The sequence below is a fragment of the Streptomyces sp. NPDC057287 genome (assembly GCF_042667905.1).
Taxonomy (GTDB): Bacteria; Actinomycetota; Actinomycetes; order Streptomycetales; family Streptomycetaceae; genus Streptomyces.
On the sequence record NZ_JBHUYV010000006.1, the window covers coordinates 361679 to 415605 of the forward strand.

General features: G+C 70.5%; 66 protein-coding genes (1 of these 66 cut by a window edge). 51 read left to right on the plus strand and 15 right to left on the minus strand.

The window, feature by feature from the left end:
- Positions 1-5 precede the first annotated feature (5 nt).
- The 23 genes from rplP (at position 6) to truA (ending at position 12978) form a co-directional block, all read left to right on the plus strand.
- A complete protein-coding gene (rplP, locus tag ACFUNE_RS14625) occupies positions 6-425 on the plus strand; it encodes a 50S ribosomal protein L16 (RefSeq protein WP_014154587.1) in 420 nt (139 codons plus the stop codon).
- Positions 425-649 carry a 50S ribosomal protein L29 gene (rpmC, locus tag ACFUNE_RS14630; RefSeq protein WP_073718386.1) on the plus strand — a complete coding sequence of 75 codons (225 nt, stop codon included), beginning with the start codon at positions 425-427 and terminating at the stop codon, positions 647-649. Before rplP ends, rpmC begins: the two co-directional genes overlap by 1 nt.
- Positions 649-933, plus strand: coding sequence for a 30S ribosomal protein S17 (rpsQ, locus tag ACFUNE_RS14635; protein WP_031096375.1), 285 nt, complete (start codon positions 649-651; stop codon positions 931-933). The genes rpmC and rpsQ overlap by 1 nt, the downstream gene beginning before the upstream one ends.
- 100 nt (positions 934-1033) lie before the next feature.
- Positions 1034-1402, plus strand: a complete 369-nt coding sequence (rplN, locus tag ACFUNE_RS14640) for a 50S ribosomal protein L14 (protein ID WP_003966950.1) — start codon at positions 1034-1036, stop codon at positions 1400-1402.
- Between the two features lie 2 nt (positions 1403-1404).
- Positions 1405-1728 (plus strand): 50S ribosomal protein L24, encoded by a 324-nt coding sequence (gene rplX, locus ACFUNE_RS14645; RefSeq protein ID WP_383566476.1) that lies wholly within the window; start codon positions 1405-1407, stop codon positions 1726-1728.
- A complete protein-coding gene (rplE, locus tag ACFUNE_RS14650; protein ID WP_014047789.1) occupies positions 1728-2285 on the plus strand; it encodes a 50S ribosomal protein L5 in 558 nt (185 codons plus the stop codon). The genes rplX and rplE overlap by 1 nt, the downstream gene beginning before the upstream one ends.
- Before the next feature lie 2 nt (positions 2286-2287).
- Positions 2288-2473 carry a type Z 30S ribosomal protein S14 gene (locus tag ACFUNE_RS14655; protein ID WP_003948630.1) on the plus strand — a complete coding sequence of 62 codons (186 nt, stop codon included), beginning with the start codon at positions 2288-2290 and terminating at the stop codon, positions 2471-2473.
- Positions 2474-2696: 223 nt separating this feature from the next.
- Complete coding sequence (gene rpsH / locus ACFUNE_RS14660) at positions 2697-3095, plus strand: 30S ribosomal protein S8 (protein ID WP_073792868.1); 399 nt, start codon at positions 2697-2699, stop codon at positions 3093-3095.
- Positions 3096-3116: 21 nt separating this feature from the next.
- On the plus strand, positions 3117-3656 hold the full coding sequence (gene rplF / locus ACFUNE_RS14665) for a 50S ribosomal protein L6 (protein ID WP_147959075.1): 540 nt from the start codon (positions 3117-3119) through the stop codon (positions 3654-3656).
- A gap of 3 nt (positions 3657-3659) precedes the next feature.
- Complete coding sequence (rplR, locus tag ACFUNE_RS14670) at positions 3660-4043, plus strand: 50S ribosomal protein L18 (protein ID WP_033297607.1); 384 nt, start codon at positions 3660-3662, stop codon at positions 4041-4043.
- Between the two features lie 47 nt (positions 4044-4090).
- Positions 4091-4693 (plus strand): 30S ribosomal protein S5, encoded by a 603-nt coding sequence (gene rpsE, locus ACFUNE_RS14675; RefSeq protein ID WP_014047793.1) that lies wholly within the window; start codon positions 4091-4093, stop codon positions 4691-4693.
- Positions 4693-4875: a 50S ribosomal protein L30 gene (gene rpmD / locus ACFUNE_RS14680; RefSeq protein WP_006126892.1), complete on the plus strand. Its 183-nt coding sequence runs from the start codon at positions 4693-4695 to the stop codon at positions 4873-4875. Before rpsE ends, rpmD begins: the two co-directional genes overlap by 1 nt.
- Position 4876: 1 nt before the next feature.
- The gene (gene rplO / locus ACFUNE_RS14685; protein WP_103514103.1) at positions 4877-5332 is read left to right on the plus strand and encodes a 50S ribosomal protein L15; all 456 of its coding nucleotides are present in this window, start codon (positions 4877-4879) and stop codon (positions 5330-5332) included.
- 224 nt (positions 5333-5556) lie between these two features.
- Positions 5557-6876, plus strand: a complete 1320-nt coding sequence (gene secY, locus ACFUNE_RS14690; RefSeq protein ID WP_383566483.1) for a preprotein translocase subunit SecY — start codon at positions 5557-5559, stop codon at positions 6874-6876.
- Positions 6876-7535, plus strand: a complete 660-nt coding sequence (locus ACFUNE_RS14695) for an adenylate kinase (protein WP_383566486.1) — start codon at positions 6876-6878, stop codon at positions 7533-7535. Before secY ends, ACFUNE_RS14695 begins: the two co-directional genes overlap by 1 nt.
- A 119-nt stretch (positions 7536-7654) precedes the next feature.
- Positions 7655-8491, plus strand: a complete 837-nt coding sequence (gene map, locus ACFUNE_RS14700; protein WP_383566489.1) for a type I methionyl aminopeptidase — start codon at positions 7655-7657, stop codon at positions 8489-8491.
- A 201-nt stretch (positions 8492-8692) separates the two neighbouring features.
- Positions 8693-8914 (plus strand): translation initiation factor IF-1, encoded by a 222-nt coding sequence (gene infA / locus ACFUNE_RS14705; protein WP_014047798.1) that lies wholly within the window; start codon positions 8693-8695, stop codon positions 8912-8914.
- Between the two features lie 60 nt (positions 8915-8974).
- Positions 8975-9088, plus strand: coding sequence for a 50S ribosomal protein L36 (gene rpmJ, locus ACFUNE_RS14710; protein ID WP_003956441.1), 114 nt, complete (start codon positions 8975-8977; stop codon positions 9086-9088).
- A gap of 197 nt (positions 9089-9285) precedes the next feature.
- A complete protein-coding gene (gene rpsM / locus ACFUNE_RS14715; RefSeq protein WP_307125430.1) occupies positions 9286-9666 on the plus strand; it encodes a 30S ribosomal protein S13 in 381 nt (126 codons plus the stop codon).
- A 105-nt stretch (positions 9667-9771) separates the two neighbouring features.
- Positions 9772-10176 (plus strand): 30S ribosomal protein S11, encoded by a 405-nt coding sequence (rpsK, locus tag ACFUNE_RS14720; RefSeq protein WP_003956432.1) that lies wholly within the window; start codon positions 9772-9774, stop codon positions 10174-10176.
- A gap of 136 nt (positions 10177-10312) precedes the next feature.
- Complete coding sequence (locus ACFUNE_RS14725) at positions 10313-11335, plus strand: DNA-directed RNA polymerase subunit alpha (RefSeq protein WP_003966937.1); 1023 nt, start codon at positions 10313-10315, stop codon at positions 11333-11335.
- A gap of 204 nt (positions 11336-11539) precedes the next feature.
- Positions 11540-12046, plus strand: a complete 507-nt coding sequence (gene rplQ, locus ACFUNE_RS14730; protein ID WP_383566494.1) for a 50S ribosomal protein L17 — start codon at positions 11540-11542, stop codon at positions 12044-12046.
- A gap of 77 nt (positions 12047-12123) precedes the next feature.
- Complete coding sequence (gene truA, locus ACFUNE_RS14735) at positions 12124-12978, plus strand: tRNA pseudouridine(38-40) synthase TruA (protein WP_383566497.1); 855 nt, start codon at positions 12124-12126, stop codon at positions 12976-12978.
- On the opposite strand, the gene ACFUNE_RS14740 is transcribed toward truA, so the two are convergent.
- On the minus strand, positions 12947-14836 hold the full coding sequence (locus ACFUNE_RS14740; RefSeq protein WP_383566500.1) for a hypothetical protein: 1890 nt from the start codon (positions 14834-14836) through the stop codon (positions 12947-12949). The two genes, truA and ACFUNE_RS14740, sit on opposite strands and share 32 nt — an antisense overlap.
- Before the next feature lie 59 nt (positions 14837-14895).
- Entirely contained in the window at positions 14896-15750 is an 855-nt protein-coding gene (locus ACFUNE_RS14745) for a hypothetical protein (RefSeq protein WP_383566503.1), read from the minus strand.
- Between the two features lie 67 nt (positions 15751-15817).
- Here ACFUNE_RS14745 and ACFUNE_RS14750 point away from each other — a divergent pair, with 67 nt between their 5' ends.
- The 4 genes from ACFUNE_RS14750 (at position 15818) to glmM (ending at position 20260) form a co-directional block, all read left to right on the plus strand.
- Entirely contained in the window at positions 15818-17437 is a 1620-nt protein-coding gene (locus ACFUNE_RS14750) for an ATP-binding cassette domain-containing protein (RefSeq protein WP_383566506.1), read from the plus strand.
- Positions 17438-17663: 226 nt separating this feature from the next.
- Complete coding sequence (rplM, locus tag ACFUNE_RS14755) at positions 17664-18107, plus strand: 50S ribosomal protein L13 (protein ID WP_024490227.1); 444 nt, start codon at positions 17664-17666, stop codon at positions 18105-18107.
- A 46-nt stretch (positions 18108-18153) separates the two neighbouring features.
- A complete protein-coding gene (rpsI, locus tag ACFUNE_RS14760) occupies positions 18154-18681 on the plus strand; it encodes a 30S ribosomal protein S9 (RefSeq protein WP_356714199.1) in 528 nt (175 codons plus the stop codon).
- A 220-nt stretch (positions 18682-18901) separates the two neighbouring features.
- A complete protein-coding gene (gene glmM / locus ACFUNE_RS14765) occupies positions 18902-20260 on the plus strand; it encodes a phosphoglucosamine mutase (RefSeq protein WP_383566510.1) in 1359 nt (452 codons plus the stop codon).
- A gap of 11 nt (positions 20261-20271) precedes the next feature.
- On the opposite strand, the gene ACFUNE_RS14770 is transcribed toward glmM, so the two are convergent.
- The 3 genes from ACFUNE_RS14770 to coaA all read right to left on the minus strand — a co-directional run bounded on the left by ACFUNE_RS14770 (position 20272) and on the right by coaA (position 23900).
- Positions 20272-21822 carry a PH domain-containing protein gene (locus tag ACFUNE_RS14770; RefSeq protein ID WP_383566513.1) on the minus strand — a complete coding sequence of 517 codons (1551 nt, stop codon included), beginning with the start codon at positions 21820-21822 and terminating at the stop codon, positions 20272-20274.
- A 104-nt stretch (positions 21823-21926) separates the two neighbouring features.
- On the minus strand, positions 21927-22889 hold the full coding sequence (locus tag ACFUNE_RS14775) for a DUF389 domain-containing protein (RefSeq protein ID WP_383566516.1): 963 nt from the start codon (positions 22887-22889) through the stop codon (positions 21927-21929).
- An 18-nt stretch (positions 22890-22907) separates the two neighbouring features.
- Positions 22908-23900 carry a type I pantothenate kinase gene (gene coaA, locus ACFUNE_RS14780; RefSeq protein ID WP_383566519.1) on the minus strand — a complete coding sequence of 331 codons (993 nt, stop codon included), beginning with the start codon at positions 23898-23900 and terminating at the stop codon, positions 22908-22910.
- A 328-nt stretch (positions 23901-24228) separates the two neighbouring features.
- Between coaA and ACFUNE_RS14785 the strand changes: the two genes are divergently transcribed.
- Positions 24229-25044 carry a hypothetical protein gene (locus ACFUNE_RS14785; RefSeq protein ID WP_383566522.1) on the plus strand — a complete coding sequence of 272 codons (816 nt, stop codon included), beginning with the start codon at positions 24229-24231 and terminating at the stop codon, positions 25042-25044.
- Between the two features lie 66 nt (positions 25045-25110).
- On the opposite strand, the gene ACFUNE_RS14790 is transcribed toward ACFUNE_RS14785, so the two are convergent.
- The 3 genes from ACFUNE_RS14790 to ACFUNE_RS14800 all read right to left on the minus strand — a co-directional run bounded on the left by ACFUNE_RS14790 (position 25111) and on the right by ACFUNE_RS14800 (position 27277).
- Positions 25111-25578 carry an HIT family protein gene (locus ACFUNE_RS14790; protein WP_383566525.1) on the minus strand — a complete coding sequence of 156 codons (468 nt, stop codon included), beginning with the start codon at positions 25576-25578 and terminating at the stop codon, positions 25111-25113.
- Between the two features lie 116 nt (positions 25579-25694).
- Positions 25695-26681: a CU044_5270 family protein gene (locus ACFUNE_RS14795; RefSeq protein ID WP_383566527.1), complete on the minus strand. Its 987-nt coding sequence runs from the start codon at positions 26679-26681 to the stop codon at positions 25695-25697.
- The gene (locus ACFUNE_RS14800; protein ID WP_383566529.1) at positions 26669-27277 is read right to left on the minus strand and encodes an RNA polymerase sigma factor; all 609 of its coding nucleotides are present in this window, start codon (positions 27275-27277) and stop codon (positions 26669-26671) included. The genes ACFUNE_RS14795 and ACFUNE_RS14800 overlap by 13 nt, the downstream gene beginning before the upstream one ends.
- A 175-nt stretch (positions 27278-27452) precedes the next feature.
- Here ACFUNE_RS14800 and glmS point away from each other — a divergent pair, with 175 nt between their 5' ends.
- The 8 genes from glmS (at position 27453) to ACFUNE_RS14840 (ending at position 35021) form a co-directional block, all read left to right on the plus strand.
- The gene (gene glmS, locus ACFUNE_RS14805) at positions 27453-29300 is read left to right on the plus strand and encodes a glutamine--fructose-6-phosphate transaminase (isomerizing) (RefSeq protein WP_383566532.1); all 1848 of its coding nucleotides are present in this window, start codon (positions 27453-27455) and stop codon (positions 29298-29300) included.
- Between the two features lie 12 nt (positions 29301-29312).
- Positions 29313-29681: a holo-ACP synthase gene (locus tag ACFUNE_RS14810; RefSeq protein ID WP_014154565.1), complete on the plus strand. Its 369-nt coding sequence runs from the start codon at positions 29313-29315 to the stop codon at positions 29679-29681.
- A 3-nt stretch (positions 29682-29684) separates the two neighbouring features.
- Positions 29685-31130, plus strand: coding sequence for an NAD(P)H-hydrate dehydratase (locus ACFUNE_RS14815; RefSeq protein ID WP_383566534.1), 1446 nt, complete (start codon positions 29685-29687; stop codon positions 31128-31130).
- Between the two features lie 65 nt (positions 31131-31195).
- Positions 31196-31582, plus strand: a complete 387-nt coding sequence (locus ACFUNE_RS14820; protein WP_383566537.1) for a DUF488 domain-containing protein — start codon at positions 31196-31198, stop codon at positions 31580-31582.
- A 61-nt stretch (positions 31583-31643) separates the two neighbouring features.
- A complete protein-coding gene (gene alr / locus ACFUNE_RS14825; protein WP_383566540.1) occupies positions 31644-32798 on the plus strand; it encodes an alanine racemase in 1155 nt (384 codons plus the stop codon).
- A gap of 60 nt (positions 32799-32858) precedes the next feature.
- Positions 32859-34085 carry an alpha/beta fold hydrolase gene (locus ACFUNE_RS14830; protein WP_383566543.1) on the plus strand — a complete coding sequence of 409 codons (1227 nt, stop codon included), beginning with the start codon at positions 32859-32861 and terminating at the stop codon, positions 34083-34085.
- 19 nt (positions 34086-34104) lie between these two features.
- On the plus strand, positions 34105-34638 hold the full coding sequence (gene tsaE, locus ACFUNE_RS14835) for a tRNA (adenosine(37)-N6)-threonylcarbamoyltransferase complex ATPase subunit type 1 TsaE (RefSeq protein ID WP_383566546.1): 534 nt from the start codon (positions 34105-34107) through the stop codon (positions 34636-34638).
- 182 nt (positions 34639-34820) lie between these two features.
- Positions 34821-35021 carry a hypothetical protein gene (locus tag ACFUNE_RS14840; RefSeq protein WP_383566550.1) on the plus strand — a complete coding sequence of 67 codons (201 nt, stop codon included), beginning with the start codon at positions 34821-34823 and terminating at the stop codon, positions 35019-35021.
- 48 nt (positions 35022-35069) lie between these two features.
- On the opposite strand, the gene ACFUNE_RS14845 is transcribed toward ACFUNE_RS14840, so the two are convergent.
- Positions 35070-35624 carry a hypothetical protein gene (locus ACFUNE_RS14845; protein ID WP_383566553.1) on the minus strand — a complete coding sequence of 185 codons (555 nt, stop codon included), beginning with the start codon at positions 35622-35624 and terminating at the stop codon, positions 35070-35072.
- A 168-nt stretch (positions 35625-35792) separates the two neighbouring features.
- Here ACFUNE_RS14845 and tsaB point away from each other — a divergent pair, with 168 nt between their 5' ends.
- From tsaB to ACFUNE_RS14880, 7 genes are all read left to right on the plus strand, one after another.
- Entirely contained in the window at positions 35793-36440 is a 648-nt protein-coding gene (gene tsaB, locus ACFUNE_RS14850) for a tRNA (adenosine(37)-N6)-threonylcarbamoyltransferase complex dimerization subunit type 1 TsaB (protein WP_383566761.1), read from the plus strand.
- Positions 36437-36928 (plus strand): ribosomal protein S18-alanine N-acetyltransferase, encoded by a 492-nt coding sequence (gene rimI / locus ACFUNE_RS14855; protein ID WP_383566556.1) that lies wholly within the window; start codon positions 36437-36439, stop codon positions 36926-36928. Before tsaB ends, rimI begins: the two co-directional genes overlap by 4 nt.
- Positions 36928-38046, plus strand: a complete 1119-nt coding sequence (gene tsaD / locus ACFUNE_RS14860) for a tRNA (adenosine(37)-N6)-threonylcarbamoyltransferase complex transferase subunit TsaD (RefSeq protein ID WP_383566559.1) — start codon at positions 36928-36930, stop codon at positions 38044-38046. Before rimI ends, tsaD begins: the two co-directional genes overlap by 1 nt.
- Positions 38043-38312 (plus strand): hypothetical protein, encoded by a 270-nt coding sequence (locus ACFUNE_RS14865; protein WP_383566562.1) that lies wholly within the window; start codon positions 38043-38045, stop codon positions 38310-38312. Before tsaD ends, ACFUNE_RS14865 begins: the two co-directional genes overlap by 4 nt.
- Positions 38313-38406: 94 nt before the next feature.
- Positions 38407-38868 (plus strand): VOC family protein, encoded by a 462-nt coding sequence (locus ACFUNE_RS14870; protein ID WP_383566565.1) that lies wholly within the window; start codon positions 38407-38409, stop codon positions 38866-38868.
- 74 nt (positions 38869-38942) lie between these two features.
- A complete protein-coding gene (locus ACFUNE_RS14875; protein WP_383566568.1) occupies positions 38943-39215 on the plus strand; it encodes a DUF1876 domain-containing protein in 273 nt (90 codons plus the stop codon).
- A gap of 54 nt (positions 39216-39269) precedes the next feature.
- The gene (locus ACFUNE_RS14880) at positions 39270-39920 is read left to right on the plus strand and encodes a hypothetical protein (protein WP_383566571.1); all 651 of its coding nucleotides are present in this window, start codon (positions 39270-39272) and stop codon (positions 39918-39920) included.
- Here ACFUNE_RS14880 and ACFUNE_RS14885 read toward each other — a convergent pair whose 3' ends face one another.
- Complete coding sequence (locus tag ACFUNE_RS14885; protein ID WP_383566574.1) at positions 39921-41135, minus strand: methyltransferase domain-containing protein; 1215 nt, start codon at positions 41133-41135, stop codon at positions 39921-39923.
- 123 nt (positions 41136-41258) lie between these two features.
- Between ACFUNE_RS14885 and ACFUNE_RS14890 the strand changes: the two genes are divergently transcribed.
- From ACFUNE_RS14890 to groL, 3 genes are all read left to right on the plus strand, one after another.
- A complete protein-coding gene (locus ACFUNE_RS14890) occupies positions 41259-42179 on the plus strand; it encodes a polysaccharide deacetylase family protein (RefSeq protein ID WP_383566577.1) in 921 nt (306 codons plus the stop codon).
- Positions 42180-42469: 290 nt separating this feature from the next.
- Positions 42470-42778, plus strand: a complete 309-nt coding sequence (gene groES, locus ACFUNE_RS14895) for a co-chaperone GroES (RefSeq protein WP_003966899.1) — start codon at positions 42470-42472, stop codon at positions 42776-42778.
- Positions 42779-42877: 99 nt separating this feature from the next.
- Positions 42878-44494 carry a chaperonin GroEL gene (gene groL, locus ACFUNE_RS14900; RefSeq protein WP_383566581.1) on the plus strand — a complete coding sequence of 539 codons (1617 nt, stop codon included), beginning with the start codon at positions 42878-42880 and terminating at the stop codon, positions 44492-44494.
- Positions 44495-44582: 88 nt separating this feature from the next.
- Here the strand turns inward: groL and ACFUNE_RS14905 are convergent, their stop codons facing one another.
- Positions 44583-45356, minus strand: a complete 774-nt coding sequence (locus tag ACFUNE_RS14905) for an SDR family NAD(P)-dependent oxidoreductase (RefSeq protein WP_383566584.1) — start codon at positions 45354-45356, stop codon at positions 44583-44585.
- 251 nt (positions 45357-45607) lie between these two features.
- Complete coding sequence (locus ACFUNE_RS14910; protein ID WP_383566587.1) at positions 45608-46285, minus strand: MOSC domain-containing protein; 678 nt, start codon at positions 46283-46285, stop codon at positions 45608-45610.
- 82 nt (positions 46286-46367) lie between these two features.
- On the opposite strand from ACFUNE_RS14910, the gene ACFUNE_RS14915 reads away from it, so the two are divergent.
- Positions 46368-47258, plus strand: a complete 891-nt coding sequence (locus ACFUNE_RS14915; RefSeq protein WP_383566590.1) for a LysR family transcriptional regulator — start codon at positions 46368-46370, stop codon at positions 47256-47258.
- 124 nt (positions 47259-47382) lie between these two features.
- Here the strand turns inward: ACFUNE_RS14915 and ACFUNE_RS14920 are convergent, their stop codons facing one another.
- A complete protein-coding gene (locus ACFUNE_RS14920) occupies positions 47383-47712 on the minus strand; it encodes a WhiB family transcriptional regulator (protein ID WP_099173812.1) in 330 nt (109 codons plus the stop codon).
- Between the two features lie 433 nt (positions 47713-48145).
- Between ACFUNE_RS14920 and ACFUNE_RS14925 the strand changes: the two genes are divergently transcribed.
- From ACFUNE_RS14925 to ACFUNE_RS14940, 4 genes are all read left to right on the plus strand, one after another.
- A complete protein-coding gene (locus ACFUNE_RS14925; protein ID WP_003948568.1) occupies positions 48146-48757 on the plus strand; it encodes a response regulator transcription factor in 612 nt (203 codons plus the stop codon).
- Positions 48758-49218: 461 nt separating this feature from the next.
- On the plus strand, positions 49219-49794 hold the full coding sequence (locus ACFUNE_RS14930) for a sigma-70 family RNA polymerase sigma factor (protein ID WP_030123887.1): 576 nt from the start codon (positions 49219-49221) through the stop codon (positions 49792-49794).
- Positions 49795-49932: 138 nt separating this feature from the next.
- On the plus strand, positions 49933-51435 hold the full coding sequence (guaB, locus tag ACFUNE_RS14935) for an IMP dehydrogenase (protein ID WP_383566595.1): 1503 nt from the start codon (positions 49933-49935) through the stop codon (positions 51433-51435).
- A 104-nt stretch (positions 51436-51539) separates the two neighbouring features.
- Positions 51540-52664, plus strand: a complete 1125-nt coding sequence (locus ACFUNE_RS14940; protein ID WP_383566598.1) for a GuaB3 family IMP dehydrogenase-related protein — start codon at positions 51540-51542, stop codon at positions 52662-52664.
- 69 nt (positions 52665-52733) lie between these two features.
- Here ACFUNE_RS14940 and ACFUNE_RS14945 read toward each other — a convergent pair whose 3' ends face one another.
- Complete coding sequence (locus tag ACFUNE_RS14945; protein ID WP_383566601.1) at positions 52734-53384, minus strand: hypothetical protein; 651 nt, start codon at positions 53382-53384, stop codon at positions 52734-52736.
- 114 nt (positions 53385-53498) lie between these two features.
- Positions 53499-53927, minus strand: the 3' end of a protein-coding gene (locus ACFUNE_RS14950) for a nucleotide sugar dehydrogenase (protein ID WP_383566604.1). It continues 834 nt past the right edge of the window; 429 of the gene's 1263 nt are visible here — the last part of the coding sequence; its start codon lies beyond the right edge, outside the window; the stop codon is at positions 53499-53501.

Below are 53927 nucleotides of genomic sequence, written 5' to 3' on the forward strand. Positions count from 1 at the left end.
CCGAAATGCTGATCCCCCGTAGGGTCAAGCACCGCAAGCAGCACCACCCGAAGCGCAGCGGTATGTCCAAGGGTGGCACGCAGGTTGCGTTCGGCGAGTACGGCATCCAGGCGCTGTCCCCGGCGTACGTGACGAACCGCCAGATCGAGGCAGCTCGTATCGCGATGACCCGCCACATCAAGCGTGGCGGCAAGGTCTGGATCAACATCTACCCGGACCGTCCCCTGACGAAGAAGCCTGCCGAGACCCGCATGGGTTCCGGTAAGGGTTCTCCCGAGTGGTGGATCGCGAACGTCAAGCCCGGACGGGTGATGTTCGAGCTGTCCTACCCGAACGAGAAGATTGCTCGTGAGGCGCTCACCCGCGCTGCTCACAAGCTTCCGATGAAGTGCCGGATCGTTCGGCGCGAGGCAGGTGAGTCGTGATGTCGGCCGGTACCAAGGCGTCCGAGCTGCGCGAGCTGGGCGGCGAGGAGCTTCTCGACAAGCTCCGCGAGGCCAAGGAAGAGCTGTTCAACCTCCGCTTCCAGGCGGCGACCGGACAGCTCGAGAACCACGGTCGGCTCAAGTCCGTCCGTAAGGACATCGCCCGGATCTACACCCTGATGCGCGAGCGCGAGCTGGGCATCGAGACGGTGGAGAGCGTCTGATGAGCGAGAAGACTGTGACTGAGACGAACACCGACCGCGGTTTCCGCAAGACCCGTGAGGGTCTCGTCGTCAGCGACAAGATGGACAAGACCGTCGTCGTCGCTGTCGAGGACCGCGTGAAGCACGCTCTGTACGGCAAGGTCATCCGCCGTACGAACAAGCTCAAGGCCCACGACGAGCAGAACGCTGCAGGCGTCGGCGACCGCGTCATCATCATGGAGACGCGTCCGCTGTCCGCCACGAAGCGCTGGCGCATCGTCGAGATCCTCGAGAAGGCCAAGTAATCCCTGAGGGGGTCTCCCCTCAGGACAGTTCCGCCAGGCTCGGCAGGGGCTTCCGCAACGAAGCCCCTGCCGGGAACCGGCAGACGATCAGGAGATAGACGTGATCCAGCAGGAGTCGCGACTGCGCGTCGCCGACAACACGGGTGCGAAGGAAATTCTCACCATCCGTGTTCTCGGTGGCTCGGGTCGCCGCTACGCGGGCATCGGTGACGTCATCGTCGCCACCGTCAAGGACGCGATCCCCGGTGGCAACGTGAAGAAGGGTGACGTCGTCAAGGCCGTCATCGTTCGCACCGTCAAGGAGCGTCGTCGTCAGGATGGCTCGTACATCCGCTTCGACGAGAACGCAGCTGTCATTCTCAAGAACGACGGCGACCCCCGCGGCACCCGTATCTTCGGCCCGGTGGGCCGAGAGCTGCGCGAGAAGAAGTTCATGAAGATCATCTCGCTCGCGCCGGAGGTGCTGTAAGCATGAAGATCAAGAAGGGCGACCTGGTTCAGGTCATCACCGGTAAGGACAAGGGCAAGCAGGGCAAGGTCATCGTTGCCTTCCCCGCTCAGGACCGCGTCCTCGTCGAGGGTGTCAACCGGGTCAAGAAGCACACCAAGGCCGGTCAGACGGCTCGCGGTTCGCAGACGGGTGGCATTGTCACCACCGAGGCCCCGATTCACGTCAGCAACGTACAGCTGGTCGTGGAGAAGGACGGCAACAAGGTCGTCACCCGCGTCGGCTACCGCTTTGACGACGAGGGCAAGAAGATCCGCGTTGCCAAGCGGAACGGTGAGGACATCTGATGACGACCACCACTGCGCCGCGTCTCAAGACGCGCTACCGCGAGGAAATCGCCGGCAAGCTGCGTGAGGAGTTCTCGTACGAGAACGTCATGCAGGTCCCCGGTCTGGTCAAGATCGTGGTCAACATGGGTGTGGGCGACGCCGCCCGCGACTCCAAGCTGATCGACGGTGCCGTCAGGGACCTCACCACGATCACCGGCCAGAAGCCCGCCGTCACGAAGGCCCGCAAGTCGATCGCGCAGTTCAAGCTGCGCGAGGGGCAGCCGATCGGCTGCCACGTCACCCTCCGTGGTGACCGCATGTGGGAGTTCCTGGACCGTACGCTGTCGCTCGCGCTTCCGCGTATCCGTGACTTCCGCGGTCTGTCGCCGAAGCAGTTCGACGGCCGTGGCAACTACACCTTCGGTCTCACGGAGCAGGTCATGTTCCACGAGATCGACCAGGACAAGATCGACCGGGTCCGGGGCATGGACATCACCGTGGTCACCACGGCGACCAACGACGACGAGGGTCGTGCCCTGCTTCGTCACCTCGGCTTCCCGTTCAAGGAGAACTGACCGTGGCGAAGAAGGCTCTGATCGCTAAGGCCGCCCGCAAGCCGAAGTTCGGCGTCCGGGGTTACACCCGGTGCCAGCGCTGCGGCCGGCCCCACTCCGTCTACCGCAAGTTCGGCCTGTGCCGCGTGTGCCTTCGTGAGATGGCTCACCGTGGCGAGCTGCCGGGCGTGACCAAGAGCTCCTGGTAATTCTCCTTCGCCCCTAGGGGCTTGGGAGGACCAGAAAGCTCTCGGTAAGTATCTGGTCGGCAGGAGCCCCGCTCTTCATGCCGTAGGCTTGAAGGGTTGGGCGCCTGCCGCCCTGACCGACTTACTACGCCGTAGGTCCCCGCACCGCACCCGTCCCGCCACTGAGTGGGGAGAGGGATGGCGCATACAGGAAACCCCGGCGAGAGAGGCCGAAGGCCAACTCATGACCATGACTGATCCCATCGCAGACATGCTCACGCGTCTGCGTAACGCGAACTCGGCGTATCACGACGATGTCGCAATGCCGCACAGCAAGATCAAGTCGCACATCGCGGAGATCCTCCAGCAGGAGGGCTTCATCACCGGCTGGAAGGTCGAGGACGCCGAGGTCGGCAAGAGCCTCGTCCTCGAGCTGAAGTTCGGGCCGAACCGCGAGCGTTCGATTGCCGGCATCAAGCGCATTTCGAAGCCGGGTCTGCGTGTATACGCAAAGTCCACCAACCTGCCGAAGGTCCTCGGCGGCCTGGGCGTGGCGATCATCTCCACGTCCCACGGTCTCCTGACCGGCCAGCAGGCAGGCAAGAAGGGCGTAGGTGGGGAAGTCCTCGCCTACGTCTGGTAGTCGGGAAAGGAAGGAAAGCTCATGTCGCGAATCGGCAAGCTCCCCATCCAGGTTCCCGCCGGTGTGGACGTCACCATCGATGGCCGCACGGTCGCGGTGAAGGGCCCCAAGGGTTCCCTCTCGCACACCGTCGCAGCGCCGATCGAGGTCACCAAGGGTGAGGACGGCGTGCTCAACGTCGTCCGCCCGAACGACGAGCGTCAGAACAAGGCCCTTCACGGCCTGTCCCGCACGCTGGTGGCGAACATGATCACCGGCGTGACCGCGGGATACAGCAAGGCGCTCGAGATCAGCGGTGTCGGTTACCGAGTCCAGGCGAAGGGCTCCAACCTGGAGTTCGCCCTGGGCTACAGCCACCCGATCCTCATCGAGGCCCCCGAGGGCATCACCTTCAAGGTCGAGTCGCCCACGAAGTTCAGTGTCGAGGGCATCGACAAGCAGAAGGTCGGCGAGGTCTCGGCGAAGATCCGCAAGCTGCGGAAGCCTGACCCGTACAAGGCCAAGGGCGTCAAGTACGCCGGCGAGGTTATCCGCCGCAAGGTCGGAAAGGCGGGTAAGTAAGCCATGGCATACGGTGTAAAGATCGCCAAGGGCGACGCCTACAAGCGTGCCGCCCTCAAGCGTCGCCACATCCGCGTCCGCAAGCACATCTCCGGTTCGCCGGAGAGGCCGCGCCTGGTCGTGACGCGTTCCAACCGCCACATCGTGGCTCAGGTCATCGACGACATCGCGGGCCACACGCTCGCGTCGGCGTCGACCCTGGACACGTCGATCCGTGGTGCGGAGGGTGACAAGAGCGCCCAGGCCAAGCAGGTCGGCGCCCTGGTCGCCGAGCGCGCCAAGGCCGCAGGCGTCGAGGCCGTCGTGTTTGACCGCGGTGGTAACCAGTACGCCGGGCGGATTGCCGCTCTGGCTGACGCCGCCCGTGAAGCCGGGCTGAAGTTCTAAGCCCCGGTTCCAACGCACAGCGGACGTAACAGAGAGAGGTAAATCCAATGGCTGGACCCCAGCGCCGCGGAAGCGGTGCCGGTGGCGGCGAGCGGCGGGACCGGAAGGGCCGTGACGGTGGCGCTGCCGCCGAGAAGACCGCGTACGTCGAGCGCGTCGTCGCGATCAACCGCGTTGCCAAGGTAGTGAAGGGTGGTCGTCGCTTCAGCTTCACCGCGCTGGTCGTGGTGGGCGATGGTGACGGCACCGTCGGTGTCGGATACGGCAAGGCCAAGGAAGTTCCCGCGGCCATCGCCAAGGGCGTCGAAGAGGCCAAGAAGAGCTTCTTCAAGGTCCCGCGTATCCAGGGCACCATCCCTCACCCGATCCAGGGCGAGAAGGCCGCGGGCGTCGTTCTGCTCAAGCCTGCTTCCCCCGGTACCGGTGTGATCGCGGGTGGCCCGGTGCGCGCCGTTCTGGAGTGCGCCGGCGTCCACGACATCCTGTCGAAGTCGCTCGGTTCCTCGAACCCGATCAACATCGTGCACGCGACCGTGGCGGCCCTCCAGGGCCTGCAGCGTCCCGAGGAGATCGCGGCTCGCCGTGGTCTGCCCCTCGAGGACGTCGCCCCCGCGGCTCTGCTTCGTGCACGTGCGGGAGCGGGTGCGTAATGGCTCGCCTCAAGATCACGCAGACGAAGTCGTACATCGGCAGCAAGCAGAACCACCGCGACACCCTGCGTTCGCTCGGGCTCAAGCGCCTGAACGACTCGGTTGTCAAGGAGGACCGCCCCGAGTTCCGCGGCATGGTGCAGACCGTCCGCCACCTCGTGACGGTTGAGGAGGTTGACTGACATGGCGGAGAACAGCCCGCTGAAGGCCCACAACCTCCGGCCTGCCCCGGGCGCCAAGACCGCCAAGACCCGTGTGGGTCGTGGTGAGGCGTCCAAGGGTAAGACCGCAGGCCGTGGTACCAAGGGTACGAAGGCTCGTTACCAGGTTCCGGAGCGCTTCGAGGGTGGCCAGATGCCCCTCCACATGCGTCTCCCGAAGCTCAAGGGCTTCAAGAACCCGTTCCGCACGGAGTACCAGGTCGTGAACCTGGACAAGCTCTCGACGCTCTACCCCGAGGGTGGAGAGGTCACGGTGGCCGACCTGGTCGCCAAGGGCGCTGTGCGCAACAACCACCTCGTCAAGGTCCTCGGACAGGGCGAGATCTCCGTGGCACTGCAGGTTTCGGTTGACGCCGTCTCCGGCTCCGCCAAGGAGAAGATTGCCGCTGCCGGCGGCACCGTCACCGAACTCGTCTGAGACAACTCGGACAGGGCTGTGGCCTGAACACCCGACCGGGGATGCCTCTCATTTGGGGCATCCCCGGTTGGTCGTTCCTAGGGGGGCATGTCCGCCGGTAAGGTGGCGTGCATTGTTGCTGTGGTAAGTCCTGGGCAAGCGCCCGGGGTCCTTTGGCTGTTACGTACCCGTCGATCCTCAAGACCGTCACCTCACGCTTTTGCGCGGGGGTCGCAGGAGGCACCGTGCTCACCGCGTTCGCCCGGGCGTTCAAGACGCCCGACCTGCGCAAGAAGCTGCTCTTCACGCTCGGCATCATCGTGCTCTACCGGCTCGGGGCGCACATCCCCGTACCGGGGGTGAGCTACGAGAACGTCCAGACCTGTGTTGACCAAGCCAGCAAGGGCAACAACAGCCTCTTCGGTCTGGTCAACATGTTCAGCGGTGGTGCACTGCTGCAGATCACGATCTTCGCGCTCGGCATCATGCCGTACATCACGGCCAGCATCATTCTTCAGCTGCTGACCGTCGTCATCCCCCGGCTCGAAGCCCTCAAGAAGGAGGGACAGTCGGGCACGGCCAAGATCACGCAGTACACGCGTTATCTGACCGTCGCACTGGCCATCCTCCAGGGCACCGGCCTGGTGGCGACCGCCCGCAGCGGCGCGCTGTTCAGCGGCTGCCCTGTCGCCGACCAGATCGTCCCGAACCAGTCGATCTTCACGACGATCGTCATGGTGATCACCATGACCGCCGGAACCGCCGCCGTCATGTGGCTCGGTGAGCTCATCACCGACCGCGGCATCGGCAACGGCATGTCGATCCTGATGTTCATCTCGATCGCCGCCAGCTTCCCCGGCGCCCTGTGGGCCATCAAGCAGAGCGGCAAGCTGGCCGACGGATGGATCGAGTTCATCACGGTCATCCTCGTCGGCTTCGTGATGGTGGGCCTCGTCGTCTTCGTCGAGCAGGCCCAGCGCCGGATTCCCGTGCAGTACGCGAAGCGCATGATCGGGCGCCGGTCGTACGGCGGTACGTCCACTTACATCCCGCTCAAGGTGAACCAGGCGGGTGTGATTCCCGTCATCTTCGCTTCTTCGCTGCTCTACATTCCTGCTCTAATCGTTCAGTTCTCCAACTCCACCGCGGGCTGGGCGACCTGGATTCAGGACCACTTCGTCAAGGGCGACCACCCGTACTACATCGCGACGTACTTCTTGCTGATCGTGTTCTTCGCCTTCTTCTACGTGGCGATCTCGTTCAACCCCGAAGAAGTCGCGGACAACATGAAGAAGTATGGTGGCTTCATCCCGGGCATCCGGGCAGGTCGACCCACAGCCGAGTACCTGAGCTACGTGCTCAACAGGATCACTTGGCCGGGATCGCTCTACCTGGGCCTGATCGCTCTTGTGCCGACGATGGCGTTGGCCGGCTTCGGTGGCGCGAACCAGAACTTCCCGTTCGGCGGGACGAGCATCCTGATCATCGTGGGTGTGGGTCTGGAGACCGTGAAGCAGATCGAGAGTCAGCTCCAGCAGCGCAATTACGAAGGGTTCCTCCGCTGATGCGAATCGTCCTCGTCGGGCCGCCCGGTGCCGGCAAGGGAACGCAGGCTGCGTTCCTTGCCAAGAATCTCTCGATTCCGCACATCTCCACGGGCGACCTCTTCCGCGCCAACATCAGCCAGGGCACCGACCTTGGCAAGCAGGCCCGCTCCTACATGGACGCGGGACAGCTGGTGCCGGACGAAGTCACCATCGCGATGGCCAAGGACCGCATGTCCCAGCCGGACGCCGAGAACGGCTTCCTCCTGGACGGCTTCCCCCGCAACGTGGGGCAGGCCGTGGCGCTCGACGAGATGCTCCACAGCGAGGGCGTCAAGCTGGACGCGGTTCTTGACCTCGAGGTCCCCGAGGACGAGGTGGTCAAGCGCATCGCTGGCCGCCGCATCTGCCGTAACGACAGTGCGCACGTCTTCCACGTGACGTACAACCCGCCGAAGGCCGAGGGCGTCTGCGACGCCTGCGGTGGCGAGCTGTACCAGCGGGACGACGACACCGAGGAGACGGTCCGGACCCGTCTCGAGGTCTACCACACGCAGACCGAGCCGATCATCGACTACTACCGGTCCCAGGGCCTGGTCGTGACGATCTCCGCGCTCGGCAAGGTCACCGAGGTGACCGAGCGGGCCATGGAGGCACTCAAGAAGTCCGACGAGGGCTGACGCCCCCGTTTCACCACCGCAGCCGGCCGCGGCGCCTTCGGGCGCCGCGGCCGACTGTTTGCGCCGTATCGTGGAGTACGGCCCGACGTTCACCTCCGTACGCAGAAAGGCGCCCAGCGATGGTGCAGATCAAGACCCCCGAGCAGATCGCGAAGATGCGCGAGGCGGGCCTCGTGGTCGCTGCCATACACGCCGCCACGCGCGAGGCGGCCGTCCCCGGCGCCACCACGAAGGACCTGGACGAGGTCGCGCGCAAGGTGATCGCCGACCACGGTGCGAAGTCGAACTTCCTGGGCTACGGCGGATTCCCGGCCACGATCTGCACCTCGGTCAACGAGGTCGTCGTGCACGGCATCCCGGACGAGAAGACCGTCCTCAAGGACGGCGACATCATCTCGATCGACGCCGGCGCGATCATCGACGGCTGGCACGGGGACGCGGCGTACACGGCCTTCGTGGGCACCGGTCACGCCCCGGAGCTCGTCGAGCTCTCCCGGGTGACCGAGGAGTCCATGTGGGCCGGGATCGCCGCTATGAAGGTGAACAACCGGCTCGTCGACATCTCGAAGGCCATCGAGTCCTACATCCGTCGCCAGCCCCGCCCGGCGACCGGCAAGTACGGGATCATCGAGGACTACGGCGGCCACGGCATCGGTACCGAGATGCACATGGACCCGCACCTGCTGAACTACGTCTCCCGCAAGCGCGGCAAGGGCATCAAGCTCGTCCCGGGCGTCTGCCTGGCCATCGAGCCCATGGTGTCGCTGGGCACGGCGCAGACCAAGGTCCTCTCCGACGAGTGGACGGTCCTCACGACCGACGGCTCCTCGTCGTCGCACTGGGAGCACTCGATCGCCCTCACGGAGCAGGGCCCGCTGGTCCTGACCGCCCCGGACTGCGGCCGGGCGAAGCTCGCGCAGTACGGCGTGGAGGCGGCTCCCGACCCGCTGGGCTGAGCTCACCTCCCGCCCGGGGCCGGACCGCCCGCACAGGACTGTCCGGCTGATCCGTGTCTAAGGATCAGAGGAAGTGGGCAAACTTGACGGATTCGTCTTTTGGAGTCCGCTGACGTAGACTGACTCGTCGGCTCTCGTGCATCCGTGTGTCTGCATACGGTGCGTGGAGTCGATCAAGGTAGCCGATTCGAAGGGCGAAGCGTGGCCAAGAAGCAAGGTGCCATCGAAATTGAGGGCACCGTGATCGAGTCCCTCCCGAACGCCATGTTCAGGGTGGAGCTCCAGAACGGTCACAAAGTCCTCGCGCACATCAGCGGCAAGATGCGTATGCACTACATCCGCATCCTCCCGGATGACCGGGTCGTCGTGGAGCTTTCTCCGTACGACCTGACGCGTGGCCGGATCGTCTACCGGTACAAGTAGATCTTGCCGCCATCCCGCTTCGGCGTGGTGAGGGCACTGACCCGGAGAACCTGACATCCCATGAAGGTCAAGCCGAGCGTCAAGAAGATCTGCGACAAGTGCAAGGTGATCCGCCGTCACGGCCGGGTCATGGTCATCTGCGACAACCTGCGCCACAAGCAGCGCCAGGGCTGACGCACGACCACCTGCATCTCGCAGTTCTTCGCGCGACGCACGTAAACGTACATACGCAGTGCCCGTCCAAGCTTCGGCTGACGACACCTCCGGCGGGGGCCGGGGACCCGGGCGTACCACCTCTTCCCACACGGGCGAGGTCGGCGTTCGGGAGTGGTACTGCGGAAGACCCCCGAAATGACAACTGGAGCCATTGAATGGCACGCGTTTCAGGTGTTGACATCCCGCGCGAAAAGCGCGTGGAGGTTGCCCTCACCTACGTCTTCGGCATCGGGCGTACCCGGTCCAAGGAGATCCTCGCCACCACCGGCGTGAACCCCAACGCTCGCGTTCGTGACCTGGCCGAAGAGGACCTGGTCAAGATCCGCGAGTACGTGGACGCCAACCTCCGCACCGAGGGTGACCTTCGCCGCGAGATCCAGGGCGACATCCGCCGCAAGATCGAGATCGGCTGCTACCAGGGCATCCGGCACCGTCGCGGTCTGCCGGTCCACGGTCAGCGCACCAGCACGAACGCGCGTACCCGCAAGGGCCCGCGTCGCGCGATCGCCGGTAAGAAGAAGCCGGGCAAGAAGTAGTCCTCAGCGGACGAGCTGCGGGCGTCCGGGTCACCGGTCATCCGCGGTAACCAGCGGTCTTCGCTGTAGGACCGATCACCTCCCCTCTCCATCTGGAGTAAAGACATGCCCCCCAAGGGTCGTCAGGGCGCAGCCAAGAAGGTGCGTCGCAAGGAAAAGAAGAACGTCGCTCATGGGCACGCCCACATCAAGAGCACGTTCAACAACACCATCGTCTCGATCACGGACCCCTCGGGCAACGTGATCTCCTGGGCCTCCGCCGGCCACGTCGGCTTCAAGGGCTCGCGCAAGTCCACCCCCTTCGCCGCGCAGATGGCCGCTGAGTCGGCCGCCCGCCGCGCGCAGGAGCACGGCATGCGCAAGGTCGACGTCTTCGTCAAGGGTCCCGGCTCCGGCCGTGAGACCGCGATCCGCTCCCTCCAGGCCACGGGCCTCGAGGTCGGTTCGATCCAGGACGTCACCCCGACGCCGCACAACGGCTGCCGTCCGCCGAAGCGTCGCCGCGTCTGATCCGTCGCGGCCGGTGACGGCCGTGCGTCAGTAGCGTGGGTCCGGGCGGTATGCCCCTTCGGGGGCGTGCCGCCCGTACCCTTGTTTCATCTGTCGGGCATCAAATAGTGGGTGCCCACGACTGAAGGATTCCTTCATGCTTATCGCTCAGCGTCCGTCGCTGACCGAAGAGGTCGTCGACGAGTTCCGTTCCCGGTTCGTGATCGAGCCGCTGGAGCCTGGCTTCGGTTACACCCTCGGCAACTCCCTGCGTCGCACGCTCCTCTCCTCGATCCCCGGTGCCGCTGTCACCAGCATCCGGATCGACGGTGTCCTGCACGAGTTCACCACCGTGCCGGGCGTCAAGGAGGACGTGACCGACCTCATCCTCAACATCAAGCAGCTGGTCGTCTCCTCGGAGCACGACGAGCCGGTCGTGATGTACCTGCGCAAGCAGGGTCCCGGCCTGGTCACCGCTGCTGACATCGCCCCGCCGGCCGGTGTCGAGGTCCACAACCCGGACCTGGTCCTGGCCACGCTGAACGGCAAGGGCAAGCTGGAGATGGAGCTGACCGTCGAGCGCGGTCGCGGCTACGTCTCCGCCGTCCAGAACAAGCAGGTGGGCCAGGAGATCGGCCGGATCCCGGTCGACTCCATCTACTCGCCGGTGCTCAAGGTCACGTACAAGGTCGAGGCGACCCGTGTCGAGCAGCGCACCGACTTCGACAAGCTGATCGTCGACGTCGAGACCAAGCAGGCCATGCGTCCCCGTGACGCCATGGCGTCGGCCGGTAAGACCCTGGTCGAGCTGTTCGGTCTGGCGCGCGAGCTCAACATCGACGCCGAGGGCATCGACATGGGCCCGTCCCCGACGGACGCCGCGCTCGCCGCCGATCTGGCGCTGCCGATCGAGGAGCTCGAGCTCACGGTCCGTTCGTACAACTGCCTCAAGCGCGAGGGCATCCACTCCGTGGGTGAGCTCGTGGCTCGCTCCGAGGCGGACCTGCTCGACATCCGCAACTTCGGTGCGAAGTCGATCGACGAGGTCAAGGCGAAGCTGGCCGGTATGGGCCTGGCGCTCAAGGACTCGCCTCCCGGCTTCGACCCGACCGCCGCCGCCGACGCCTTCGGCGCCGACGACGACGCGGACGCCGGTTTCGTGGAGACCGAGCAGTACTGAGCGCCTTCCGGCGAGGGGTGCCCGTCGTCGAGGGTGCCCCGCGCCGGGGTTGAGGCTCTGTCCTCAAACGCCGGACGGGCTCGGATTTCGGGCTGAGGCCCGATCTCGGGTGCGGACGGCACACGAACTTCCGCGGGGCGGCCGCCTCGCGGGAACTGACACCGGTACCTGATACGGCCGGTGCAGCACACAAGGAGAAAAACCATGCCTCAGCCCGCCAAGGGTGCCCGTCTGGGCGGCAGCGCTGCGCACGAGAAGCTTCTTCTCATCAACCTCGCGAAGTCGCTGTTCGAGCACGGCCGCATCACCACGACCGAGGCCAAGGCCCGCCGCCTGCGTCCGGTCGCCGAGCGTTTCATCACCAAGGCGAAGAAGGGCGACATCCACAACCGTCGCCTGGTGCTGCAGTCGATCACGGACAAGGGCATCGTGCACACGCTCTTCACCGAGATCGCCCCGCGGTACGAGAACCGCCCCGGTGGTTACACCCGCATCACCAAGATCGGCAACCGTCGTGGCGACAACGCCCCGATGGCCGTCATCGAGCTGGTCGAGGCGCTGACCGTGGCGCAGGCCGCCACCGGTGAGGCCGAGGCCGCGACCAAGCGCGCCGTCAAGGAAGACGCCCTCAAGAAGGACGAGGCTCCGGCCGAGACCGTCGAGGACGCCAAGCCGGCCGACGCCGCCGCTGAGGACTCCAAGGACGCCTGAGCGTTCTGAGACCCGGTACGGGCCCGCATCTCCCTTCGGGGCGGTGCGGGCCCGTTCGCTTTTGAGAGGATCTTCGGGTGAGTGACGAGGCAGAGCCCGGATTCGTACGGGTGCGGCTGGACCTGTCCTACGACGGCAAGGACTTCTCCGGCTGGGCGAAGCAGACCAGCAGGCGCACCGTGCAGGGTGAGATCGAGGACGCGCTGCGTACCGTGACGCGGTCGTCCGTGACGTACGACCTGACGGTCGCGGGGCGCACCGACGCCGGGGTGCACGCGCGGGGGCAGGTGGCGCACGTCGACCTGCCGGCCGGGGTGTGGGCCGAGCACGAGGAGAAGCTGCTGCGGCGGATGGCGGGGCGGCTGCCGCTGGACGTGCGGATCTGGCGGGCGGCCGAGGCCCCCGCGGGGTTCAACGCGCGCTTCTCCGCGCTGTGGCGGCGTTACGCCTACCGGGTGGGGGACCGGCCGGGCGGTGTGGACCCGCTGCTGCGGGGCCATGTGCTGTGGCACGACCGGCCGTTGGACCTGGACGCGATGAACGAGGCCGCCGCCCTGATGGTGGGGGAGCACGACTTCGCGGCGTACTGCAAGAAGCGTGAGGGCGCCACGACCATCCGTACGCTGCAGAAGCTGCACTGGGTGCGGGACGCGGGGTCGGGGGTGCTGACGGCGACCGTGCAGGCGGACGCCTTCTGCCACAACATGGTGCGGGCGCTGATCGGCGCGGCGCTGTTCGTCGGTGACGGGCGCCGTCCTGCCGGGTGGCCGGCCGAGGTGCTGGCGGCGAAGGTGCGGGACCCGGGTGTGCACGTGGTGCGGCCGCACGGGCTGACGCTGGAGGAAGTGGCGTATCCGGCGGACGGGCAGCTGGCGGCGAGGGCCGTGGAGGCCCGGAACGTCAGGACGCTGCCGGGGGCGGGCTGCTGCTGACCGGTCTGCGGCGCAGGGCGCGGACCAGCCTGGCGGCGAAGTGGACGGCGACGGCGCTGGACACGGTCGAGCGGAACCAGCCGATGTCCGGCGTCCACCAGGCGTAGACCGCCGCCGCGCCGAAGACCAGCAGCGCCAGGGTGCGCAGGATCCACCAGCTGACCGGGTGGGACTCGGAGGTGGGCGGGGTCTCCGGGTGGACGCCGTCCTTCGTGGTCATGGTGTCCCGCATGCCCGCGAGGAATCCGCGCCGGACCAGCACACGGGCGCCCGGGAGTCCGGCGAGGATCTCCTGCTCGCCCCCGTAGCCCTCGGGGAGCGGAGGGAGGCCCAGGGCGGCGACCAGCTGGCCCTGATGGCGGGCGGGGTCGCCCGAGGCCCGCAGGATGTGGGCCAGGGGGCGCGGGTCGGTCAGTCCGTAGACCCGCGCCAGTGCGGCGGCCGTGGCGGTCGCCTTCGCGTGGTCGGTGGCGGGGGCGGCGGTCTCCCAGGCGTGGTCCGTCACCTTCCTGCCCCGGTGCAGCAGGGTGAAGCTGCTCCGCTCGGGTGTGCGGTGCAGGACCAGGGCGGGCCAGTCCTCGGCGGTGGTGAAGTTGTCGGCGGCCGAGGTGAGCGGGTCCTCCGGGAGCAGGGCCGCGCGTCTCCCGCGCACCGGGTCCGGGACGATCTCGACGTAGGTGTGGTGACTGCCCGCAGGGGCCGTCCGCAGGCTGTGGCCGCAGATCAGGGCGGCCTGGGCGACCTCGGTGGGACCGGTGGAGGCGATCGCGACCGACCGGGGCGCCAGCTCGCGCTCCCAGTCGGGCGCGCCGGTGGCCGGGGGCCGGGGGGACGGGCGGAAGAAGGGGACCTTCATGGCCAGCTCGACACGGGTGTCGGAGCGGGCCTCCAGGAACTCGGCGCGGGCATCGCCGAAATAGGTCCAGGGAAAGGTCGTGGCGTGCACCCCGATGCTGCGGAAGGCGGTGAGGGCCTCCTCGTAGCGGCTCATCGACCACAGGACCAGGGCCAGGTGGTTGCGGAAGCCGGCGGCCTCCCGGTCGCCGGGGGCGTAGCTCTCCGACAGGGCCTGGGCGCGGACCACCGCGGCCTCGGCGCGCGGGGTGTACGGGTCGGGATCGGGCGTCTCCTCGTCGGCGATCAGGTACTCCACGACGGCCTGGAGCGGCAGCGCGTGGAGCCGTGAGCCGGGCGGCGCCTGGTCGGCCGCGCGCTCGGCGAAGGCGAACATCTCCTCGTGCGAGCCGTACCACTTGCCGCACAGGTACTGAAGCGCCTGGACGTGGCAGCCCTCGTGGTGGGGGTCGCGCGCGTTCGCCTCGGCCAGATAGGTGTCGAAGACCTCGCGCGGGGCCTGGATGCCCCGGGCCTGTGTCAGCGCGATGCGCCACGGGACCGGGTCGTCGGGGTTGAGCTCGGCGGCTTCCGAGATCACCGGCACCGCGTCCCGCAGCACCGTGTGGAACGCCCGGAACTGGTCGGCCTCGACGTGCTTGGCCCGGGCGCCCGTCCGTATCTGCCAGGCCTGGTAGATGTACTGGTCGGCCTTGACCAGTACGGCGTCGGGGTGCTCCGGATACTCCTCCAGCCAGCTGTCCAGCCACCCGGGGTGGTGCAGGGAGGCCCGTGCGAGACGGGAGACGCAGGTGTCCCTGCGCTCCCACTGGGCGTGCTCCCGGGTGGCCGCGAGCAGCTCCGCGGCCGGGGCGTGGTCACCGTCCGCCGCCGCGGCGAGGGCCTCCCGCAGCGAGGGGTCCGGGGCGTCCACGACCACGGCGTCGTCCGGGGGCAGGTCGGCGCCTATGGCGTCGCTGTGGCGCAGGACGCGCGGGATGGTGAGGAGGGTGTGCAGACGCACGGCGGCGGGTCCTCGGTCGGAGGGAGGGACGGGACGGTGCGCGAGCGGCGGGCGGACGGTCAGACGACGGGGGCCCCTGCGGCCGCCGAGGCCTGGACCTCACCGCGGTGGCGGATCTGCCGGAAGGTGAAGTCGGTGAGGTCGTCACCGACCGCGTACACGTCCTTCGCCGCTGTGGTGACGTTCTTCCCGCTGGTGAAGCCGCCGACCGTGAAGTAGGCGTAGCGCCCGTAGGAGTTGGCGGTACGCCGGCAGACGGACCCGCCGCGGCAGAAGGTGGGTACGCCCGAGCCGCTCAGTGAGGCGAGGCCGCCTGACGCCTGCTGGGCCGCCTTCCTGGCCTCCGCCTCGGTGCCGAAGACGGCGAGACCGATGGTGACCGCGACGCCGTCCTTGCTGTACGTGGCGCGGATGACCTGGTCGCAGCCGTTGCCGTCGAGGATCTGGCCGAGGGCGCCCTGGGTCGTCGTGGCGCAGTTCGCCGTGCGGGCGGTGGCGCCCTTGGCGTAGACGCGGTCGCCCATGGTCAGCTTCCTGCCGGGGAAGAAGGCGTCGACGGTGACCGGGCCCTTGTCCTTCTTCTCGTCGGCTATGTAGTCCTTCGGGTCCGGCGGGGGCGGCGGAGCCACCGAGGAGAAGGAGGGCCCCGGCGCGGAGGTCTCCGAGGGCAGGTCGGCGGGGGCGGGCAGCTCACTCGCGTTCTTGTCCGACCCGGACGTGCCACCGCCTCCACCGGTCGTGATGACGGCCGTGGCCACGATCGCGGCCACGGCGGCGGTGGCCACCGCGCCACCCCCGATCAGCAGCCACTTCTTGCGCCTGCCGCGTGCGGCGGACGCCTCCGCCAGTGCTGCCCAGTCCGGAGTCCGGCTCTCTCCCGGCCCCCAGGAGGGCCCCCCTTGCCCAAAGCTCATGCGGCGAATCCTAGACCGACCGTAATCCGGTTGGGCCAATGGTTCTCCTGCCGTGACAATGCTGTGCATGGGACATCTTGAAGCGGGCCACCTGGAGTACTACCTACCGGACGGACGGGTGCTGCTCGGCGACGCTTCGTTCCGGGTGGCCGACGGCGCCGTGGTCGCCCTCGTCGGCGCGAACGGGGCGGGCAAGACGACCCTGCTGAAGCTGCTCGCCGGGGAGCTCCAGCCGCACGGCGGCTCGGTCTCGGTGAGCGGCGGGCTGGGCGTGATGGCCCAGTTCGTGGGTTCCGTACGGGACGAGCGGACCGTCCGTGACCTGCTGGTCTCCGTGGCCCAGCCCCGCCTCAGGACGGCGGCGGCGGCTGTCGACGCGGCGGAGGAGCGCATCCTCACCGTGGACGACGAGGCCGCGCAGATGGCGTACGCGCAGGCGCTGAGCGACTGGGCGGAGGTGCAGGGGTACGAGGCCGAGACGCTCTGGGACATCTGCACCATGGCCGCGCTCGGCGTCCCGTACGAGAAGGCGCAGTGGCGCGAGGTGCGCACGCTCAGCGGGGGCGAGCAGAAGCGGCTCGTCCTGGAGGCGCTGCTCCGGGGTCCGGACGAGGTGCTGCTGCTCGACGAGCCGGACAACTATCTGGACGTCCCCGGCAAGCGGTGGCTGGAGGAGAAGCTCAGGGAGACCCGTAAGACGGTGCTCTTCGTCTCCCACGACCGGGAGCTGCTCTCGCGGGCCGCCGAGAAGATCGTGAGCGTGGAGCCGAGCCCGGCCGGCTCGGACGTCTGGGTGCACGGCGGCGGGTTCGGCACGTACCACGAGGCCCGCAAGGAGCGGTTCGCGCGCTTCGAGGAGCTCCTGCGGCGCTGGGAGGAGGAGCACGCCCGGCTGAAGGCGCTGGTCCTCCGGATGCGGCAGCAGGCGGCGAACAGCCCCGACATGGCGAACCGCTACCACGCGATGCAGACCCGCTTCAAGAAGTTCGAGGAGGCGGGGCCGCCCCCGGAGCCGCCGCGCGAGCAGGACATCAGGATGCGGCTGCGCGGCGGGCGGACCGGGGTGCGGGCGGTGACCTGCACGAACCTGGAGCTGACCGGGCTGATGAAGCCGTTCGACCTGGAGATCTACTACGGGGAGCGGGTCGCCGTGCTCGGCTCCAACGGCTCGGGGAAGTCGCACTTCCTGCGGCTGCTGGCGGGGGAGCCGGTGGCGCACACCGGGGAGTGGAAGCTCGGGGCGCGGGTCGTGCCGGGTCACTTCGCCCAGACGCACGCCCACCCGGAGCTGCTCGGCAGGACGCTGGTGGAGATCCTCTGGACCGAGCAGGCCAAGGACCGGGGCGGCGCGATGGGGGTGCTGCGGCGCTACGAGCTGGAGCGCCAGGGCGACCAGGCCTTCGAGAGGCTGTCCGGCGGGCAGCAGGCACGGTTCCAGATCCTGCTCCTGGAGCTGGCCGGCACGACCGCGCTGCTGCTGGACGAGCCGACGGACAACCTGGACCTGGAGTCGGCCGAGGCGTTGCAGGACGGGCTGGAGGTGTACGACGGGACGGTCATGGCCGTCACGCACGACCGCTGGTTCGCGAAGTCCTTCGACCGGTACCTGGTCTTCGGCTCGGACGGGGTGGTGCGGGAGTCCACGGAGCCGGTCTGGGACGAGCGCCGGGTCGCGCGGGAGCGGTAGGGGCCGCGCGTTTTGACCCGTCCCGGGCGGGGCGGGTACTGTCAGGGGTTGTTATACGTATGGGCTTCGTCGTTCTAAGCGAAGAGCCCGTGCGTAGGTTCTCTGGAGCAGTTCCCAGTGGCTCGCATACGGGCAAGGTCCCCGGCATTGTGTGCCCCAGCTGCATGATCGCTTCAGAAGTGCCATGTGTCTGGACCTCATCCACTGAAGAAGCGAAGGCTAAGACGTGCGTACGTACAGCCCCAAGCCCGGCGATGTCACTCGCCAGTGGCACATCATCGACGCTGAGGACATCGTCCTCGGCCGTCTGGCCACCACGGCCGCGAACCTCCTCCGAGGCAAGCACAAGGCGATCTACGCCCCCCACATGGACATGGGCGACTTCGTCATCATCATCAACGCCGAGAAGGTTCACCTCTCCGGCAACAAGAAGACCCAGAAGATGGCGTACCGCCACTCGGGCTTCCCGGGCGGTCTCCGCTCCGTGCGTTACGACGAGCTCCTCGCGAAGAACCCCGAGAAGGCCGTCGAGAAGGCCATCAAGGGCATGATCCCCAAGAACACCCTGGGTCGTCAGATGATCTCGAAGCTCAAGGTCTACGCGGGCGACCAGCACCCGCACGCTGCGCAGCAGCCGGTCCCGTTCGAGATCACCCAGGTCGCGCAGTAGTTCCGGCCTCCCCCCTAAGACGTTAAAGAAAGATCTGAGGAGAATCGTGGCCGAGACCACTGCAGAGACGCCCGTCGAGGGCACCGAGGGCGAAGAGACCTTCGCCGAGGTGACCACCTTCGAGTCGGAGGTCCCCGTCGAGGGTGAGTACACCTCCGAGTCGCTCGCGGGCCGCTTCGGCGACCCGCAGCCCGCGGCCGGCCTTGGCCGTCGCAAGAACGCCATCGCCCGCGTCCGGATCGTCCCGGGCACCGGCAAGTGGAAGATCAACGGTCGCACCCTTGAGGACTACTTCCCCAACAAGGTGCACCAGCAGGAAGTCAACGAGCCCTTCAAGGTGCTCGAGCTCGACGGCCGCTACGACGTCATCGCCCGCATCTCGGGTGGCGGCGTCTCCGGTCAGGCCGGCGCCCTGCGCCTCGGCGTGGCCCGCGCGCTGAACGAGGCGGACGCGGACAACAACCGCGCCACGCTGAAGAAGGCCGGCTTCCTCTCCCGCGACGACCGCGCGGTCGAGCGCAAGAAGGCCGGTCTCAAGAAGGCCCGTAAGGCCCCGCAGTACAGCAAGCGCTAAATCGCCTGCTCGTCTGCATTACACGTTCGCCCCGGCGGCACACCTCGTGCTGCTGGGGCGTTCGTTTATCAGCCTCTGCGGGCGTATAACGGCTTAAGACGTTTGCACGTTTATCGGGCTGGCAGCCACGGGCGCGCCCTTCTTTGCTGTGCCTTGCCTCGCTTTGCCCTAATTTGATTACTTTGGTTTTGCGGTTTCGGAGCACCTTCGGAGGACACCAGTGGGACGACTCTTCGGCACGGACGGCGTGCGCGGTGTCGCCAACGCGGACCTGACAGCCGAGCTCGCGCTCGGACTCTCGGTCGCGGCGGCGCACGTACTGGCGGAGGCGGGCACCTTCGAGGGGCACCGGCCGACCGCTCTGGTGGGCCGCGACCCCCGTGCGTCCGGGGAGTTCCTGGAGGCCGCCGTCGTGGCGGGTCTGGCCAGCGCCGGCGTGGACGTCCTGCGTGTCGGGGTGCTTCCCACCCCCGCCGTGGCCTACCTCACCGGTGCGCTCGGAGCCGACATCGGCGTCATGCTCTCGGCCAGCCACAACGCCATGCCGGACAACGGCATCAAATTCTTCGCCCGCGGCGGTCACAAGCTCGCCGACGAGCTGGAGGACCGCATCGAGACGGTCTACGAGCAGCACCGCACCGGTGAGCCCTGGGCCCGTCCGACCGGCGCCGGAGTGGGCCGGGTCACCGACTACGCCGAGGGCTTCGACCGGTACGTCGCCCACCTCATCGCCGTCCTGCCGAACCGGCTCGACGGCCTGAAGGTCGTCCTCGACGAGGCACACGGCGCCGCCGCCCGCGTGTCGCCCGAGGCGTTCGCCCGTGCCGGGGCCGAGGTCATCACCATCGGCGCCGAACCGGACGGCCTGAACATCAACGACGGCTGCGGCTCCACCCATCTGGAGCTGCTGAGGGCCGCCGTCGTCGAGCACGGCGCCGACCTCGGTATCGCGCACGACGGCGACGCCGACCGCTGCCTGGCCGTGGACGCCTCCGGCGAGGAGATCGACGGAGACCAGATCCTGGCCGTGCTCGCCCTCGCCATGCGCGAGGCCGGCCAGCTGCGCAAGGACACCGTCGTCGGCACGGTCATGTCGAACCTCGGCTTCAAGATGGCGATGGAGCGTGAGGGCATCCACCTCGTGCAGACCGCCGTCGGCGACCGCTACGTCCTGGAGTCGATGAAGGCCGAGGGCTTCGCGCTGGGCGGTGAGCAGTCCGGCCACGTCATCGTCCTGGACCACGCCACGACGGGCGACGGCACGCTGACCGGGCTGATGCTCGGGGCGCGGGTCGCCGCCACCGGACGCACTCTCGCCGACCTGGCGGGAGTGATGCAGCGCCTCCCGCAGGTCCTCGTCAACGTGCCGGACGTCGACAAGTCCCGTGTGGACACCTCTCCCGAGGTGGCCGCCGCCGTGGCGCGGGCCGAGCACGACCTGGGTGACACCGGGCGGGTACTCCTGCGGAAGTCCGGCACCGAGCCGCTCGTACGGGTCATGGTCGAGGCCGCCGACCTCGAGCAGGCACGCGCGGTGGCCGGGCAGCTGGCCGACGTGGTCAAGTCCGCGCTCGGCTGACGGACCACCGGTCAGACGGACGACCCCGGCTCCACGGCCGGGGTCGTCCTGCGTCCTGCCTCCAGCTCCTGGACGATGCGGGTCAGGTCGGAGGGGGATGCCGCGAGGTGGACCGGCTCGCCCGCGTCGTCGAGTTCGGCGACGTGCCAGCTCCTGCTGACGGTGTCGCCGTCGCCGCCCCGGACGCGCCGCACACCCGTCACGGTGAGCCGCTCCACCGGAACGCGTCTCGCCGCGAACCTGCCCGGGCCGGGATGGGGCGTCACCGCGAGTGGGCCGTCGCCCAGGACGATGTGGGTGCCGAAGCCGTTCGGGTTGTAGTCGGTGTGCTCCAGGAACCGGGCGGGCAGGAACCGGTCCACGCCGTCCGGGGGCGGGCCCCCTGCCGTCGCCCCGGGCTCACGGACGCGGGTGGCGTGCCAGGCCCGGGCGGACAGCGCCAGTGTGGCCGCACCACCCGAAGCCGCCCAGGCGAGCGTCGTGGGAGAGCCGAGCCGGCCCGTGGGGTGGAGGTAGCAGAGCGGCAGCAGCCACACCGCCGTGGCGACGAGCACGGCCGCGAACGGCAGCGCCGAGGGGAGGACTTCGTCGTCCGGCAGCCCGCGGCCGCGCCGGTGCAGCAGCAGACGGGCGCCGGGGTAGCCCGCCGCGAGGGCGCACACGGCCGCGATGACGGCCATCTCGCCCGTACCGGTGAAGTGGTCGCGCCACACGTGGTGTTCCCCGGCCACCTCCCTCACCTGGTGCCGCCAGACGGTCAGTTCGACGAGGTCGCCGGGGCGGAATCCCCGGGCCCCCTCCCGCGAGACACCGAGGCGCTCCAGCGGACGTCCGTCGGCGAAGTACAGCCAGCTGCTCCGACTCCCCCTGCCGGTCTCCGTCCGCGTGATGACCGCGCTCAGGGTGCTCAGGCACTCGCCGCGCTCCGTGGCGGGCGTTCCGGCGGCACAGGGGAGCGCCGACCTCCACGCCCGGTTCTCGGACGCGGTGGCCGGCACGGACCACGCTGCCAGTCCCGCGCCCGCGAGCAGCAGTGCGCACAGGACCGCCGGCACGGCCGCGCCGCGCCCCGCGGCGCGGTACGAGATGACGGGGGTGTGGCGCGATTCCGGGTCTCCGTGCTCGCGGTGCAGCGCGCGGAGCGTGTCCAGCTCCGCGTCGAACCGCCCGCGGTCGTCGGCGGACCCGCTCAGCGGCAGGGGCAGCCGCCGGGTGCGTCCGTCGCGCAGCAGCACGCTGACACGGTGGATCTGCTGGTTCCGTCCGTACTGGACGTACACGCGGAGATCGGCGATGTCGGTCCACGGCATGTTCCGGCGGCGCAACAGGGTCCGGGACCGCAGGCCGTGGACGTCGGCGCTCACCCGGGCGCCGGCCGCGTACAGGCAGACGAGGCCCACGAGCGCGAGCAGCAGGTCCGCCGCCGCCCACACGTCCAGGAGCCTGCCGTGGAGCCCGGTGCGCACCGCGGCCAGGGCCACCCCGGCTGTCCCGAAGGCGGCGGAACACCACAGGGCGCGTCTCCTGAGGGGACGGCAGAGCACTTCCCCGGCAACGGTCATGCCCCTGATCGTGGCACCGGCGGAGGCGCTCCCGCATGTGCGGTGTACGGCAGTTCCGGTGCCCGCGACGTTGCCGGTCCGTCACCCCCGGCCGCGGGCCGAGGTCACCGGGAGGTGCTCACCGTCCGCCGGCCGGCTGAGGCCGTCCGGCGCCGCACGTTCCACAGCGCCCTCTGGACGAGCAGGGTCAGGGTTCCCGCCAGGACGATGCCGCCCAGGTTGGCCAGCAGTTGCGCCGAGGACCCCCACGTCTGCTGGAGGTCCTGGTAGCTGAAGGCCACGGCTGCGTTGGCGGCGGCGGGCACCGTGGTCACCGAGATCGCCACTCCGATCAGCGCGCCGGACTTCGCCGACGTCAACGAGAGCGTCCCCGCGATACCAGCCAGGACCGCCACCACGAACGACATCCAGTCCGGGTGCCAGATGAACCCGGTGTTGGGCCTCTCCGCCTTCACCATGTCCTCGGTGAACAGCTCGAGCCCGTCCAGCAGCCAGGCGAAGCCCGCCGTGAGCACCATCGCCACCGCGAAGCCTCCGACCAGCGCCCACAGTGACCGCGCCACCAGCCGGGGCGCCCGCTGCACCAGCGCCGTCGAGATGCCGGCCAGCGGACCGAACTCCGGGCCCACCGCCATGGCCCCCACGATCAGGACCGCGTTGTCCAGCATCACACCGCATGCGGCGAGCATCGTGGCGAGCGCGAGGAAGGACACATAGGTGGCGCTGAAGGTCGACTCCTCGTGGGTGACCTCGCTCAGCTCCTCCCAGAGAACCGCGTCCGCGCCCTCACCCGGGGCCGCCCTCTCAGCCTCGTCGGCGCGCCTGGAGAGGGTGAGGTCCATGTCCTCGACCGTGATCGAGCCGCTGTCGTCGATGCCCATCTTCCGCAGGGCGCCGATCAGTTCGTCACCGGCCTCCCTCGCGACGTCGCACAGGACGACGTCGCCCACCGGGTTCCGCGCGGCACCCGTGAGCACCGCGACATGCGCGGTCCCCACGGTCCGCTCGATCAGCGCCAGCACCTCGTCGGTGCGGTCGGCGGGCACGATGAGGCGCAGATGGAGCACGGCGGATCCCTCCCGGAGTCAGAGTTTGCGCAGTGACAGGCGCTGGACCTTGTGGTCCGGCCCCTTGCGCAGCACCAGGGTGGCACGCCCGCGCGTCGGCGCCACGTTCTCCAGCAGGTTGGGCTTGTTGATGGTCCGCCACATGGTGCGCGCGTAGTCCAGCGCCTCCGCCTCGGAGACCTGCGTGTACTTCCGGAAGTACGAGAACGGGTTCTGGAACGCCGTCTCGCGCAGCCTGCGGAAGCGGTGGAGGTACCAGGTCTCGATGTCCTCGGCCTTGGCGTCGACGTACACGCTGAAGTCGAAGTAGTCCGCGAGCCCGACCCGGGTCCGGCCGTCCTTGCCGGGCAGCGCCGGCTGCAGTACGTTCAGCCCCTCGACGATGAGGATGTCGGGGCGGCGCACGGTCAGCCGCTCGCCGGGCACGATGTCGTAGATCAGGTGGGAGTAGACGGGGGCCGTCACCTCGTCCTTGCCGGCCTTGATGTCGGCGACGAACCGGGTCAGCGCCCGCCGGTCGTACGACTCGGGGAACCCCTTGCGGGACATCAGGCCCCGCGCCTCGAGCTCCTTCATCGGCAGCAGGAACCCGTCGGTGGTCACCAGCTCGACCCGGGGGTGCTCGGGCCAGCGCGCCAGCAGCGCCTGCAGGATGCGGGCGGAGGTGGACTTGCCGACGGCGACACTGCCGGCGACCCCTATGACGAACGGGGTGCCGCGCTGCTCGCCGTGCCCGTTGCCCGCGTCCCCGAGGAAGGTGTTCAGGGCGCCGCGCAGGCCGGAGGTGGCCTGGACGTAGAGGTTGAGCAGCCGGGAGAGCGGCAGATAGACGTCCCGGACCTCGTCGAGGTCGATGACGTCGCCGAGCCCTCTCAGCTTCTCGACCTCCTCGGCGCTGAGCGGCAGGGGGGTCTTGTCACGCAGGGCGCTCCACTCGGCCCGGGTCAGGTCGACGTAGGGCGTCGGCGCGTGCTCGGTGCGGCGGGTGCTCCGTGCGGGCGAAGTGATCACGTACTCATTGTTGCGGGAGTTTGAACGGAGTGGGGGGTGGGGTCGGTCACGTGGGGGAGGAACCGGTCTCGTGGGGGACCCGGGAGAATTCCCGGCGGGAATGAATCCCGGTCGACGGGGGACGGCCGGCCCTCGCACCCCCCGGGGATCTCAGGTCCCGTTCCGTAGGAAAGGGCCTGCTGAATTCCTGGAACGAGGCCGTGTGCGGCGGTGATGATCGCCCTGCCCGCCGAGCGGATCCGCCCCGTTGGTAACCTGCCGCTCCGCCTGCGGCAGGTGACTGCCGTCAGTCGGCTGGAACCATTCCTGCGTGACAGATGAGGTGCGAATGAAGACAAGTGGCAGAACCGGCGCCGCGGGCGTAGTGGTGGGGGCGCTCGCCCTCTCGGTGTTCACGGCTCCGTCGGCACAGGCCGCGGACACCGGGATCACGGTGTCGCGGATCGTCGTCAACGGGGGAAGGTCCATCATCGTGGGCACCTCGGACGAGAAGGCGCCGCCCGTGACCTTCCGGATCACCCTCCCCGTCGGCTACAGCACCGCCGACCCCTTCGCGTACGACGCGGAGCCCTTCCTCTACCACGGCACCACCCCGGCCAAGGGCGCCGACAGCGGCGGCCTCCTGATGAGCGGGTACACCTGCTACGAGACCAGCGCCCGGATCGCGGACTGCGAGGGTGAGCTGTCCGTCGACCCGCGCTACGACCTGGACTCGAACAGCGATGCCACGACGTGGAAGATCGGCGTCGCGGCGAAGCTGTGGAAGACGAACGGCCAGCTCAAGACGGCGGAGTACACCACCGCCTCCGGTGGCGTGAAGGTCAAGCGCTGGGCGAAGGCCACGGTCGACGCCTCGCCCGAGCCGGTGACGAAGGGGAAGACGATCACCGTCACCGGCAGCCTCAAGCGGGCGGACTGGGTGAAGCACGCGTACACCGGCTACGCCGGCAAGTCGGTCAGCCTCCAGTTCCGTAAGGCGGGCAGCTCCGTCTACTCCACGGTCAAGACGGCGACCTCGTCCAGCACGGGCGCGCTGAAGACCACGGTCAAGGCCTCCGCCGACGGCTACTTCCGCTGGACGTTCGGCGGCTCGTCGACCTCGGGCACGGCCACCGCAGCGGGCGACTACGTCGACGTGCGCTGAGCGGAGCCGTGCCGGCGGCCCCCCTCGCGGGCGGGCCGCCGGCACGGCAGCCCGGTCGCCGGGGTGTCACCCGTCGGCAGGACGCCCGCGGAGGTGGGCCCGGAGGGATGTGGCCAGACGGTCGGCCTGACCGGCCGGGACCCGCTCCCCTTCCGGGGCCCGGAGCAGCTCGAAGACTCCCGGTCCGCGGTGTTCCGGCGGCAGGTCCCTCGTGCGCGGGACGATGTGGAAGTGCACATGGGCGAAGCCTTCGGCCTCGGCGAACTGGACGACGTACGTCTTCTCGCAGCCGGTCACGCCGCGGAGCGCCCGGGAGAGGCCGATCTGCCACGCCCCCAGCGTGGAGGCCTCCGCGTCGGTGAGGTCGTGCACCGCCGTGACGTGGCGGCGGGGCAGCAGCACGAGCCAGCCCGGAACCGAAGTGGTGAAGGAGTGGGCCACCCGCCAGTGCCGGTCGAAGTCGACGCACTCCCGGGGCGGCAGATCGTCGAACCGCGCTTCCTGGACGCATGCGTAGCACTCAGGGGTCGTCATGACCGAGAGCGTAGGACCGTCCCGCCCGTAGCGCACCGGTCCCTCCCGCCCGGGCCCGGTGTCCGCACCCCTGTCGCGGACACCGGCCCCGGCCGGGAGGGACCGCGCCGTGCGGATCAGGGCTTGGCACCCTCGGCGTCGACGACGGCCGCGACGGTGCGGGCCGAGTCGATGGTGATGTCACCGGCGGTGTACTTCTGAGCGGGGGCGCCCTGGAAGTCCTCGGGCCACTCCAGCTCGTAGTCCTCCGTGACCACGAAGCGCAGACCCGCGTAGCCGTAGTCGTACGGGGAGAGGAGGATCTCCCGGCGCTGGTGAGTGCCTTCCTCCTCCCGGGTGACGGCGATCGCCCCGCGGCCCGCCGCGTCCTCGACGAGGTGGTCGGTGATCTCCACGCCGGGGACGGTGGCCATCGCCCGGTAGATGCGGGCGAGGGCCCCCGGGGCCAGCGGGTAGGACCCGACGAGCACACCCAGTCCGCGGAAGGTCTGAGCCTCCTCGCTCTCGGTGGCTGCTCCGGCGGTGGTGTCAGCGGGGTAGAGCTCACGGACCCGGGCCAGCAGGGCCGCGGGATCCTCGGGCAGGGCGGCGGCGGCCCGGTAGATCTCGCGGGCCGAGTGCTCGTCGTCCGACCGGTCCTTGTCCATGGCGGGGTCCCGGTACGGAATCCAGGAGTCGGGGTTGTACTCGGCCTTGCCCGCCCGACTGTCCGGGACCTTCAACCGCGGCTCCCCCAGCACACTCCTGGTGTAGATCCACTGGTCGTCGCGGGGTTCCGGCGGAGGCGTCACGCCCTCCAGGAAGTCGGCGGCCCTGCCCAGCGTCTCGGCCGCGGGGCGGGACAGGTCGAGGCCGGCCGCCGTGGCGGCGGGGCCCGTGGCGTGCGGGTCGGACGTGCCGACCAGATGGGTGCCGAGCAGGGCCGCCACGGTGACCGCCACGGCGGCTCCGACTGCGGCGAGCCGCCAGTCGGTCCGCAGACGGCGTTCGCGCCGGCCGCCCGCGATGGCGGCGGTCAGGCGCTGCCGCCCGGGGGCGAGCGTGGACCGGTCGGGCTCCGGGGCGTCGGCGCGCAGCTCGCGCAGACGGGTCATCTCGTCCATGTCGGATTCAGCTCCTGCTGGGCCGAAGGGAAGGCGGGGTCGGTGCTCAGAGCCTCGCGGACCTTGCGGCGGGCGCGGTTGAGACGTGAGCGGACGGTGCCGAGCGGTACGCCGAGCGCGTCGGCCACCTCCTGGTAGCCCAGGTCCGCCCATGCGACCAGCAGCAGCACGTGCCGGTCCCCGGGGGAGAGCGCGGCGAGCGCCCCGGCCAGCGGCGCCTGGACGGCGATCCGGTCGTCCGAGCGCTCGCTCCAGGACGCGGCGACGGGGTCCTCCCCGGTGCGCGCCAGGGCCTTGAGGGCACGCACCTCGCTGCGCCGGTGCCTGCCGATGAGGTTGGCGGCGATGCCGTACAGCCAGGGCCGGGCGAGACGGTGGGAGGGGTCGTAGCGGGCGCGTGTACGGAAGGCGATCAGGAACGTCTCGGCGGTGATGTCGTCCGCCGCGCCTTCCCCGAGGCGGCGGGCGGTGTACCGGTGGATGTCCGCCGCATGACGGTCGTACAGCCCGGCGAAGAGCTCCGGTTCACGCAGGGACCGGGTGATCGTCTCCGCGTCGTCCTCCCCGGTCGGCGGTGGTGGTCGTAGGTCGGGCACGGCGCCTCCGGCGGTCGGGCGGGTGAGTGTGGGCACCCGCTGTTGCCCGCAGCGGCCGGAAAGGTTCACGGGGGCGGGCCGACGGTCAGGACCGACAGGGTGGCAGACACTTTTGGCGCAGCGGCAGGCACTTCGGCGCGGCCCCGGCCGAGGGCACCGGCCTTATGGTGGCGATATGTGCGGAATCGTGGGTTACGTCGGGACGCAGTCGGCGCAGGATGTCGTAGTCGCGGGGCTGAAGCGGCTGGAGTACAGGGGGTACGACTCCGCGGGGGTCGCCGTCCTCGCGGACGGAGGGCTGGCCTCCGCGAAGAAGGCGGGGAAGCTCCTCAACCTGGAGAAGGAGCTCAAGGACCGGCCGCTGCCGGCCGGGAACACCGGGATCGGGCACACCCGTTGGGCCACGCACGGTGGGCCCACCGACGTCAACGCCCACCCGCACCTCGACAACGCGGGCCGGGTCGCCGTCGTGCACAACGGGATCATCGAGAACTTCGCGGCGCTGCGCGAGGAGTTGGCCGGCCGGGGGCACGACCTGGCCTCGGAGACCGACACCGAGGTGGTGGCCCATCTGCTGGCCGAGGCGTACTCGTCCTGCGGTGATCCGGCGGAGGCCATGAGGCTGGTCTGCCGGCAGCTGGAGGGCGCGTTCACCCTGGTGGCCGTCCATGCCGACGAGCCGGACGTGGTGGTCGGCGCCCGGCGGAACTCGCCCCTCGTCGTCGGGGCGGGGGACGGGGAGATGTTCCTGGCCTCCGACGTGGCCGCCTTCATCGCGCACACCAGGGACGCGATCGAGCTGGGCCAGGACCAGGTGGTCGAGCTGCGGCGCGACGGGGCGACGGTCACCGGCTTCGACGGCCGGCCCGCCGACGTACGTGAGTACCACGTGGACTGGGACGCGTCGGCCGCGGAGAAGGGCGGCTACGCCTCCTTCATGCTCAAGGAGATCGCCGATCAGCCCAAGGCGGTCGCCGACACGCTGCTGGGCCGGGTCGACGGCTCGGGCACGCTCCACCTCGACGAGGTGCGCATTCCGCAGACCGTGCTCCGCGAGGTCGACAAGGTCGTCGTCATCGCCTGCGGCACCGCCTTCCACGCCGGGATGATCGCCAAGTACGCCATCGAGCACTGGACGAGGCTGCCCTGCGAGACCGAGCTCGCCAGCGAGTTCCGCTACCGCGACCCGATCCTGGACCAGCGCACCCTCGTCGTCGCGATCTCGCAGTCGGGCGAGACGATGGACACGCTGATGGCGGTGCGGCACGCCCGTGAGCAGGGGGCGAAGGTCCTCGCCATCTGCAACACGAACGGCTCGACCATCCCGAGGGAGTCGGACGCCGTCCTCTACACGCATGCCGGGCCCGAGGTCGCCGTGGCCTCCACCAAGGCCTTCCTGACACAGCTCGTCGCCTGCTACCTCGTCGCGCTGTACCTCGGGCAGGTGCGCGGCACCAAGTGGGGCGACGAGATCCGCACCGTGGTGCGTCAGCTCTCCGAGATGTCCGGCGCGGTCGACAGTGTGCTGAGGACGATGGAGCCGGTGCGCGAGCTGGCCCGCTCGCTGTCCGGCCACGACACGGTGCTCTTCGTGGGCCGGCACGTGGGCTATCCGGTGGCCATGGAGGGCGCGTTGAAGCTCAAGGAGCTCGCGTACATGCACGCCGAGGGCTTCGCCGCGGGGGAGCTCAAGCACGGACCGATCGCGCTGATCGAGGAGGGCCTGCCGGTGGTCGTGATCGTGCCGTCCCCGCGCGGCCGTTCGGTCCTGCACGACAAGATCGTGTCGAACATCCAGGAGATCAGGGCCCGCGGGGCCCGTACCGTCGTCATCGCGGAGGAGGGGGACGAGGAGGTGGTCCCGTACGCCGATCACCTCATCAGGATCCCTGCTACGCCTACGCTGCTTCAGCCGCTGGTCGCCACGGTGCCGTTGCAGGTCTTCGCCTGTGAGCTGGCGACCGCCCGGGGCAACGAGGTGGACCAGCCGCGCAACCTGGCGAAGTCCGTGACAGTCGAGTGAGTGAGTGAGCGCGTGATCATTGGGGTCGGGATCGATGTGGCGGAGATCGAGCGCTTCGGCGCGGCGCTGGAGCGTACGCCCCAGCTGGCCGATCGGCTCTTCCTGGAGCGGGAGTTGCTGCTGCCCGGCGGGGAGCGGCGGGGGACCGCCTCGCTGGCGGCCAGGTTCGCGGCGAAGGAGGCCCTGGCCAAGGCGCTCGGCGCGCCCGGCGGGCTGCTCTGGACCGACGCCGAGGTGTGCGTCGAGGAGAGCGGCAGGCCCCGGCTCGAGGTGCGCGGCACCGTCGCCGCGCGGGCGGCCGAGCTCGGCGTACGGAGCTGGCACGTCTCGCTCAGCCACGACGCGGGGGTGGCGTCGGCCGTGGTGATCGCGGAGGGTTGAGGTATGCGACACGCCTACAGCGTCGAGACCGTACGGGCCGCCGAGAAGGCACTCATGGCACGCCTGCCGGACGGGGCGCTGATGCAGCGCGCCGCGGCCGGACTGGCGGTGGCCTGCGGTGATCTGCTCCGCCGCAACGGACGGGTGTACGGCTCCCGGGTCCTCCTCCTCGTCGGCAGCGGGGACAACGGCGGGGACACCCTGTACGCGGGAGCCCGGCTGGCCCGTCGCGGGGCGGGCGTACGGGCCCTGCTGACCTCGCCGGACAAGGTCCACAGGGCGGCGCTGGCCGCCCTGCTGGCGGCGGGCGGGCAGGTCCTGGACACCCCCGGCGGTCTGGGCCCCGTCGACCTCGTCGTCGACGGAATCACCGGGATCGGCGGCCGCGGCGGCCTGCGGCCCGAGGCGGCCGAACTGGTGCGCGCCGTCACCCGGGGACACGCGCCCGTGCTCGCGGTCGACCTGCCGAGCGGGGTCGAGGCGGACACCGGGCAGGTGCTCGGTGCGGCCGTGCGGGCGGACGCGACCGTCACCTTCGGCACGTACAAGCCGGGGCTGCTCATCGACCCGGCCGCCGAGCACGCGGGCGCGCTCCGGCTCGTCGACATCGGCCTGACGGCGCAACTGCCCGCGCGGCCGGACCTGGAGGCCCTCCAGTACGCCGACGTCGCCGCCCTGCTGCCCGAGCCCGACGCCGAGAGCGACAAGTACCGCCGCGGGGTCGTCGGCATCGCCGCGGGCTCGGAACGGTATCCGGGCGCGGCCGTGCTCGCGGTCGCCGGGGCGCTGCACGGCGGCGCGGGGGCCGTGCGGTACGCGGGTCCAGGGGCCGACGCGGTGATCGCCCGCTTCCCGGAGACCCTGGTGCACCCCGGCCCGCCGTCGAAGGCGGGACGGGTGCAGGCCTGGGTGGTCGGGCCGGGGCTCGGAGACTCCCCGGCGGCGGCCGGGGCGGTGGCCGACGTGCTGGCCGCCGACGTCCCGGTGCTGGTCGACGCGGACGGGCTGCGGCTGATGGACGAGGGCGCCGTGCGCTCCCGGACCGCGGCGACAATCCTCACCCCGCACGCGGGCGAGGCCGCAGCCCTGCTCGGCGTACCGCGCGAGGAGGTCGAGGCGGGACGGCTCGCCGCCGTACGGGAACTGGCCGCGCGCTACCGCGCCACGGTGCTGCTGAAGGGCTCGACGACCCTCGTCGCGGAGGCCGAGGACTCGCCGGTGCGGGTCAACCCGACCGGCACGTCCTGGCTGGCCACGGCGGGCAGCGGCGACGTGCTGTCCGGGCTGACCGGCTCGCTGCTGGCCGCGGGTCTCGCGCCGCGCGACGCCGCGTCGGTGGGCGCCTATCTGCACGGTCTCGCGGCGCGTCGGGCCTCCGACGGGGCACCGGTGTCCGCGCAGGACGTGGCTGGCGCCCTGCCGGCGGCGTGGCGGGACGTGCGGGCCTGATCCAGGCTGGATGGAAGGCCGGGAGCAGCCGGGCCCCGAACGACGGGAACGGACGGTGATCGGTCGTGGCCAGCGGCAGCGGCATACGCGTACGCAGGGTGTACGACCCGCCGGAGGAGGACGACGGCACCCGCGTCCTGGTCGACCGGCTCTGGCCGCGCGGGATCTCCAAGGAGCACGCGGCGGTCGACCTGTGGGCCAAGGACGTGACGCCTTCCGAGGAGCTCCGCACCTGGTACCACGAGGACCGCACCGGTGACCGGCACGACGACTTCGTGGACCGCTACCGCACCGAGCTCGGCGACCCGGCCCACACCGAGGCCGTCGAGGGGCTGCTGGCCCTGCTGCGCAAGGGCGGCGCCGTCACGCTCGTCACGTCCGTGAAGGACGTACCGGCCAGTCACGTCCCGGTCCTCGTCGACCATCTGGAGCACGCCCTCGACCACCGGTGACCGCCTCACCGGGCACAGGAGGTCGAGGGCACAGGCGTACGGCTCTGAGAGACTGGGCGCGATGAACGAGACAGCGACCCTGAGAGCCCGTGCCGAGATCGACCTCGCCGCGTTGCGCGCCAATGTGCGCGCCCTGCGTGCGCGGGCGTCCGGGGCGCAGCTCATGGCCGTGGTGAAGTCCGACGCGTACGGGCACGGGGCGGTGCCCTGCGCCAGGGCGGCGCGCCAGGCCGGTGCGGCCTGGCTGGGCACCGCCACGCCCCAGGAGGCGCTCGCGCTGCGCGCCGCGGGCATCGGCGGCCGGATGATGTGCTGGCTGTGGACGCCCGGAGGCCCCTGGCGCGAGGCGGTCGAAGCGGACATCGATGTCTCGGTGAGCGGGATGTGGGCCCTCGACGAGGTCGTCGCCGCCGCCACGGAGGCCGGAGTCCCGGCCAGGGTCCAGCTCAAGGCCGACACGGGCCTGGGCCGCAACGGCTGCCAGCCCGCGGACTGGCCGGCGCTGGTCACGGCCGCGCGCGCCGCCGAGGAGGCGGGCACCCTGCGGGTCACGGGCCTCTGGTCGCACTTCGCCTGTGCCGACGAGCCCGGCCACCCGTCGATCGCCGCCCAGCTGAGCGTCTTCCGCGACATGGTGGCGTACGCCGAGAAGGAAGGCGTCCGGCCCGAGGTGCGGCACATCGCCAACTCCCCGGCGACGCTCACGGTGCCCGAGTCCCACTTCGACCTCGTGCGCACCGGGATCGCGATGTACGGCATCTCGCCCAGCCCCGAGCTGGGCACCCCGGCCGACTTCGGGCTGCGCCCCGTCATGACGCTCGCGGCGTCCGTGGCGCTGGTCAAGCAGGTGCCGTCGGGCCACGGCATCAGTTACGGGCACCACTACACGACCTCCGCCGAGACGACGCTGGCCCTGGTGCCGGTCGGCTACGCGGACGGCATCCCGCGCCACGCGTCGGGCCGGGGGCCGGTGCTGGTCGGTGGCGCCGTCCGCAGGATCGCGGGCCGGGTCGCGATGGACCAGTTCGTGGTCGACCTCGGGGGCGACACCCTGGAGGCCGGCGCGGAGGCGGTGCTGTTCGGGCCGGGGGACCGGGGCGAGCCGAGCGCGGAGGACTGGGCGCGTGCGGCGGACACGATCGCGTACGAGATCGTCACGCGCATCGGTGCACGCGTTCCCCGCGTCCATCTCCACGAGGACTCCGGCCGGGACTGAGCCCGGTCCGGCGAGGATCATGGCCCGACGACGACAACGACGACGAAGGAGCGCGGCACGGTGAGCGAGACCAGCGCGGAGGACGTGGTGGCGACGGCGGCCGTCGCGGCGGCCGGCTGGCGCCGGGCGGGCGTCGCCGGGGCGGCGATAGGCGTCATCGCCGCGGGCGCGGCCGCGGGCGTCGCCGTCGAGCGGCTCACCGTGGGCCGCGGCATGCGCAAGAAGGCCCGCCTGGCGCTGGACGCGTCCGGCCCGTACGGGTCCCTGCGCGGGATGCCCGGCCGTGCCGTCGCCGACGACGGCACCGAGCTCTACTACGAGGTCGACGAGATCGAGCCGGACCTTGGCACGAGCCGTGCGGGCAAGGGCGCCGGGGCGAGTGTCCCCGCGGGTTCCGGAGGGCGCAGGCGCCGGCTGTTCGGCAGCAAGGACCCCGCGCCCCTGACGGTCGTCTTCAGCCACGGTTACTGCCTCGGCCAGGACTCCTGGCACTTCCAGCGGGCGGCGCTGCGCGGGCTGGTCCGCACGGTCCACTGGGACCAGCGCAGCCACGGACGCTCCGAGCGCGGCAGGGCGCAGGCCGAGGGCGTGCCGGTCGGCATCGACCAGCTCGGCCGCGATCTCAGGGCGGTCCTCGACGCGGCGGCCCCGGAGGGCCCGCTGGTGCTCGTGGGGCACTCCATGGGCGGCATGACGATGATGGCGCTCGCCGACCGGTATCCGGAGCTGATCCGCGAACGGGTGGCCGCGGTCGCGTTCGTCGGGACGTCGAGCGGCAAACTCGGCGAGGTCAACTTCGGGCTGCCGGTGGCGGGCGTGAACGCGGTGCGCCGGGTGCTGCCCGGGGTGCTGAAGGCGCTCGGATCGCAGACGGAGCTGGTGGAGCGCGGGCGGCGGGCGACGGCCGACCTGTTCGCGGGGCTGATCAAGAGGTACTCGTTCGGATCGCGGGACGTGGACCCCGCGGTCGCGCGGTTCGCGGAGCGGCTCATCGAGTCGACCCCGATCGATGTGGTCGCCGAGTTCTATCCGGCGTTCACCGAGCACGACAAGAGCGGCGCACTGCCCGCCTTCCGCGACATCCCGGTGCTCATCCTGGCCGGGGACAAGGATCTCGTGACGCCCAGCTCGCACAGCGAGGCCATCGCGGACGAGCTGCCGGACGCCGAGCTGGTCATCGTGCCGGACGCCGGGCACCTGGTGATGCTGGAGCACCCGGAGACGGTCACCGACCGGCTCGCCGACCTGCTGGTGCGGATCGGCGCCGTTCCGGCCGAGGCGCGCTGATCCTCTAACGTTGGTCGGCATGGAAGCAGCGCACAACGGCTCGGTGGCCGGCCCCGCCGCATCGGGCACCGTCACCCTGGACGTCGCCGTCGAGTCCCCCGAAGAGATGAAGGAGCTGGGCCGCCGGATCGCCGGTGTGCTGGCCCCCGGCGACCTGGTCATGCTGACCGGCGAGCTCGGCGCGGGCAAGACCACCTTGACCCGCGGCCTCGGTGAAGGCCTCGGGGTTCGGGGCGCCGTCACCTCGCCCACCTTCGTGATCGCCCGGGTCCATCCGCCGCTGGGCCCGGGCCCCGCCCTGGTCCACGTCGACGCGTACCGCCTGGGCGGCGGCCTCGAAGAGATGGAGGACCTCGACCTGGACGTCTCGCTGCCGGAGTCGGTGATCGTCGTGGAGTGGGGCGACGGCAAGGTCGAGGAGCTGTCGGAGACCCGCCTGCGCGTGGTGATCGACCGCGCCGTCGGCGACACGGACGACGAGCGCCGCAGGGTGACCCTGGTGGGCATCGGTGCGCGCTGGGCGGGACTGGGCGCGGAGCTGGCGGGGGCCTGAGCGCGGAGGCGCGGGCGCCGGACAGAGGGTGCGAGGCGGATTCCGTACCCTCACTTCCGGACGCTTTCCGACAGGGCGTCGGCAAAATGTTGCGCCGGGGAGGCCCGCCGTGGTCACATGGGATGCAGGGACTGGTTAGGTCTACCTAACCACGTCTCCCGCCGAAGCCCGAGGAGGCATCCATGCCGGCACCCGAGCGTGACGTGCGGCCGCAGTCGTCCCAGGCGGAGCCAGGGACGGTGTCCGCGGTGTCGATGAAGGACCTGCTGGCCTCCTGCGCGGCCGCGACGGCGGTGTCGACGCCGCCCGGCGACGAGCACGGGGGCGACGACGCGGACGCCGCCGAGGACGTGCGGCCCGCCGCGGGGCGCGACGCGGCGTAGCCGCCCCGGACGCGGCGCAGCTTTCCGTAGGAAGACGCGTCGGGCGGGCTACGGGGCGACGACGACCTTCACGCCGACCGTCGCGAAGGTCCAGAGGGCGTTGCCGTCGGCCCGCTTCATCCGTACCCCGCCGGTCTTCAGGGTGGAGTCGGGGCTCTCCAGCGAGCCGTCCTGCGCGGCGCTGAAGCCCACGGAGACATCACCGACGTCGGCGAAGCGCACCACGTGTTCGATCAGGACGCCGTCGGACCCCTTGATGCTGCCGGAGCGCGAGGTCACCCGGTACACGCCGGGCAGCGGGTTCACCGAGCTCGGCATCACGGTGAACGTCCGGAGCGCCTTGTCCCTGTCGTCCACGATCCACACGCGGCGGTCCTTCAGCGCGTACACGACGCGGGCCCCCGCGTCGGAGTCCTCCGGGATCGCGAGGGGCGACCTCGGGGCCGCGGGCTTCTCGGAGGGGGTGGCCTGCCCCGATGCCTCGGCCGGCGGGGCGGCGACGGTGTCGGGCGCGTTCGCCGACGCCTGGTAGGCGAGGAAACAGACCGCGGCCACCGCCGCGGCGGTGAGACCGGCCACGATTCCCGAGCTGCCCCTTGCCACCGTGAGGTCCCCTTTCGCATGCCGTCCGTCGCGCGTCATACAAGCATTTATGCCGAAACACGTATACCCGGCGACGGTACCAGCAGCGGAAGGGGAGACCGGGACGCCGTCCGGGCTGCCGTGGCCGAGTCGGCGGAGCCGTAGGCTGTTTGTGTGCTGCTGCTCGCCATGGATACCGCCACCCCCGCCGTCACCGTCGCCCTGCACGACGGTGCGTCCGTCGTCGCCGAGACCGGGCAGGTCGACGCCCGCCGGCACGGGGAACTGCTGCTGCCCGCCGTCGACCGGGTCCTCGCCGAGGCCGGGGTGAAACTCGACGCCGTGACCGACGTGGTCGTCGGGGTCGGACCCGGCCCGTACACCGGACTGCGCGTCGGCCTGGTCACCGCGGCGGCCTTCGGCTCCGCCCTCTCCGTGCCCGTGCACGGACTGTGCACGCTCGACGCCCTCGCGTACGCCGCCGGACGGGAGGGCCTCGAAGGCCCGTTCGCCGTCGCGACCGACGCGCGCCGCAAGGAGGTCTACTGGGCGCGGTACGAGGACTTCCGCACCCGGGACGGCGAACCCGCCGTCGACCGCCCCGCCGACATCGCGGACCGGCTGGCCGGACTGCCCGTCGCCGGCGCGGGCGCGCTGCTCTACCCCGAGGCCTTCCCGGAGGCCCGCGGGCCGGAGCACGTATCCGCCGGAGCCCTCGCCGCCCTGGCCGCCGAGCGGCTGGCCGCCGGTGCGGCACTGCTGCCGCCGCAGCCGCTCTACCTGCGCAGGCCCGACGCCCAGGTCCCCAAGAACTACAAGGTGGTCACCCCCAAGTGACCACCGCGACCGCTGTGCTCCGCGAGATGCGCTGGTGGGACATCGCGCCGGTGCTGGAGCTGGAACACGAGCTGTTCCCCGACGACGCCTGGTCGGCGGGCATGTTCTGGTCCGAGCTGGTCCGCGCCCGCGGACCGCGTGCCACCCACCGCTACGTCGTCGCGGAGGACCCCGCCGACGGCCGGATCGTCGGCTACGCGGGCCTCGCCTCGGCCGGGGACCTCGCCGACGTCCAGACGATCGCGGTCAGCCGCGGCCAGTGGGGCGGCGGCCTGGGCTCCGAACTCCTGACCGACCTGCTCCGGCACGCCACGGCCTTCGAGTGCGCCGCGGTGCTCCTGGAGGTCCGTGTCGACAACACCCGTGCGCAGAAGCTCTACGAACGCTTCGGCTTCGAACCCATCGGCTTCCGCCGGGGTTACTACCAGCCGGGGAACATCGACGCACTCGTCATGCGCCTGACCGTACAAGGAACAGAGACAGACTGATGGCTGACGAACCGCTCGTACTCGGTATCGAGACCTCCTGCGACGAGACCGGCGTCGGCATCGTGCGCGGCACGACGCTCCTCGCCGACGCCGTCGCCTCCAGCGTCGACACGCACGCCCGCTTCGGGGGTGTCGTCCCGGAGATCGCCTCCCGCGCCCACCTGGAGTCGATGGTCCCCACCATCGAGCGCGCCCTGAAGGACGCCGGCATCAGCGCCCGTGACCTCGACGGCATCGCGGTCACCGCCGGTCCCGGACTCGCCGGGGCGCTGCTCGTCGGCGTCTCGGCCGCCAAGGCGTACGCGTACGCGCTGAACAAGCCGCTGTACGGGGTGAACCACCTGGCCTCGCACATCTGCGTCGACCAGCTGGAGCACGGCCCGCTGCCCGAGCCGACGATGGCGCTGCTGGTGAGCGGGGGGCACTCCTCGCTGCTGCTGGCCCCGGACATCACGAACGACGTACGGCCGCTGGGCGCGACCATCGACGACGCGGCGGGCGAGGCCTTCGACAAGATCGCCCGGGTCCTGGACCTCGGCTTCCCCGGCGGTCCGGTCATCGACCGGCTGGCAAGGGAGGGCGACCCGAAGGCGATCGCCTTCCCGCGCGGACTGAGCGGCTCGCGCGATCCCGCGTACGACTTCTCGTTCTCCGGGCTGAAGACGTCCGTGGCGCGCTGGATCGAGGCGAAGCGCGCGGCCGGCGAGGACGTGCCCGTACGGGACGTGGCGGCGTCCTTCCAGGAGGCCGTGGTGGACGTCCTCACCCGCAAGGCCGTCCGTGCCTGCAAGGACGAGGGCGTCGACCACCTGATGATCGGCGGCGGCGTCGCGGCCAACTCGCGGCTGCGGGCGCTCGCCCAGGAGCGGTGCGAGAAGGCCGGGATCAGGCTGCGGGTGCCCCGGCCGGGGCTGTGCACGGACAACGGGGCCATGGTCGCCGCGCTCGGCGCCGAGATGGTGGCGCGCAACCGCCCGGTGTCCGACCTGGACCTCTCGGCGGACTCCTCCCTGCCGGTCACGGAGCCCCATGTGCCGGGGGCGGGCGGCCACACCCATGCCCACGACCACAGCCACGACCACGTGCACGAGATCAGCAAGGACAACCTCTACTCATGACCGTCGCCCTGATGTGGGAGGCCCGTGCCGCGGAGGGCCGGGGCGCCGAACTGCTGGAGTGGGTCGGGGCGAGGGCGGCCGAGCTGCCCCGGAAGCCGCTGCGCAGCGAGCTGCTGCGCGCCCCCGAGGACCGGGTGCTCGTGCTGACCTGGTGGGACGCGGCGTACGACGAGGAGCTGCCGGAGCTGCCGGAGCCCGGGACCGGGCTGATCAGCCGCCCGGTGCACCGGTGGCGCTTCGAGTCGCTCGGCCCGGCGGGCGGCTGACGGGACCGCGCCGCCCCGTGTCCCGATGAGTTTCCGGCGCGGGACCGGTCTACCTTGCACGCGAACGACGACGTTCCGAGCGAAGGAGCAGACCATGCAGAAGATCAGGCCCTGTCTGTGGTTCGACAACCAGGCGGAGGAAGCGGCCGCCTTCTACGTCTCGGTCTTCGGCGGTGACTCCCGCATCGAGAACACCACCCGCTGGCCCGAGGGCACGGAGTCGGCCGGATCGGTGCTGACCGTCGACTTCGTGCTCGCCGGCCAGGAGTACATGGGCCTCAACGGCGGCCCGCAGTTCACCTTCGACGAGTCCGTCTCGCTCAGCGTGGACTGCGCGGACCAGGAGGAGGTCGACCGGCTGTGGGCGGCGTTCACCGAAGACGGTGAGGAGAGCCAGTGCGGATGGCTCAGGGACAAGTACGGCCTGTCCTGGCAGATCGTCCCGCGTGAGCTGCCCGAGCTGCTCAACGGCCCCGACCGGGCCAGGGCGGAACGGGCGATGAAGGCGATGATGGGCATGCGGAAGCTGGACGTCCAGGCTCTGCGGGACGCCTGAGCCCACGGCCCACGCCGTGCGCGGGCGGGGGAACGGGCGCACCCTGGAAGCAGGGAATCCGGGAGGTGACCGTCATGATGGAGACCACCGTCGGATGGCATGTCGAGCTGGAATTCGAGGAGGACACCCACCGCACCCGCGCGGCGGCCCTCGTACGGCTCAGCGACGGGTCCGAGGTCCGGGCCCACGGATACGCCAGCCGTCACCCCTCCGACGCGGAACAGCCGCGGGTGGGCGAGGAGATCGCCGGGGCCCGCGCGCTGAACGAGCTCGCGATGAGGCTGCTCACCAAGGCGCACGACGAGATCGACGAGGCGTCCGGCCGGACGTCGTACCCACTGACCTGACCCCCGGCGGACGTCGATGCCGGGGCACGGCCCTCGCTGGGTAATGTCTGGGCCATGCCACGCCGTTCACCGCTTCCGCCGCCGCCCCCGCCCGCGGAGATACGCACATGGCCCGACCGTGACGCGCTGTTGCGGGACCGTGCGCTGATCCTGGGCGAGCTGGTCAGGATGTTCATCGGTCCCGGTCGCCTGGGTGTCCTGTGGATGTGGGCGGGGGTCGCGGCGCTGGGATGGTCACTCGCGGGCGCCGCGTTCGTCATGTTCGAGGAGGCGCAGGGGCCGCTCGACACGATCCCCGGGGTCATCAGCCTCGCCATCGGCGCGGCCGTGCTGATCCCCGGTGCCGCGCTCCTGGCGGTGGGCGTGGCGCGGGACGTGCGGGTCCACCGGCTCCTCGTGGAGTGGGGGGCGCTGGACCGCGACCCTCAGGGGGACCTGTCGCTGCGCATGCCGCGGGCCAACGTCGCCTGGCTGCTGGCGTCGTTCGCCCTCTGCGCGGCCGGACTCCTCGGCTGCGTCGTCGTGCCGGCGACCGCCCGCGCGGGTCACGAGACGTACGGCACGGTGGCCTGGCTGATGGGGCTCGGCTTCCTCGCCTGGCTGACCGGGCTGACCGGCCTCGTCAAGGCGTTCGCCCACCGGCGCTGGGTGCTGCGGGTGCTGGTCGGGGCGAGGGCGGAACCGCTGGTCGCGGCGGACGGCTGATCAGGGGCGCTTCACCGGCTGTCCGATCAGCATCGTCGGAGCCCCGGCCACCCGGGTCAGGAAGACGGTGGCCTCGTGCGGCCCCTGGAGCTTCATCTTCCGGCGCAGCTCCTCCGGTTCGACCGGGGAGCCGCGCTTCTTGACGGTCAGGACGCCGACCTGACGCTCCCGCAGCAGGGCCTTGAGCTTCTTCATGTTGAAGGGCAGCTGGTCGGTGATCTCGTACGCGGCCGTGGCGTCGGACGCGTACGGCGAGTCGCTCGTGACGTACGCGATCGTCTCGTCGATCAGCCTGCCGCCGCACCGCTCGACGATGTCGGCCACGAGGTGGGCCCGGATGACGGCGCCGTCCGGCTCGTACAGGTACCGGCCGACGGGGCCGACCGGCGGGGCGGGGAGCGGACCCTCGGAGGCGAGGGTCGCGCGGGACGGCAGCAGCGTGGCCCGGTAGGCGCCGGGCGTGAAGCCCTCGCCGAACCAGAGCACGGCCTCCTTCACGTCGCCGCCGTCCGAGATCCACTCGGCCTCGGCCTGCGGCCCGATCGCCTCGTGCGGAACACCGGGAGCGATCTTCAGCGCTGCGCGGGGGGCCTTCAGCGCGGCCTCCGTCGCCCAGGAGAGGGGCGGTGAGTAGGCCTCGGGGTCGAAGATCCTTCCGCGTCCGCCGCGCCGGGCCGGGTCGACGAAGACCGCGTCGTACGGAGAGGTGTCGATGTCGGTGACGTCGGCGCACCGCACCTCGATCAGGTCCTGGAGGCCGAGCGCCCCGGCGTTGGCGCGGGCGACCTGCGCGGTGAGCGGGTCCCGGTCCACGGCCAGGACCCGGATGCCGGCCCGGGCCAGGGCGATCGCGTCGCCGCCGATGCCGCAGCACAGGTCGGCCACGCTCCGCACGCCGAGCTCCGCGAACCGCCCGGCGCGGTAACCGGCGACCGAGGTGCGGGTCGCCTGTTCCACGCCGTTCGGGGTGAAGAACATGCGGTACGCGTCCGCAGCCCCGAACTTGGCGGCCGCGCGCTGCCGCAGTCGCGCCTGGCCGAGCGCCGCCGACACCAGGGCGGCGGGGTGCGTGCGGCGCAGCCGGGTCGCGGTCGCCAGCTCCCGGGCGGGGTCGTGGTCGCGCAGCTCGTCCAGGAGCGCCGTGCCCTCGGGGGTGCGCAGGGCGGCGAAGGCGGCGAGCGGGTCGGCCTGATCAGCAGGGGGAAGGGCGTTCACCCGTCCATTGTGAGCCAGCCGGGGGACCCGGCGGATCCCCCGGAGGTGTCGCGGGAGGCGGCCGGTGTCCCGGTGGCAGGATGCGGCGCCATGCAGCTAGTACGACAAAAAGAAAAATCTGTCATGAAGCGCCGCAGAACGGCCTGCGCGGTCCTGGCCGCCCTGCTGATCGGCGCCGCCGCCTCCGGGTGTGCCGACGGTACGGACGAAGGGGCTGCCGGCCGGGACGGACCGGCCGCCGGCCGGCCGGGAGCCGCCGCCGCGCAGGCGGGCCCCGCCGCGGCCGAGGCGAAGGCCAGGGCCCGGGCCGAGCGGCTGAAGCGGGAACTGGCCGCCCGGGTGGCCGTCGCGAAGAAGTGGGGCCTGGCGAAGGTCCCGCTCGTCGCACCCGCGCCGCCCGCCGTGAAGCCGCGCATCACCACGCGCGAGGGATTCGAGGTGGAGGGAGGGGAGACGCTGCCGCCGGTCTTCACCACCGTGCCCACCAAGGAGCGGGTCGTCTTCCTGACGATGGACGACGGGGCGGAGAAGGACCCCGAACTGCTGCGGATGATGACGGAGCTGAAGATCCCGTACAGCGCCTTCCTCAGCGACTACGTGGTGAGCGACGACTACGGCTACTTCAAGGACATGCAGGCCCGGGGTGTCACCCTCAACAACCACACGCTCAACCACCGCTACCTCCCGGGGCTCTCGGCGTCCGACCAGCGGCGGGAGATCTGCGGTGAGCAGGACAAGATCGAGAGGTACTTCGGGAAGCGGCCCACCCTCTTCCGGCCGCCGTACGGCAACTACAACGGCGACACCCTGCGCATCGCGAAGTCCTGCGGCATCAAGGCCGTGCCCCTGTGGGCCGCCGAGGCCTTCCCCGACCACATGGAGTGGCGCGAGTGGGACAGGGACCTGCACCCGGGAGACATCATCCTCACCCACTTCCGGGGCGACGAGGACTGGGAAGGATCCATGGCCGACATGGTCCGGCGCGTCATGAAGACGGTCACGGACAAGGGGTACGCGGTGGCCAGGCTGGAGGACTACGTCTGACCGGGGCGCGGCCGGCGCACCCGGCCGCCCGACGCCGGAACGACGTGGCGGTCTCCCGCGTTGTCCCGGGCGTGGGCCGGTCCCGCGGCGCCACGCGAGGGTGGTGAATTGGCACTCCGCTTGACCGAGTGCTAATCGCAGTCATAGTGTCAGTGCTGGCACTCCCCGAGGGAGAGTGCCAGCACCACCGCGCGACAGGGCAGGTCCGGCACCCGCGACGACGGATCGACCTGGTCGCCACCCCACAGACTGTTAAACCCCGTGAGATCTCCGAAGGGGGAGACCGGATCGTGTCGACCACCAGCTCCAAGGTTGCGATCAAGCCGCTCGAGGACCGCATTGTGGTCCAGCCGCTCGACGCCGAGCAGACCACGGCTTCCGGCCTGGTCATTCCGGACACCGCCAAGGAGAAGCCCCAGGAGGGCGTCGTCCTGGCCGTGGGCCCGGGCCGCTTCGAGAACGGCGAGCGCCTGCCGCTCGACGTCAAGACCGGCGATGTCGTGCTGTACAGCAAGTACGGCGGCACCGAGGTGAAGTACAACGGCGAGGAGTACCTCGTCCTCTCGGCGCGCGACGTTCTCGCGATCGTCGAGAAGTAATTCACTTAACGTTTGCTTCCGTTCTGCGCCCCTGGCCCCCTGCGAAATAACTAGCCGGGCGGCGAGGGGCGCAGTTCGTTTGAGAGGACAGCTCAGCCCATGGCGAAGATTCTGAAGTTCGACGAGGACGCCCGTCGCGCCCTTGAGCGCGGCGTCAACAAGCTTGCCGACACGGTGAAGGTGACGATCGGTCCGAAGGGCCGCAACGTCGTCATCGACAAGAAGTTCGGCGCTCCCACCATCACCAACGACGGTGTCACCATCGCGCGCGAGGTCGAGCTCGACGACCCGTACGAGAACCTCGGTGCCCAGCTGGTGAAGGAGGTGGCGACCAAGACCAACGACGTAGCGGGTGACGGCACCACCACCGCCACCGTGCTCGCCCAGGCCCTCGTCCGCGAAGGCCTGCGCAACGTCGCCGCGGGCGCGTCCCCGGCCGCCCTGAAGAAGGGCATCGACGCCGCCGTGAAGGCCGTGTCCGAGGAGCTCCTCGCGACCGCCCGCCCGATCGACGACAAGGCCGACATCGCCGCCGTGGCCGCGCTCTCCGCGCAGGACCCGCAGGTCGGCGAGCTCATCGCGGACGCGATGGACAAGGTCGGCAAGGACGGTGTCATCACCGTCGAGGAGTCCAACACCTTCGGTCTGGACCTCGAGTTCACCGAGGGCATGGCCTTCGACAAGGGCTACCTGTCCCCGTACATGGTGACCGACCAGGAGCGTATGGAGGCCGTCCTCGACGACCCGTACATCCTGATCCACCAGGGCAAGATCGGCTCGATCCAGGAGCTGCTCCCGCTGCTGGAGAAGGTCATCCAGGCCGGCGCCTCCAAGCCGCTCCTGATCATCGCCGAGGACGTCGAGGGCGAGGCGCTCTCCACCCTCGTCGTCAACAAGATCCGTGGCACCTTCAACGCCGTCGCGGTGAAGGCCCCCGGCTTCGGTGACCGCCGCAAGGCCATGCTCGGCGACATCGCCACCCTCACCGGTGCGACCGTCATCGCCGAGGAGGTCGGCCTCAAGCTCGACCAGGCCGGTCTGGACGTGCTCGGCACGGCCCGCCGCGTCACGGTCTCCAAGGACGACACGACCATCGTCGACGGCGGCGGCGACTCCGCCGACGTCAAGGGCCGCGTCAACCAGATCAAGGCCGAGATCGAGTCCACGGACTCCGACTGGGACCGCGAGAAGCTCCAGGAGCGCCTCGCGAAGCTGGCCGGCGGCGTGTGCGTGATCCGTGTCGGTGCCGCCACCGAGGTGGAGCTCAAGGAGAAGAAGCACCGTCTGGAGGACGCCATCTCCGCGACCCGCGCCGCGGTCGAGGAGGGCATCGTCTCCGGTGGTGGCTCCGCTCTGGTCCACGCCGTCAAGGTCCTCGAGGGCAACCTCGGCAAGACCGGCGACGAGGCCACCGGTGTCGCGGTCGTGCGCCGCGCCGCCGTCGAGCCGCTCCGCTGGATCGCGGAGAACGCGGGCCTCGAGGGCTACGTCATCACCTCGAAGGTCGCCGAGCTCGACAAGGGCCAGGGCTTCAACGCCTCGTCCGGCGAGTACGGCGACCTGGTGAAGGCCGGCGTCATCGACCCGGTCAAGGTCACCCGCTCCGCCCTGGAGAACGCCGCGTCCATCGCGTCGCTGCTGCTCACGACCGAGACCCTGGTCGTCGAGAAGCCGGCCGAGGAAGAGGCCGACGCCGGCCACGGCCACTCCCACTAGTACGACCCCGTACGCCGCCGAGGCCCGGTACCCCCGTCGCGGGGGCACCGGGCCTCGGTGCGTGTGCGGGGGACGGTGCCCCCGGCGCCTACTTCGGGCCGTACGTCCGCCCGGCGCGGGAGGTGACTCCGCCGAGGAGACCGCGGGGCGTCAGCTTCACCAGGCCCATCATCGCCTTGTAGCGCGGGTCCGGGATCGAGACCGACCTGCCCCGGGCCAGGTCCGCCAGGGCGGCGGCCACCAGCTTGTCGGCGTCGAGCCACATCCAGTCCGGGATGTTGCCCGTCCCCATCCCGGCCCGCTCGTGGAACTCGGTGCGTACGAAGCCCGGGCACAGGGCCATCAGCCGCACCCCCGAACCCGCCAGGTCCTTCGCCGCGCCCTGGGTGAACTGGACGACCCACGCCTTCGAGGCCCCGTACGTCCCGCGCGGCAGGAAGGCCGCGACGGAAGCCACGTTCACCACACCGCCGCGGCCGCGCTCCCGCATCGGGCCCGCCGCGGCCGAGGTGAGCCGGAGCACCGCCTCGCAGTGGACCTTCAGCATCGTCAGTTCATCGGCCATCGAGACGTCCAGGTAACGCCCCTTGTTGCCGAAGCCTGCGTTGTTCACGAGCAGGTCGACGGGGCTCACACGGTCCGCCAGCCGCGCTTCGACCGCCTCGATCCCGGCGTCCGTGGACAGGTCGGCCGTGAGCACCTCGGCCTCGATGCCGTGCCCGTCGTGCAGCTCCGTGGCCTGGGCCCGCAGCCGCTCCGTGTCGCGGGCCACCAGCACCAGATTGTGCCCGTCACCCGCGAGCCGCCGTGCGAAGGCGGCCCCGATCCCCGCCGTCGCGCCCGTAATCAGTGCAGTCGTCATAAGCGGCACGTTAGTGCCCGCGTCCGCGGGTGGCGGACCCGGCTTCTCCCTCCGGACCGGTCCGCCCGGCGGAGGACGGACCGGGCGGCTCGGCGGAGGTCGTACGCCGCCTGCCGGCGCGCGCCGCACTCCGCGTCAGCGCCGGTGCCCGAACTCAACCCTGACGAGGGGGCGACCGGCGTTCCGCACCTCCGGTCGCTCCGTCGGACGGCTCCCGGCGGCGGGGGTGTCTCCCGTCGGGGCCCGGGCCGTCAGGAGGCGGGGCCCCGCTGCGAGGCCACGTACGCCCGCGCGGCACGCAGCGCTTCCGTGTGCAGGGCGTCCCCGGCGTCGAGCAGGCGGGGGAGCAGGTGCCGCTCCGTGGTCGTCGCCCGGAACTGCATGGCCGCGGTGATCTCGTGGCCGGGCACGTGCACCACCTCGACCGGGTCGCCGGAGCGGATCGTCCCCGGTTCGACCACCCGGAGGTACGCGCCGGTGGCCCCCTCGCGCGTGAACCGCTTCACCCAGCCGCGCTCGCCCAGGTGGCCCGCGAACGTACGGCACGGAATGCGCCCCGACGTCACCTCCAGGACCAGCTCCTCGCCGATCCGCCAGCGCTCCCCGATGCGGGCGTGGCTCACGGTGAGGCCGTGAGTCGTCAGGTTCTCGCCGAACGAACCGTTCGGCAGGGGCCGGCCGAGCTCCTGCTCCCAGGCGTCGAGCTCCTCGCGGGCGTACGCGTACACCGCCTGGTCCGAGCCTCCGTGGTGCCGGAGGTCGCACACCGTGTCCCCGGCCAGGCCGCTGCCGCCGCTGCCCTTGGGGCCGGGGTCGGTGACCCGTACGGGGCCGTCGGACGGACGCTTGCCGATGCCGGTGAGACCGGAGGCTCCGTCCGCGTGGGAGGAGGCGGCGGGGCGGCCGAGGTTCACGGTGAGCACCTTCATAACGGGACAGGCTAACCGCGAGGCCCTCAAAGGTGCTCGTGATTAACCAGCCATTTCTGCAAGAGTCGCTTATGGTTGAAGGGTGATCGAAGCCCGTCATCTCCGTGTCCTGCGCGCCGTGGCCACCACCGGTTCGTTCTCCGCCGCCGCGCGTGAGCTGGGCTGTACCCAGCCCGCCGTCAGTCAGCAGATGAAGGCGCTGGAGGGCTCGGCGGGGACTCCGCTGCTGATTCGCACAGGGCGCGAGATGCGTCTCACCCAGGCGGGTGAGGCGCTGGTGCGCCACGCGTCCGGCATCCTCGCGGGGCTGACCGCCGCGGAGGAGGAGGTCGCCGCGATCGCCGGGCTGCGGGCCGGCCGGGTCCGGCTCGTGTCGTTCCCGAGTGGGAGCTCCAGCCTCGTCCCCGGCGCACTCGCCGCCCTGCGTGCCGCGCACCCGGGCACCCGGGTCTCGCTCGTCGAGGCGGAGCCGCCGCGCTCGGTGGAGATGCTGCGCGACGGCGACTGCGACATCGCCCTGGCGTTCCGCTACGGGACGACCGGCGGCGAATGGGACGACCTGGTCGAGCGTCCGCTGCTGAGGGACCGGCTCATCGGCCTGGTCCCCGAGGGGCACCGGCTGGCGGGCTCGGACGCGGTGACCATCGGGGAGCTGGCCGACGAACCGTGGATCGCCGGCTGTCCCCGCTGCAGGCGGCAGCTGGTCGAGGTCTGCGAGGCCTCCGGCTTCACCCCGCGGATCGACTTCGCGACGGACGACTACCCGGCGGTGATCGGGCTCGTGGGGGCGGGCCTCGGTGTCGCCGTCCTGCCCGAGCTGGCCCTCGAGTCCGTACGGCCCAAGGGTGCGCGCACGGTGACGGTGGAGCCGGCCGTGGAGCGGGAGATCGTGGCCCTCACGCTGCCCGACCTCGCACGTGTTCCGGCGGTCGCGGCGACCCTGGACCAGCTGTCCCTGGCTGCCGCACGCTGAACCGGCCGCGTTCCCGGCCGCCCGCACGGCGAACCGCCCGGCCCGCGGTGGCCGGTGTGTGGTCCGTGGGCGGGCACGACTGGCGTGAAAAAACGTTTCTGCGTTCGGCGGGTCGTGCGGACCCTCAGGTGTGGCCGGCCTCCGGGGCCGGCCCCGAGTGGGCGGAGATCAGACGGTTGCGCGCGCGGCCCATGAGCTCCTCGCGCTCGTCCTCGGTCAGGCCGCCCCACACGCCGTAGGGCTCCCGTACGGCGAGCGCGTGCGCCGCGCACTCGGCGCGTACCGGGCAGCGCATGCAGACCTCCTTCGCAGAGGTCTCACGGGCGCTCCGAGCTGCTCCGCGTTCTCCTTCGGGGTGGAAGAACAGCGAACTGTCGACCCCGCGGCAGGCGGCCAGCAGCTGCCAGTCCCACAGGTCCGCGTTGGGTCCGGGAAGGCGGGAGAAATCTGCCATTGCGTGTCCCCTCGAAACCTTGCTGGTTCGGAAACGGCATCCTCGACCGTTGGTGCTCGTCCGTCGTCGTCGATGACCGGAGTCCCGACCGTACATCTACGGTGTTAGTAGATGTAAATATGACTGATTGCGAATCTAGCCGCAGACGCCAGCAAAAGGGAAGAAAACCCGCTAAATGGGGCAGGCCGTCGGGTGACGGGTCGGTTGAGGGGTGAACGATCTCGTGTCGCTCTCCTCCGTGTGCGCACCCTCACTTAGAGTGCCGAACCGGATGCTTTGGCCCGTAACTCTTTCGAGTGACCGTCGTTGATGAGGGGGAGGCGGTTGACGGAGATCGAGCTCGGGCAGATGTCCGAGGGGGTCAACCGCACAGGTGACGACTTGTATCAGCCTGGAGGCTCAAGGTGACGCGCATCAGCTGCGGAGGACGGTCATGACATCCGTCCTCGTCTGCGACGACTCCCCGCTTGCCCGAGAAGCGCTCCGCCGCGCGGTTGCGACCGTTCCCGGCGTCGAGCGTGTGACGACGGCGGCCAACGGCGAGGAAGTCCTCCGCCGCTGGGGGGCCGACCGTTCGGATTTGATTCTGATGGACGTACGCATGCCCGGTCTGGGGGGTGTGGAGACGGTCCGGCGGCTGCTCTCGGCGGACCCCGGGGCCAGGATCATCATGCTGACCGTTGCCGAGGACCTGGACGGCGTCGCGCTCGCGGTGGCCGCCGGAGCCCGCGGCTATCTGCACAAGGACGCCTCGCGCGCCGAGCTGCGGGCGACCGTGACCCAGGCGCTCGCCGACCCGACGTGGCGGCTGGCCCCGCGCCGGCTCCGGTCCGCCGAGATGGGTGCGGCGCCGACGCTCACGGCGCGGGAGATCCAGGTGCTCGAAGGCATGAGTCACGGCCGCTCCAACGCGGAGATCGGGCGCGAGCTCTTCCTCTCCGAGGACACGGTGAAGACGCACGCCAGGCGCCTGTTCAAGAAGCTCGGGGCCTCGGACCGTGCGCACGCCGTCGCGCTCGGATTCCGCTGGGGTCTGGTCCGCTGATGCCGCGGCGCGGCCGGTAGCCGTGCGATCCCGTCCGCACGCCGGCGGACGGGGCGACGGTGGCGGCGGACCTGCGGCCGGGCCCTCCTCACCAGCGCTATGTGACGCTTTCCGGCCGATGCCGCATCCTTGGGGTTGTGGAGTTCCTCGGGGAACATTCGGTCGAGCGGAAGGGGAGGGCGCAGGACATGACATCCGGCGCACCCGCTCAGAACGCTGGAGCACTTGCTCACAACGCCTACGACGCACGACCCGAAGCGCACGTCGACCGTCCCGACGCGACTGCGGGCCCTGTCGGCGCACCCGTCGGCAGCGCTCCGGCGCGCAGAGCCGGCGGCGCCGCGGCGCCCGACGCCGGGGCGCACGCCGGTGGTGGTTCGGTGCGTGACACTGATAACGCTTCGGTGCACAACTCGGGACGCGATGCCTCGGATCGGACGGGGCCGAGGCACCATGGTCCGATGCGTGAGGACGGGACGACGGTGATCGGTGCTCTGGTGCACCGTGCCGTCGACGGTGACGCGCAGGCCACCCATGACCTGCTCGCCCACGTGCACCCGCTCGCCCTGCGCTACTGCAGGTCCCGGCTGAACCGCCTGCCCGGTGATGCCCGTCACTTCGTGGAGGACCTCGCGCAGGAGGTCTGCGTCGCGGTGCTGATGGCGCTGCCGAGGTACAAGGACACCGGAAGGCCCTTCGAGGCGTTCGTCTTCGCCATCGCGGGCCACAAGGTCGCCGACCTCCAGCGGGCCGCGATGCGCCACCCCGGATCGACGGCGGTGCCGTCCGACGAGATGCCGGAGCGGCCCGACGATTCGCTCGGCCCCGAGGAGCGGGCGCTGCTCAGCAGCGATGCGGCCTGGGCCAAGAAACTGCTCGCCAACCTGCCGGAGAACCAGCGCGAGCTGCTGGTGCTCCGGGTCGCGGTCGGGCTGACCGCCGAGGAGACCGGGCAGATGCTCGGTATGTCCCCGGGCGCGGTCCGCGTCGCCCAGCACCGTGCTCTGAGCAGGCTGCGGGCTCTCGCCGGTCAGTAGGGGAGCCGGGTTCCGGAGGCTCCTGCGGTGTGGAGGAAGCCACATAACCGCCAGGTGATCTTGATCGTGGAATGAGACACCCGCGGAGCCCGTTAGCATGGACATCCGCACCGATCAAGACCATTTGGGGAAGGTGTCATGACTGCAAACGTCGACGGAGTGCCTGAGAAGTTCGCCACGCTCGGGCTGACATACGACGACGTGCTGCTGCTGCCGGGCGCGTCCGAGGTCCTGCCCAACGCGGTCGACACCTCGTCCCTCATCTCGCGCAACGTACGGGTGAACATCCCCCTGCTGTCGGCCGCCATGGACAAGGTGACCGAGGCGCGGATGGCCATCGCCATGGCCCGTCAGGGCGGCGTCGGCGTGCTGCACCGCAACCTCTCGATCGAGGACCAGGTGAACCAGGTCGACCTGGTCAAGCGGTCAGAGTCGGGAATGGTCAGCGACCCGATCACCGTGCACCCCGACGCCACGCTCGGCGAGGCGGACGCGCTGTGCGCGAAGTTCCGCATCAGCGGCGTGCCGGTCACCGACCCGGCGGGCAAGCTCCTCGGCATCGTGACCAACCGTGACATGGCCTTCGAGTCGGACCGGACGCGCCAGGTGCGCGAGGTCATGACGCCGATGCCGCTCGTCACCGGCCGGGTCGGGATCTCCGGCGTGGAGGCCATGGAGCTGCTGCGCCGCCACAAGATCGAGAAGCTGCCCCTGGTCGATGACGCGGGCATCCTCAAGGGCCTCATCACGGTCAAGGACTTCAAGAAGGCCGAGCAGTACCCGAACGCCGCCAAGGACGCCGAAGGCCGTCTGCTGGTCGGCGCGGCCGTCGGTGCCAGCCCCGAGGCGCTGGACCGCGCGCAGGCACTCGCCTCCGCGGGGGTCGACTTCCTGATCGTCGACACCTCGCACGGCCACAACAGCAACGCCCTCGACTGGATGGCGAAGATCAAGTCGAGCGTCGGCGTCGACGTCATCGGCGGCAACGTCGCCACCCGTGACGGCGCCCAGGCCCTGATCGACGCAGGTGTCGACGGCGTGAAGGTCGGCGTCGGACCCGGTTCGATCTGTACCACCCGCGTGGTCGCGGGCATCGGCGTCCCGCAGGTCACCGCGATCTACGAGGCGGCCCTCGCCGCCCGTGCCGCGGGTGTCCCCGTGATCGGCGACGGCGGCCTCCAGTACTCCGGGGACATCGGCAAGGCGCTCTCCGCCGGTGCGGACAGCGTGATGCTGGGCAGCCTCCTCGCGGGCTGCGAGGAGTCCCCGGGCGAGCTGATGTTCATCAACGGCAAGCAGTTCAAGTCGTACCGCGGCATGGGCTCGCTGGGTGCCATGCAGTCCCGTGGCCAGGGGCGGTCCTACTCCAAGGACCGCTACTTCCAGGCCGAGGTCTCCTCGGACGACAAGCTCGTCCCCGAGGGCATCGAGGGACAGGTGCCCTACCGCGGCCCCCTGGCCAACGTCCTCCACCAGCTGGTCGGCGGCCTCCGCCAGACCATGGGCTACGTCGGCGCCGCGACCGTCGACGAGATGGAGAGCAAGGGCCGCTTCGTCCGCATCACCTCGGCGGGTCTCAAGGAGAGCCACCCGCACGACATCCAGATGACGGTCGAAGCACCGAACTACAGCAGGAAGTAAGGCATCAGCGCAGGTGAGGGGCGGACCGGGTTCCCGGGACCGCCCCTCACGCGTGCGTCGGGGATACTGGTCAGCGCAGACGTAGAGGGAAAGGCCACACCATCGTGACTGAGATCGAGATCGGGCGCGGCAAGCGCGGCCGCAGGGCATACGCGTTCGACGACATCGCTGTCGTACCGAGCCGCCGTACCCGTGACCCGAAGGAGGTCTCGATCGCCTGGCAGATCGACGCCTACCGTTTCGAGCTGCCCTTCCTGGCCGCGCCGATGGACTCGGTGGTCTCTCCGCAGACCGCCATCCGCATCGGTGAGCTGGGTGGCCTCGGGGTCCTCAACCTCGAGGGGCTGTGGACCCGGCACGCCGACCCGCAGGCGCTCCTCGACGAGATCGCCGAGATGCCCGTCGAGGCCGCCACCCCGCGGCTCCAGGAGATCTACTCCGCCCCCATCCAGGAGGAGCTGATCGGGCAGCGCATCAAGGAGGTGCGCGACTCCGGTGTCGTGACCGCCGCCGCGCTGTCTCCGCAGCGCACCGCGCAGTTCTCCAAGGCGGTCGTCGACGCGGGCGTCGACATCTTCGTCATCCGCGGTACGACGGTCTCCGCCGAGCACGTCTCCAGTGCCGCCGAGCCGCTCAACCTGAAGCAGTTCATCTACGAGCTGGACGTCCCGGTCATCGTGGGCGGCTGCGCCACGTACACCGCAGCCCTGCACCTGATGCGGACCGGCGCGGCCGGCGTCCTCGTCGGCTTCGGCGGCGGCGCCGCGCACACCACGCGCAACGTCTTCGGCATCCAGGTCCCGATGGCGACCGCGGTCGCCGACGTGGCCGGTGCCCGCCGCGACTACATGGACGAGTCCGGCGGCCGGTACGTCCACGTCATCGCCGACGGTGGCGTCGGCTGGTCCGGAGACCTGCCCAAGGCCATCGCCTGCGGTGCGGACGCCGTGATGATGGGGTCCCCGCTGGCCCGCGCCACGGACGCGCCCGGCCGCGGCCGGCACTGGGGCATGGAGGCCGTCCACGAGGACGTGCCGCGCGGCAAGCTGGTCGACCTGGGCTCCGTCGGGACGACCGAGGAGGTCCTGACCGGCCCCTCGCACAGCCCCGACGGCTCGATGAACATCTTCGGCGCCCTGCGCCGGGCGATGGCCACCACGGGCTACAGCGACCTCAAGGAGTTCCAGCGCGTCGAGGTGACGGTGGCGGACTCCCAGCACCGCCGCTGACACTCACGCCGCACACGGGAGGGCCCGGACCGCAGCCGCGGTCCGGGCCCTCCCGTGTGTACGGGCCGGTCAGCCGGCCTTGCGGACGCCCGCGAACGCTCCGACCGGGCCCAGGACGAAGAAGACGAAGCTCATGAAGTCGAACTCTTCCTTCCAGATGGTGACCAGGTCACCGAAGTGGTCGAAGAAGACCTCGGAGAAGCCGACGCCCAGGGCGTCGGACGCGATCATCGACGCGCCGATGAGCTGGCCGAGGAAGACCGCACCCAGGGACAGGACGGCGGCGGCGATGCCGAGTGCCGGGAGCGGTCCGCCGACCTTGCTCGCCGCGAAGCCGATCAGGAAGCCCACTCCGATGGCCGCGTAACCGACCTCGCGCTCGATGGCTCCGGCGATGACGCCGTAGAGGATGGCGGCGAGGACGGCTGCGCCGAGTGCGACCAGGAGGCCCACGACCAGGTTGTTCCGCGCCGCCGGGCCGAACGGATTGCCGCCGGACTGGCCGGGCTGCTGCTGCCCGCCCGCGAACGGGTTGCCGGTCGGTGCGGAGGGCTGCCCGCCCGCGAAGGGGTTGCCGGTCGGTGCGGGGGGCTGCTGCGCGGCGTACGGGTTGCCGGTCGGTGCGGGGGGCTGCTGCGCGGCGTACGGGTTGCCGTCGGTCGGCTGACCGCCGACGTGGGGCTGCTGCGGTGGGTTCGGCGGCTGCACGGGCTGGCTCATACGGGTTCCCCCCTGGGAAGCGGTGCGCACGAATGTGCGAGAAGTGACGCCGCAGGCTAGCAGCCCGTGCCGACACCGCCCACCGGAATCCCGACCGCCCTGCTCCGGTGCAGCTCAGAGGCGATGAGCTGCCCCAGCCGGAGTGGCCCCCCGGGTGTCCAGGAGGAGCTGCGCCTTCACCGCGAGTCCCTGGAGGTCGTACGTGCGGTGGTGCTGGAGCAGCACCGTCAGATCGGCCCCCGCGGCGGCCTCGTAGAGCGAATCGGCACGAGGCACGGGCAGGTCGCGCACCCGCCAGTCCAGCACGTGCGGGTCGTGGTAGCCGATCTGGGCGCCCATGTCCATCAGCCGGGTCGCGATCTCGCGGGCGGGGGAGGACTCCTGGTCCGCGAGGTCCGGCTTGTACGTGATCCCGAGCAGCAGGACCCTGGCCCCCCGGACGGACTTGCCGTGCTCGTTCAGCAGGGTCGCGCAGCGCTGGATCACGTAGCTCGGCATCCGGTCGTTGATCTCCTTGGCCAGCGAGACCATGCGCAACGGGTG

What these genes read in the sequence shown, in the direction of transcription:
- rplP (WP_014154587.1), top strand. Translation starts at nt 6, where the DNA reads ATGCTGATCCCCCGTAGGGTCAAGCACCGCAAGCAGCACCACCCGAAG.
- rpmC (WP_073718386.1), top strand. Translation starts at nt 425, where the DNA reads ATGTCGGCCGGTACCAAGGCGTCCGAGCTGCGCGAGCTGGGCGGCGAG.
- rpsQ (WP_031096375.1), top strand. Translation starts at nt 649, where the DNA reads ATGAGCGAGAAGACTGTGACTGAGACGAACACCGACCGCGGTTTCCGC.
- rplX (WP_383566476.1), top strand. Translation starts at nt 1,405, where the DNA reads ATGAAGATCAAGAAGGGCGACCTGGTTCAGGTCATCACCGGTAAGGAC.
- rplE (WP_014047789.1), top strand. Translation starts at nt 1,728, where the DNA reads ATGACGACCACCACTGCGCCGCGTCTCAAGACGCGCTACCGCGAGGAA.
- rpsH (WP_073792868.1), top strand. Translation starts at nt 2,697, where the DNA reads ATGACCATGACTGATCCCATCGCAGACATGCTCACGCGTCTGCGTAAC.
- rplF (WP_147959075.1), top strand. Translation starts at nt 3,117, where the DNA reads ATGTCGCGAATCGGCAAGCTCCCCATCCAGGTTCCCGCCGGTGTGGAC.
- rplR (WP_033297607.1), top strand. Translation starts at nt 3,660, where the DNA reads ATGGCATACGGTGTAAAGATCGCCAAGGGCGACGCCTACAAGCGTGCC.
- rpsE (WP_014047793.1), top strand. Translation starts at nt 4,091, where the DNA reads ATGGCTGGACCCCAGCGCCGCGGAAGCGGTGCCGGTGGCGGCGAGCGG.
- rpmD (WP_006126892.1), top strand. Translation starts at nt 4,693, where the DNA reads ATGGCTCGCCTCAAGATCACGCAGACGAAGTCGTACATCGGCAGCAAG.
- rplO (WP_103514103.1), top strand. Translation starts at nt 4,877, where the DNA reads ATGGCGGAGAACAGCCCGCTGAAGGCCCACAACCTCCGGCCTGCCCCG.
- ACFUNE_RS14695 (WP_383566486.1), top strand. Translation starts at nt 6,876, where the DNA reads ATGCGAATCGTCCTCGTCGGGCCGCCCGGTGCCGGCAAGGGAACGCAG.
- map (WP_383566489.1), top strand. Translation starts at nt 7,655, where the DNA reads ATGGTGCAGATCAAGACCCCCGAGCAGATCGCGAAGATGCGCGAGGCG.
- rpmJ (WP_003956441.1), top strand. Translation starts at nt 8,975, where the DNA reads ATGAAGGTCAAGCCGAGCGTCAAGAAGATCTGCGACAAGTGCAAGGTG.
- rpsM (WP_307125430.1), top strand. Translation starts at nt 9,286, where the DNA reads ATGGCACGCGTTTCAGGTGTTGACATCCCGCGCGAAAAGCGCGTGGAG.
- rpsK (WP_003956432.1), top strand. Translation starts at nt 9,772, where the DNA reads ATGCCCCCCAAGGGTCGTCAGGGCGCAGCCAAGAAGGTGCGTCGCAAG.
- ACFUNE_RS14725 (WP_003966937.1), top strand. Translation starts at nt 10,313, where the DNA reads ATGCTTATCGCTCAGCGTCCGTCGCTGACCGAAGAGGTCGTCGACGAG.
- rplQ (WP_383566494.1), top strand. Translation starts at nt 11,540, where the DNA reads ATGCCTCAGCCCGCCAAGGGTGCCCGTCTGGGCGGCAGCGCTGCGCAC.
- ACFUNE_RS14745 (WP_383566503.1), bottom strand. Translation starts at nt 15,750, where the DNA reads ATGAGCTTTGGGCAAGGGGGGCCCTCCTGGGGGCCGGGAGAGAGCCGG.
- ACFUNE_RS14750 (WP_383566506.1), top strand. Translation starts at nt 15,818, where the DNA reads ATGGGACATCTTGAAGCGGGCCACCTGGAGTACTACCTACCGGACGGA.
- ACFUNE_RS14770 (WP_383566513.1), bottom strand. Translation starts at nt 21,822, where the DNA reads ATGACCGTTGCCGGGGAAGTGCTCTGCCGTCCCCTCAGGAGACGCGCC.
- ACFUNE_RS14785 (WP_383566522.1), top strand. Translation starts at nt 24,229, where the DNA reads ATGAAGACAAGTGGCAGAACCGGCGCCGCGGGCGTAGTGGTGGGGGCG.
- ACFUNE_RS14790 (WP_383566525.1), bottom strand. Translation starts at nt 25,578, where the DNA reads ATGACGACCCCTGAGTGCTACGCATGCGTCCAGGAAGCGCGGTTCGAC.
- ACFUNE_RS14795 (WP_383566527.1), bottom strand. Translation starts at nt 26,681, where the DNA reads ATGGACGAGATGACCCGTCTGCGCGAGCTGCGCGCCGACGCCCCGGAG.
- glmS (WP_383566532.1), top strand. Translation starts at nt 27,453, where the DNA reads ATGTGCGGAATCGTGGGTTACGTCGGGACGCAGTCGGCGCAGGATGTC.
- ACFUNE_RS14815 (WP_383566534.1), top strand. Translation starts at nt 29,685, where the DNA reads ATGCGACACGCCTACAGCGTCGAGACCGTACGGGCCGCCGAGAAGGCA.
- alr (WP_383566540.1), top strand. Translation starts at nt 31,644, where the DNA reads ATGAACGAGACAGCGACCCTGAGAGCCCGTGCCGAGATCGACCTCGCC.
- tsaE (WP_383566546.1), top strand. Translation starts at nt 34,105, where the DNA reads ATGGAAGCAGCGCACAACGGCTCGGTGGCCGGCCCCGCCGCATCGGGC.
- ACFUNE_RS14840 (WP_383566550.1), top strand. Translation starts at nt 34,821, where the DNA reads ATGCCGGCACCCGAGCGTGACGTGCGGCCGCAGTCGTCCCAGGCGGAG.
- tsaB (WP_383566761.1), top strand. Translation starts at nt 35,793, where the DNA reads ATGGATACCGCCACCCCCGCCGTCACCGTCGCCCTGCACGACGGTGCG.
- tsaD (WP_383566559.1), top strand. Translation starts at nt 36,928, where the DNA reads ATGGCTGACGAACCGCTCGTACTCGGTATCGAGACCTCCTGCGACGAG.
- ACFUNE_RS14865 (WP_383566562.1), top strand. Translation starts at nt 38,043, where the DNA reads ATGACCGTCGCCCTGATGTGGGAGGCCCGTGCCGCGGAGGGCCGGGGC.
- ACFUNE_RS14870 (WP_383566565.1), top strand. Translation starts at nt 38,407, where the DNA reads ATGCAGAAGATCAGGCCCTGTCTGTGGTTCGACAACCAGGCGGAGGAA.
- ACFUNE_RS14875 (WP_383566568.1), top strand. Translation starts at nt 38,943, where the DNA reads ATGATGGAGACCACCGTCGGATGGCATGTCGAGCTGGAATTCGAGGAG.
- ACFUNE_RS14880 (WP_383566571.1), top strand. Translation starts at nt 39,270, where the DNA reads ATGCCACGCCGTTCACCGCTTCCGCCGCCGCCCCCGCCCGCGGAGATA.
- ACFUNE_RS14890 (WP_383566577.1), top strand. Translation starts at nt 41,259, where the DNA reads ATGAAGCGCCGCAGAACGGCCTGCGCGGTCCTGGCCGCCCTGCTGATC.
- groL (WP_383566581.1), top strand. Translation starts at nt 42,878, where the DNA reads ATGGCGAAGATTCTGAAGTTCGACGAGGACGCCCGTCGCGCCCTTGAG.
- ACFUNE_RS14905 (WP_383566584.1), bottom strand. Translation starts at nt 45,356, where the DNA reads ATGACGACTGCACTGATTACGGGCGCGACGGCGGGGATCGGGGCCGCC.
- ACFUNE_RS14910 (WP_383566587.1), bottom strand. Translation starts at nt 46,285, where the DNA reads ATGAAGGTGCTCACCGTGAACCTCGGCCGCCCCGCCGCCTCCTCCCAC.
- ACFUNE_RS14920 (WP_099173812.1), bottom strand. Translation starts at nt 47,712, where the DNA reads ATGGCAGATTTCTCCCGCCTTCCCGGACCCAACGCGGACCTGTGGGAC.
- ACFUNE_RS14925 (WP_003948568.1), top strand. Translation starts at nt 48,146, where the DNA reads ATGACATCCGTCCTCGTCTGCGACGACTCCCCGCTTGCCCGAGAAGCG.
- ACFUNE_RS14930 (WP_030123887.1), top strand. Translation starts at nt 49,219, where the DNA reads ATGCGTGAGGACGGGACGACGGTGATCGGTGCTCTGGTGCACCGTGCC.
- guaB (WP_383566595.1), top strand. Translation starts at nt 49,933, where the DNA reads ATGACTGCAAACGTCGACGGAGTGCCTGAGAAGTTCGCCACGCTCGGG.
- ACFUNE_RS14945 (WP_383566601.1), bottom strand. Translation starts at nt 53,384, where the DNA reads ATGAGCCAGCCCGTGCAGCCGCCGAACCCACCGCAGCAGCCCCACGTC.